General features: G+C 53.4%; 47 protein-coding genes and 1 tRNA gene. 4 read left to right on the forward strand and 44 right to left on the reverse strand.

The features are described from left to right. Positions 1–627: 627 nt before the first annotated feature. The 39 genes from DW089_RS02055 to DW089_RS02245 all read right to left on the reverse strand — a co-directional run bounded on the left by DW089_RS02055 (position 628) and on the right by DW089_RS02245 (position 37013). Positions 628–1437, reverse strand: coding sequence for a hypothetical protein (locus DW089_RS02055; protein WP_105325698.1), 810 nt, complete (start codon positions 1435–1437; stop codon positions 628–630). Positions 1438–1680: 243 nt separating this feature from the next. Continuing rightward, on the reverse strand, positions 1681–1947 hold the full coding sequence (gene rpsO, locus DW089_RS02060) for a 30S ribosomal protein S15 (protein ID WP_105325699.1): 267 nt from the start codon (positions 1945–1947) through the stop codon (positions 1681–1683). Positions 1948–2136: 189 nt separating this feature from the next. Beyond that, entirely contained in the window at positions 2137–3057 is a 921-nt protein-coding gene (locus tag DW089_RS02065; protein WP_105325700.1) for a bifunctional riboflavin kinase/FAD synthetase, read from the reverse strand. A 2-nt stretch (positions 3058–3059) separates the two neighbouring features. Further along, positions 3060–3947 carry a tRNA pseudouridine(55) synthase TruB gene (gene truB / locus DW089_RS02070; RefSeq protein WP_105325701.1) on the reverse strand — a complete coding sequence of 296 codons (888 nt, stop codon included), beginning with the start codon at positions 3945–3947 and terminating at the stop codon, positions 3060–3062. Continuing rightward, complete coding sequence (locus DW089_RS02075) at positions 3947–4903, reverse strand: bifunctional oligoribonuclease/PAP phosphatase NrnA (protein WP_105325702.1); 957 nt, start codon at positions 4901–4903, stop codon at positions 3947–3949. The genes truB and DW089_RS02075 overlap by 1 nt, the downstream gene beginning before the upstream one ends. Continuing rightward, positions 4896–5255: a 30S ribosome-binding factor RbfA gene (rbfA, locus tag DW089_RS02080; protein ID WP_105325703.1), complete on the reverse strand. Its 360-nt coding sequence runs from the start codon at positions 5253–5255 to the stop codon at positions 4896–4898. The genes DW089_RS02075 and rbfA overlap by 8 nt, the downstream gene beginning before the upstream one ends. Positions 5256–5264: 9 nt before the next feature. Continuing rightward, positions 5265–7874: a translation initiation factor IF-2 gene (gene infB, locus DW089_RS02085; RefSeq protein ID WP_105325704.1), complete on the reverse strand. Its 2610-nt coding sequence runs from the start codon at positions 7872–7874 to the stop codon at positions 5265–5267. An 18-nt stretch (positions 7875–7892) separates the two neighbouring features. Further along, positions 7893–8186: a ribosomal L7Ae/L30e/S12e/Gadd45 family protein gene (locus DW089_RS02090; RefSeq protein ID WP_105325705.1), complete on the reverse strand. Its 294-nt coding sequence runs from the start codon at positions 8184–8186 to the stop codon at positions 7893–7895. Further along, positions 8173–8445 (reverse strand): RNase P modulator RnpM, encoded by a 273-nt coding sequence (gene rnpM, locus DW089_RS02095; protein WP_105325706.1) that lies wholly within the window; start codon positions 8443–8445, stop codon positions 8173–8175. The genes DW089_RS02090 and rnpM overlap by 14 nt, the downstream gene beginning before the upstream one ends. 2 nt (positions 8446–8447) lie before the next feature. After that, a complete protein-coding gene (gene nusA / locus DW089_RS02100) occupies positions 8448–9524 on the reverse strand; it encodes a transcription termination factor NusA (protein WP_105325707.1) in 1077 nt (358 codons plus the stop codon). Between the two features lie 23 nt (positions 9525–9547). After that, positions 9548–10009, reverse strand: coding sequence for a ribosome maturation factor RimP (rimP, locus tag DW089_RS02105; RefSeq protein ID WP_105325708.1), 462 nt, complete (start codon positions 10007–10009; stop codon positions 9548–9550). A gap of 174 nt (positions 10010–10183) precedes the next feature. After that, complete coding sequence (locus DW089_RS02110) at positions 10184–13804, reverse strand: PolC-type DNA polymerase III (protein ID WP_105325709.1); 3621 nt, start codon at positions 13802–13804, stop codon at positions 10184–10186. A gap of 9 nt (positions 13805–13813) precedes the next feature. Then, the gene (locus tag DW089_RS02115) at positions 13814–14494 is read right to left on the reverse strand and encodes an MgtC/SapB family protein (protein WP_231086261.1); all 681 of its coding nucleotides are present in this window, start codon (positions 14492–14494) and stop codon (positions 13814–13816) included. Positions 14495–14534: 40 nt separating this feature from the next. After that, positions 14535–16250 (reverse strand): proline--tRNA ligase, encoded by a 1716-nt coding sequence (locus DW089_RS02120; RefSeq protein ID WP_105325710.1) that lies wholly within the window; start codon positions 16248–16250, stop codon positions 14535–14537. 5 nt (positions 16251–16255) lie between these two features. Beyond that, on the reverse strand, positions 16256–17323 hold the full coding sequence (ispG, locus tag DW089_RS02125) for a flavodoxin-dependent (E)-4-hydroxy-3-methylbut-2-enyl-diphosphate synthase (RefSeq protein ID WP_105325711.1): 1068 nt from the start codon (positions 17321–17323) through the stop codon (positions 16256–16258). 13 nt (positions 17324–17336) lie between these two features. Then, the gene (gene rseP, locus DW089_RS02130; protein WP_105325712.1) at positions 17337–18353 is read right to left on the reverse strand and encodes an RIP metalloprotease RseP; all 1017 of its coding nucleotides are present in this window, start codon (positions 18351–18353) and stop codon (positions 17337–17339) included. Then, positions 18347–19519 (reverse strand): 1-deoxy-D-xylulose-5-phosphate reductoisomerase, encoded by a 1173-nt coding sequence (locus DW089_RS02135; protein ID WP_105325713.1) that lies wholly within the window; start codon positions 19517–19519, stop codon positions 18347–18349. Before DW089_RS02135 ends, rseP begins: the two co-directional genes overlap by 7 nt. 12 nt (positions 19520–19531) lie before the next feature. Next, positions 19532–20362: a phosphatidate cytidylyltransferase gene (locus tag DW089_RS02140; protein WP_105325714.1), complete on the reverse strand. Its 831-nt coding sequence runs from the start codon at positions 20360–20362 to the stop codon at positions 19532–19534. Between the two features lie 9 nt (positions 20363–20371). Then, positions 20372–21163 (reverse strand): isoprenyl transferase, encoded by a 792-nt coding sequence (locus DW089_RS02145; RefSeq protein WP_105325715.1) that lies wholly within the window; start codon positions 21161–21163, stop codon positions 20372–20374. Between the two features lie 66 nt (positions 21164–21229). Continuing rightward, entirely contained in the window at positions 21230–21403 is a 174-nt protein-coding gene (locus tag DW089_RS02150; RefSeq protein WP_105325716.1) for a 4Fe-4S binding protein, read from the reverse strand. Next, positions 21387–21635 (reverse strand): hypothetical protein, encoded by a 249-nt coding sequence (locus tag DW089_RS11565; RefSeq protein ID WP_105325717.1) that lies wholly within the window; start codon positions 21633–21635, stop codon positions 21387–21389. Before DW089_RS11565 ends, DW089_RS02150 begins: the two co-directional genes overlap by 17 nt. After that, positions 21635–22198: a ribosome recycling factor gene (gene frr, locus DW089_RS02160; protein WP_105325718.1), complete on the reverse strand. Its 564-nt coding sequence runs from the start codon at positions 22196–22198 to the stop codon at positions 21635–21637. The genes DW089_RS11565 and frr overlap by 1 nt, the downstream gene beginning before the upstream one ends. Further along, positions 22198–22923, reverse strand: coding sequence for a UMP kinase (gene pyrH, locus DW089_RS02165; RefSeq protein ID WP_105325719.1), 726 nt, complete (start codon positions 22921–22923; stop codon positions 22198–22200). Before pyrH ends, frr begins: the two co-directional genes overlap by 1 nt. 113 nt (positions 22924–23036) lie before the next feature. Further along, positions 23037–23918, reverse strand: coding sequence for a translation elongation factor Ts (tsf, locus tag DW089_RS02170; protein ID WP_105325720.1), 882 nt, complete (start codon positions 23916–23918; stop codon positions 23037–23039). Between the two features lie 33 nt (positions 23919–23951). Next, the gene (gene rpsB / locus DW089_RS02175; RefSeq protein ID WP_105325721.1) at positions 23952–24701 is read right to left on the reverse strand and encodes a 30S ribosomal protein S2; all 750 of its coding nucleotides are present in this window, start codon (positions 24699–24701) and stop codon (positions 23952–23954) included. 166 nt (positions 24702–24867) lie between these two features. Continuing rightward, on the reverse strand, positions 24868–26073 hold the full coding sequence (locus DW089_RS02180) for an alanyl-tRNA editing protein (protein ID WP_105325722.1): 1206 nt from the start codon (positions 26071–26073) through the stop codon (positions 24868–24870). Further along, positions 26054–27052, reverse strand: a complete 999-nt coding sequence (locus tag DW089_RS02185; RefSeq protein WP_105325723.1) for an elongator complex protein 3 — start codon at positions 27050–27052, stop codon at positions 26054–26056. The genes DW089_RS02180 and DW089_RS02185 overlap by 20 nt, the downstream gene beginning before the upstream one ends. Before the next feature lie 58 nt (positions 27053–27110). Beyond that, positions 27111–27809: a ribonuclease III gene (gene rnc / locus DW089_RS02190; RefSeq protein ID WP_105325724.1), complete on the reverse strand. Its 699-nt coding sequence runs from the start codon at positions 27807–27809 to the stop codon at positions 27111–27113. Between the two features lie 11 nt (positions 27810–27820). Next, positions 27821–29068, reverse strand: a complete 1248-nt coding sequence (fabF, locus tag DW089_RS02195) for a beta-ketoacyl-ACP synthase II (RefSeq protein ID WP_105325725.1) — start codon at positions 29066–29068, stop codon at positions 27821–27823. A 12-nt stretch (positions 29069–29080) separates the two neighbouring features. Continuing rightward, complete coding sequence (locus DW089_RS02200; protein WP_105325726.1) at positions 29081–30034, reverse strand: nitronate monooxygenase family protein; 954 nt, start codon at positions 30032–30034, stop codon at positions 29081–29083. 83 nt (positions 30035–30117) lie between these two features. Continuing rightward, a complete protein-coding gene (acpP, locus tag DW089_RS02205) occupies positions 30118–30363 on the reverse strand; it encodes an acyl carrier protein (RefSeq protein ID WP_105325727.1) in 246 nt (81 codons plus the stop codon). A gap of 40 nt (positions 30364–30403) precedes the next feature. Beyond that, complete coding sequence (fabG, locus tag DW089_RS02210; protein ID WP_105325728.1) at positions 30404–31147, reverse strand: 3-oxoacyl-[acyl-carrier-protein] reductase; 744 nt, start codon at positions 31145–31147, stop codon at positions 30404–30406. Between the two features lies 1 nt (position 31148). Then, a complete protein-coding gene (gene fabD / locus DW089_RS02215) occupies positions 31149–32096 on the reverse strand; it encodes an ACP S-malonyltransferase (RefSeq protein ID WP_105325729.1) in 948 nt (315 codons plus the stop codon). Next, positions 32093–33106 carry a beta-ketoacyl-ACP synthase III gene (locus tag DW089_RS02220; RefSeq protein ID WP_105325730.1) on the reverse strand — a complete coding sequence of 338 codons (1014 nt, stop codon included), beginning with the start codon at positions 33104–33106 and terminating at the stop codon, positions 32093–32095. Before DW089_RS02220 ends, fabD begins: the two co-directional genes overlap by 4 nt. 2 nt (positions 33107–33108) lie before the next feature. Beyond that, a complete protein-coding gene (plsX, locus tag DW089_RS02225; protein ID WP_105325731.1) occupies positions 33109–34125 on the reverse strand; it encodes a phosphate acyltransferase PlsX in 1017 nt (338 codons plus the stop codon). Next, positions 34109–34699: a transcription factor FapR gene (gene fapR, locus DW089_RS02230; RefSeq protein WP_105325732.1), complete on the reverse strand. Its 591-nt coding sequence runs from the start codon at positions 34697–34699 to the stop codon at positions 34109–34111. The genes plsX and fapR overlap by 17 nt, the downstream gene beginning before the upstream one ends. A 346-nt stretch (positions 34700–35045) precedes the next feature. After that, positions 35046–35225, reverse strand: coding sequence for a 50S ribosomal protein L32 (gene rpmF, locus DW089_RS02235; RefSeq protein ID WP_105325733.1), 180 nt, complete (start codon positions 35223–35225; stop codon positions 35046–35048). Positions 35226–35249: 24 nt separating this feature from the next. Beyond that, positions 35250–35753 carry a DUF177 domain-containing protein gene (locus tag DW089_RS02240; RefSeq protein ID WP_105325734.1) on the reverse strand — a complete coding sequence of 168 codons (504 nt, stop codon included), beginning with the start codon at positions 35751–35753 and terminating at the stop codon, positions 35250–35252. Between the two features lie 66 nt (positions 35754–35819). Further along, a complete protein-coding gene (locus tag DW089_RS02245) occupies positions 35820–37013 on the reverse strand; it encodes an acetate/propionate family kinase (RefSeq protein WP_105325735.1) in 1194 nt (397 codons plus the stop codon). Between the two features lie 248 nt (positions 37014–37261). Here DW089_RS02245 and DW089_RS02250 point away from each other — a divergent pair, with 248 nt between their 5' ends. Then, on the forward strand, positions 37262–38476 hold the full coding sequence (locus DW089_RS02250; protein ID WP_105325736.1) for a nucleotidyltransferase family protein: 1215 nt from the start codon (positions 37262–37264) through the stop codon (positions 38474–38476). A 61-nt stretch (positions 38477–38537) separates the two neighbouring features. Here DW089_RS02250 and DW089_RS02255 read toward each other — a convergent pair whose 3' ends face one another. The 3 genes from DW089_RS02255 to rsmD all read right to left on the reverse strand — a co-directional run bounded on the left by DW089_RS02255 (position 38538) and on the right by rsmD (position 40232). Continuing rightward, positions 38538–39062, reverse strand: coding sequence for a hypothetical protein (locus DW089_RS02255; RefSeq protein ID WP_233547533.1), 525 nt, complete (start codon positions 39060–39062; stop codon positions 38538–38540). Positions 39063–39128: 66 nt separating this feature from the next. Beyond that, positions 39129–39614 carry a pantetheine-phosphate adenylyltransferase gene (coaD, locus tag DW089_RS02260; protein WP_105325737.1) on the reverse strand — a complete coding sequence of 162 codons (486 nt, stop codon included), beginning with the start codon at positions 39612–39614 and terminating at the stop codon, positions 39129–39131. Positions 39615–39668: 54 nt separating this feature from the next. Beyond that, complete coding sequence (gene rsmD / locus DW089_RS02265; protein ID WP_255419929.1) at positions 39669–40232, reverse strand: 16S rRNA (guanine(966)-N(2))-methyltransferase RsmD; 564 nt, start codon at positions 40230–40232, stop codon at positions 39669–39671. Between the two features lie 184 nt (positions 40233–40416). Here rsmD and DW089_RS02270 point away from each other — a divergent pair, with 184 nt between their 5' ends. Further along, positions 40417–42066, forward strand: coding sequence for a DUF4127 family protein (locus tag DW089_RS02270; protein ID WP_118286706.1), 1650 nt, complete (start codon positions 40417–40419; stop codon positions 42064–42066). 32 nt (positions 42067–42098) lie between these two features. Then, a tRNA-Pro gene (locus DW089_RS02275) sits at positions 42099–42175 on the forward strand. Between the two features lie 120 nt (positions 42176–42295). On the opposite strand, the gene DW089_RS02280 is transcribed toward DW089_RS02275, so the two are convergent. Together DW089_RS02280 and DW089_RS02285 are read right to left on the reverse strand one after the other, a co-directional pair. Next, complete coding sequence (locus DW089_RS02280; protein WP_105325740.1) at positions 42296–43282, reverse strand: diaminopimelate dehydrogenase; 987 nt, start codon at positions 43280–43282, stop codon at positions 42296–42298. Positions 43283–43518: 236 nt separating this feature from the next. After that, positions 43519–44064, reverse strand: a complete 546-nt coding sequence (locus tag DW089_RS02285; protein ID WP_105325741.1) for a glutathione peroxidase — start codon at positions 44062–44064, stop codon at positions 43519–43521. Between the two features lie 202 nt (positions 44065–44266). On the opposite strand from DW089_RS02285, the gene DW089_RS02290 reads away from it, so the two are divergent. Next, positions 44267–44725 (forward strand): MarR family winged helix-turn-helix transcriptional regulator, encoded by a 459-nt coding sequence (locus DW089_RS02290; protein WP_105325764.1) that lies wholly within the window; start codon positions 44267–44269, stop codon positions 44723–44725. Positions 44726–44770 lie beyond the last annotated feature (45 nt).

Genomic DNA, 44770 nt, shown 5'->3' on the forward strand with positions numbered 1-44770 from the left:
ACGGATTGCGAACTCAAAAAAGTTCGCAAGCCGTTTTCTGTTTTTTATAACAGTATCTAATAAACTTCCTCAGTCAGTCCTACGGACTGCCAGCCCCTACAACGCTTTGCGGCCGCATCCAAACATCCACAAGTTTTCCTATGGATGTTTGGTCAATAAGGCCCATGCGATAGCTGCCTGCAAAGCAAGTCCGGAGGACGCAGCTGCGCAGCTAGCAGCGAACCGCTCAGGGGCTGGTCTTAGGCCTATGCGAGTCATGTGCAAAACGGGTATAGGAAAGGAATCTATGGCATGTAGATAAATTTCTACTTCTATTACCCTCTAGAACTTGACCAGTATCGGCATAGAATGCTTCCTGAGTGGTTCGCCGTGTTCCGTTCCCCTTCACCCTGCGGGTTCGGCTCACGGACGGCTATCACATAGGTCGCATAATACCAAATGTCCTCGGGCAACTGCATTGACATTTGGATGCGACCGTAAAGCGTGTAGGAAGTGTCGCCGAAGGCGACGATAGAAGTTTCATTATTTCACACCCCCTTTTTGCTGCGCCAATATTCCTCCAAAATACATTGAACAGCAGCGCCCAGTGCAAGACGCTGTGCAGCCACTTCAGGTCTGTTTCCCTGCCTATTTCGTCAGTTCTTCCAAACGCTGAAAAAGCAGGAGAAAACACTGTTGACTGTTTTCTGACCAAGAAACGCTGCCATCAAAGGACTCCCAATGGGTTTTATACCGCCACAGGGAATAGATGGCGGACCCCAGGAGTTCGATATCAATGACCGTGGGAAGCACTTTCGCAAAAGCCTCACTTCTCATGGCTGCACATTCTGGATAGCGTTTGACAAATCCAGTCCCCGAGTCCATACGGAAGCCAAGCTTCGAGCAGGCATCGCCCAGTTTGTCAAACTGAAGCCAAAATTTTTCCGGGTCCTTTTCCCTCTGAAGGAGCAACTTGACCCACTTTGCCGCAAATTGGTGCATCCGTTTCTTCCCGTTCCGCTTAGGAAGCTGTTGGCACCTGCCAAAAGCCCAGATATCGTCAAAGGGAAGAACCCGCTGGTACATTTCCGTCAAATCCACTTTCCCAGTGCCGGGGAAATCCACATAAACGCCCGTCTGCTGCCCAACAACAACCGCAGCTCCCGCGGCCTCCTCATACCGTATCAGCCTATAGGAACCAGTTCCCGCAATCCTTTCTTTTTTCTGTTTTACCCGGTCTGTGAGAGAAAGAAGCAGCTCTGCCTTCTCTTCCCCAATGTTCGCCAGCTTTGCTTCATGATAACTTCTTCCTGTTTTTCTCTGCCGGGCCGTGCGGGTGACAAGACTGGCAAGGCCGCTAGCCGCCAGCTTTAAGGTCTGTTCCACAATAGCTCCGGGTTTCCCGTGCACGGAAGGCTTCTCCGAAACCAGGACGAAATACGCTTTCTCTTTATCCATTCTCCTACCTCCGCTGGAAATTCAGACTTGTTCATATCTGAATTCTAATAAAAAATAAAGCAAAGGACAATTAAAGCATGGGAAAACAGAAAAGTCCTGCAAGCCGCTGAAGCTGAAGAAACTCTTGCGGTCTTGCGGGCCCGGCAGCCCCCAAACGCATTCTTGCCCATAATCGAAAAAGGGATTTCCCGCCAAAAGCGGAAAATCCCTTTGCCTAAGCGTATTGCCAGTCCAGAGCTGCGATTATTTACGCAGGCCCAGTCTTTCAACGATGCTTCTGTATCTTTCGATGTTTTTCTTCATCAGGTAGTTCAGCAGGCCACGACGTTGACCAACCATTTTCAGCAGACCACGGCGAGAATGATGGTCCTTCTTGTTGGCCTTCAGATGTTCAGTCAAATAGGTGATCCGTTCAGTCAGGATGGCAATCTGAACTTCCGGAGATCCGGTATCAGCTTCGTTGATGCGGTAGGTTTCGATCAGTTCTTTCTTTCTTGCAGGTGTTAACATAGTTTTTTCCTCCTTAGTCATGGAAAAGCCATAGCTGTAGCCGGCGTCGGAGTGTCGCACAGCAACGCTAAGGTTTAGTTTCTTGGCCCTTTAGGCACTGAGAAAGTATATCATAGATTGGTCCAAATGACCAGGCAAATCCGGTCATTTGCCAAGATTTTTCTTGTAAAAACAAAACAGCCCGGTTCCTTAGAGGAAGTTCCGGACTGTTTTTTCATCTTCCTGGATTTGCTTGAGCAGCGCTTCCAGGGAGTCAAATTTAAGTTCTTCCCGAATCCGATGCAGCAGCCGTACCCGGATTTCCTGCCCATACAAATCGCCGGAAAAGGCAAACAGGTAGGCTTCCAGCCGGAAATCTGCATCGGTAAAGGTGGGATTATCCCCCACATTGATCATGGAGCCGTAGAGGTTCTTTTCCACCACTACCTGCCCGGCGTACACGCCGCTCTTAGGCATGGCGATGTTCCGGCCCAGGAGCTGGACGTTGGCCGTAGGATAGCCCAGCAGCCGCCCCCTGCCCTCACCGTGGATAACCTTGCCCCGGATTTCGTAGGGCCGTCCCAGCATCTTATTGGCCAGGTCCAGGTCGCCCCGGTTAATGGCCCGGCGGATATTGGTGCTGCTGACAATCTGCCCGTCCAGGGTCAGGAGCGGCCGGGCAAGCACGGTAAGCCCATACTTTTCGTGCTGAGCCCGCAGGTATTGGGCATTACCCTTGCCGCCGGCCCCAAAGCTGAAATTGTCCCCAATGCCCACGGCCTTGACCCCGGCGGCCGTCAGCAGCTGCAAAAAGTCTTCTGCGCTGATTTGGGCCAGCTCAGGGGTAAAAGGCAGGTTTACCAGGATATCCACACCCAGGCTCTGCATAATCTGGATTTTCGAACGGTTGTCCAAAAGCCGCTGGGGTTCCAATTCCGGCATCAGGCTGGCCATGGGATGGGTACTGAAGGTAAAAACCATCAGCTTTAGCCCATAGGCCTTGGCATAACGGCCGGTGGCCGCTATGACTTCCTGGTGGCCCAAATGGACCCCGTCAAAGGTGCCCAGGGCCGCTGCCGAAGGAACCGGCGTCATTTTTTTCAGTTCGCTAAGATTCTCAATCAGCTTCATAACTATTCCCTGTCCTGTACTTCCGGAATGCGGATAATTTTATGGGCGTACAGCCTTTGGTCCTTGACCTTGGCCAGGCCCACCAAAAGGCCCTCCCCGGTAAACACCTGTACCAGCTGCCCTTCGTAGGGTTTTGCATGGGGCACCGTAGTAGCCACTCCCTGGGCAATCCGCCGCCCTTGCAGGGCGTTGACCTCTACCCGGGGAAACTGAGCCAGCACGCAGTCCACATCCAGGCAGTACCGAGCCGGAGCTTCTGCAATTTCTTCCAGGGTATGGGCGTCTTCCAGGGTAAATACCCCGGCCTGCCGGCGGAGGAGGAAACTCATGGTTCCCTTCATCCCCAGCTTATCCGCCAGGTCTTCCGTCAAGGTCCGGATAAAGGTTCCCTTGGAGCAAGTCACGTCAAACACCAGGGTCCGGCCGGTGTAGGCCACCCGACGCAGCTGCCGGATGGTAATGGGCCGGGGCTCCCGTTTGATTTCGATGCCCTGCCGGGCCAGCTTGTACAGCTTGGTCCCTTTTACACTAATGGCCGAATACATGGGCGGAATCTGAAAGCCGTCCCCCAAAAAGGATTCCAGGGCCCGGTCGATTTCTTCTTCCGTTAGGCGCAGTACAGGACTTTCGGCAATGATTTTGCCTTCCGTATCCCCCGTATCCGTCTGAAACCCGAAGGTCATTTCGGCCCGATAGGTCTTTTCCTCATGGCTGGCGTATTCCAAAAACCGGGTAGCCTGGCCAGTAAATACCGGCAGCACCCCAGCCGCCGAGGGATCCAGGGTTCCCCCATGGCCAATTTTCTTCATGTTGAGGATTTTCCGCATCGCGCCCACCACATCGTGGCTGGTCATCCCCGGGGGTTTGAGTACGTTGAAAATCCCATCCATTACAATTCCTCCAGCGCCTTTTCCAGCGCTTCCACCACCTGCTTTTTGGCGTCTTCCAGGCTGGCACCCACGGTGCAGCCTGCGGCTTTAGCATGGCCGCCGCCGTTAAACAGCAGGGCTACCTTGCTGACGTCCACATGCTTGGAGCGCATGCTGACCCGTACCTGATTCTTTTCCACAGCCTTAAACATCACGGCCACCTCTACCCCATCAATGTAACGGGGATAGTAGATGAAGCTTTCCGTGGAAACGTTCTTGTTGTACAGCTCGTGGGGCACTTCCAGGGTGGCAATCCGGTTATCGGCGTAGAAGGTCATGCCGGGCAGTACCTTGCCCAACAGTTCCACGGACTCCCGGGATTTCATTTCCAAAAGGTCAGAAATCTCGTTGGGGTCCACGCCGATTTCCACCAGGTCCGCTGCTGCACGCATACAGCTGGGAGTGGTATTGGCATATTTGAAATACCCGCAGTCGGTAACAATGGCCGTATACAGGCACACTGCCGTCTTTTCCGAAATGGGTACCTGATTGGCCTGGAGCATCCGGTACATGATTTCCCCGGTGGCTGCGGCCTGGGTATCCAGGAGCAGGGTATCTGCATAATGGGTATTGGAAATATGATGGTCAATATTCAAGATAGGTGCGGAAAGGCACTGCTCTGCAGCACCCATTCTGTCCTTGGAGCTGGCATCCACCACTACCGTCAGGTCACAGGCAAGCTTTTCCTCCGCCTTCGGGTGCTGATAGTCCGTTAGGCCCGGCAGGAAATGGTACAGCCGGGGCAGCTGGTCGTCCACCAGAAGAATCACCTTTTTGCCGGCTTCCCGGAGAGCGTGACAGAGCCCCAGTGCCGACCCCAGCGTATCACCGTCAGGGCCCACATGACTGACCAATGCCAGGGTATTCGCCCCCATCATCAGCTGCCAGGCACCGCGATAATCCACTTCTTTACTCATGCTTGCCTTCTTCCTTTTTCAGGTCCCGAATCAGGGATTCAATATGGGCACTGTATTCCATGGACGTGTCCTTATGGAAGCTGATCTGGGGTGCCACCCTAAGGTCAATGCGTTTGGCAATTTCACTGCGGAAAAAGCCCACAGCACGCTGCAGGCCCGTCCAGGCCTGCTCCTGCTGTTCCTGGCTGCCGTACAGGCTCACATACACCTTGGCATAGCTTAAATCGTTGCTTACTTCCACCCCGGTGATGGTCACAAACTTCACTCGGGGATCTTTTACATCATGAATCAGCATATTGCTTAGTTCATGCTGAATCAAAGCCTGCAATTTTTCTGCACGCAGTTTGGTCATAGTTTCTCCTTATTCAGGGGCAACTTCTTCCATTACGTAAACTTCCAGCTGATCGCCTACTTTGATATCCCGGTAGTCGGCCAGAGTCAGCCCGCATTCGAAGTTGGCTGCCACTTCTTTCACATCATCTTTGAACCGGCGCAGGGAGTCCAGTTCCCCTTCGTGGATGACAATGCCATCCCGAACCAGGCGAACCTTGGAACTGCGGGTAATCTTGCCGTCCTTTACATAGGCACCGGCAATCAGAACCTTGTTGATGGGGATTACCTGACGGATTTCCACATGGCCGATAATCTTTTCTTTGAATTTCGGTGCCAGCATACCCTTGATGGCAGCTTCCACATCGTTGACGGCATCGTAGATGACGCGGTAGGTGCGGATATCCACCTTTTCGGTATCGGCGGCCTTCCGGGCGTTGGCATCCGGACGGACGTTGAAGCCGATAATCAGGGCGTTGGCAGCAGAAGCCAGCATAACGTCGGATTCGTTGATGGCACCCACGCCGGAGTGCACCACAACCACCTTCACTTCGCTGTTCTTGATGTTGCCCAGGGCGTGTTCCAAAGCCTGGATGGTGCCCTGTACGTCTGCCTTGACTACAATGTTCAGTTCCTTCAGTTCCCCTTCCTGAATCCGGTTGAAGATATCGTCCAGGGATACTTTGGCCTGCTTTTGTTCTTCCATCTTCATTTTGGCCAGACGTTTTTCTGCAACGCTTCTGGCAGTATGCTCATCAGTGGCATCCATGATATCACCGGCGGCAGGCACATCATTAAGGCCCAGTACTTCTACAGGGGTGGAAGGCAGTGCTTTCTTTACCTTTTCGCCCCGGTCGTTGACCATGGCCCGGACCTTGCCGTAGGTAGTGCCGGCCAGGATGCAGTCCCCAATATGCAGGGTGCCCCGGTCAATCAGCACAGTGGCTACAGGGCCTCTGCCCTTATCCAGTTTGGCTTCGATCACAGTACCGTGAGCCGGCAGTTTGGGGTTGGCCTTCAGTTCCAGCATATCAGCTACCAGCAGAATCATTTCCAGAATATCGGAAATACCGGTCTTCTGACGGGCAGAAACGGGAACCATAATGGTGTCGCCGCCCCAGGCTTCAGGAATCAGCCCGTGCTCGGACAGCTGCTGCATAACGAATTCCGGGTTAGCCCCTTCTTTATCGATTTTGTTGATGGCCACAATAATGGGCACCTTGGCAGCTTTGGCGTGGTTGATGGCTTCCAGGGTCTGGGGCATCACACCATCGTCGGCAGCCACTACCAGAACGGCAATATCCGTTACCTGGGCGCCTCTGGCACGCATAGCTGTAAAGGCTTCGTGGCCCGGCGTATCCAGGAAGACAATAGGACGGCCCTGGCAGATTACCCGGTAAGCACCGATGTGCTGGGTAATACCGCCGGCTTCCCGTGCCGTTACGTTGGTTTTCCGGATGGCATCCAAAAGGGAAGTCTTGCCGTGGTCAACGTGGCCCATAACCGTTACAACAGGCGGTCTGGGTACCCGCAGAGCCGGATCGTCCTCCACTTCGGGCACTTCCGTAGGATCGGCCTCAGGCGGCGGTTCCTTTACTTCGCAATTGTAGTCCAGGGCAACCAGTTCAGCCGTTTCATGGTCGATTTCCTGGTTGATGGTTACCATCTTGCCCAGCATAAACAGCTTCTTGATAATTTCGCTGGCTTCGCGGCCCAATTGGGCGGCAAATTCTTTCACGCTGATGCTTTCCCCTACTTCAATACTGGTAGGTCTTACCACTTCAGCGGCTTTCTTCGGCGCATTATTATTGTTGTTGTTTTTATGTTTATGGTTATGCATCATATGATCGGCGCTGCGCGTAGGCCGGTTTTCCCGGGTCGCGTACGAACCCTTAATCTTATCCTTTTTCTCGTGTTGATGGAAGTTGGAATTCCGTTTGCCCATTTCCTTGCCGGCATGGGCACTGTTCATTCCCACCGGAGCTGCCGGTTTAGCTGCATGATCCTTGGGACCATTGCCCGGTTTCCGGTGCTGGTTATTGCCGTTCTTGTTGTAACCGCCCTCCCGGTCGTTCTTTTGGAAGCCCCGGTTATTGCCGCCAGTATGGCCATTGCTGCCCTGACGGTCGTTAAAACGGGAACCATTGCTGGGACGGGAGCCATTATTTTGGCCCGGACGGTTATCCCGATTGCCCCCAGCCGTATGCTGGCGGGGTGCACCCGTACGATCGCTGTGGGAGCGGTCGTTATTCCGGTCATTGTTGCGGAAACCGCCCCGGTTTCCGTCACTGCGGTTTTGGGAGCCGGCAGGACGGTTGTTGTTATGGTGGTCCTGACGGTTTCCCCGGTCCACGGTGGACGCATCCCGCTTGACTTCAGCGGCGGGAGCGGCCGGTCTCGGGTTCTGGGCGGGTCTTACAGCAGCCGGTTTTACCGGAGCTGCACTCTTTTCTGCGGGTTTCGGGGCTGCCGTTTTGGCAGCGTGGTCTTTCAAATTATTAATGATCAATGAATGTACATCCTCTTCTACGGAGCTCAATTGACTTTTCACGGTAATCTTATGCTCCGATAAGAAGTTCATGACTTTTTTACTATCCGTGTTCAGTTCTTTAGCAATCTCGTATATTCTATATTTTGCCATCCGCACACCTCCATGCTGCTATAACATCAGTTTCAAAAAGTGGCTGTCCAGAATGGCCACAGCGGCCCGGGGAGACTTACCAATTGCAGCCCCCAAGGTGGCCATATCCGGCCCATTTCCATAGGGGACGTGGCTGCTTTGGCATCCAAATTCCAGTTTTTCCCTGGAACGGGGGGAGGTATCAGCGGCAATCAGCACATAACGGACCTTCCCCTTTTTCAGGCCGTCCGAGATGCCCTGATCGCCGGATACCAGTTTCCCAGCCTTCTGTGCCAATCCCAAGGCGAAGCAAATCTGCTCAGTGCTTTTCATGTGACAGCTCCACCAACAAGGTATCTTTCATTTCCGGGCTGATTTTCACCTGCAAAGCCTTTTCCAGACTTTTGCTCTGGATGGCCTTGGTAATGCAGGCAGCCTCAGGGCACACATAGGCGCCCCTGCCCGGCTTTTTCCCAGAACGGTCCAGGCTCACCGCTCCCTCCGGGGAGCGGACGATCCGGATCAGTTCTTTTTTATCTTTCACCTGTCCGCAGCCGATACAGGTCCGCTGCGGAATCTTCTTCATTTTCATGCTCATTCTCCTGCTTCTTCAGCAGCTTTCTTTTCTGCCCGCAGTTGGGCAGCTTGGGTTTCACTCTTGATATCGATTTTCCAGCCGGTCAGCTTGGCAGCCAGACGGGCGTTCTGTCCTTCCTTGCCAATGGCCAGGCTCAGCTTGTCATCCGGTACGATAACCCGGCAGATTTTTTCTGCGGGATCGGCAATGGCTTCCACCACCTTGGAAGGAGACAGGGCATTGGCCACGTATTCTTCCGGATTTTCGCTGTATTTTACAATATCAATCTTTTCGCCCCGGAGCTCGTCCACAATATTGCGTACCCGCAGGCCCTTGGGACCTACGCAGGCACCCACCGGATCCACGCTGGGATTGGTGCTGTGCACGGCAATTTTGGAACGCATCCCCGGTTCCCGGGCAACACTGTCGATGATGACAGTACCATCCTGGATTTCAGAAACCTCCAGTTCGAACAGTCTCTTCAACAGGCCGGGATGGGTCCGGGACAGAATAATCTGAGGGCCTTTGGTGGTTTTCTTGACTTCCACCACATAGCATTTCAGACGATCATGATAATCATAGGTTTCCCCAGGAATCTGTTCGTTGGGCAGCAGCAGACCTTCTGCCGTTCCCAGGTTTACGAACACGTTGTGGCCTTCAATCCGCTGGATGGTACCGGTTACAATGTCGTTTTCCCGGTCGGAATACCGTTCATAGACCATGCCCCGTTCTGCTTCCCGAATCCGCTGCACAATCACCTGCTTGGCATTTTGGGCAGCAATCCGGCCAAAATTCTTGGGAGTCACTTCTTCTTCCATAATATCGCCGGCCTGGTACTTGTGGTCAATTTTCTGAGCCGTTTCCAGGTCCAGCTCCGTTGCCGGATCCGTAACCTCATCTACGATATTTTTCCGGGCATACACATGAATCTCACCCGTTTCCTTGTTCAGGGAAACCCGTACATTTTGCGCAGAACCAAAATTTTTCTTATAGGCGCTGATCATGGCTTCCTCCACTGCACTGTAAAGGATATCGGGAGCAATCCCCTTCTCCTTTGCCAGTTCTGCAATGGCTTTTACGAAATCCGCATTCACTTCTTGACTCCTCCTTAAACTCGTTAAAAATCAATATGGGGCCGAACCGAAGCCACAAGCTTCCGTTCGATGGTCATAGGTTTGTTTTTGGCATCCGTCACCTGCAAATTGTCTGCATCGTGACCCGTCAGGACAACGGTCAGCTGCTTGGACCCGTTAAAGGGTACGTAGAAGGCCAGGTCCACCTTGGTGCCATAGTGGGCTTCCAGTTCCTTATCCTTTTTCAGGGGCCGGTCAATGCCGGGGGAAGAAACCTCCAGATAGTACTGATCCTTGATGAAGTCCTTTTCATCAAGAAGTTTGGCCAGGGCATTGCTGACCGCCGAGCAGTCATCAATGTCGATGCCGCCCTCCTTGTCGATGAAGACCCGCAGGAACCAATCCCGTTCCCGCACGTATTCTACATCCACCAGTTCCAGACCGGCTGCTTCCACAATGGGCAGCACCAGTTCGGTAACCTGCTCTGTGATCTTTTTCTTGTCCATTCGTAAGACACCTGCTTCTTTCCTAGTAAACGAAAGAGCGGGTATAAATACCCACTCTCTAAAGTCTGCCTCAGTTTTCTTAAACCATTATAACACTGGAACACGGTTTTATCAACACAAGGCGATAAGTATTTTACACTTTGGCCTAAATCGGATGGAAACTTCCGGCCCGGATCAGAACAGTTCAATCTGGTCCGTAGCCGGCATTCCTTCCAAAATCCCCAGGTCCGCCAGCACTTCCACATTGGATTTGCTGATTTTGGCCCGGTTCTTCAGGTCTTCCTGGGAGATGAACTCGCCCTTCTTGCGGGCCTCCACAATGTCTTCGGCCGCTACCCCGCCGATGCCCCCAATGGAGCCCAGGGGCGGCAAAAGGCCCTTTTCCGTAACAATAAATTTATGGGCGTCGGACCGGTACAGGTCCACATCCTCAAACACAAAGCCCCGTTCCAGCATCTCTACGCACATTTCCATATACGTGGCCGTATCCTTGTCGTTGACCTTGGCCTTGTTGCCCTGGGCGTACACGTCCTTGATGAATTTCTTCATGTATTCTTCGCCTTTATGGACCTGGGCATAGTCAAACTTGGGCGCCCGGATGGAAAAATAAGCGGCGTAGAATTCCTTGGGATGGTGCACCTTGCAGTAGGCAATCCGGTAGGCCGACAATACGTAGGCCACGGCATGGGCCTTAGGGAACAGGTACTGCACCGTCCGGCAGGACCGGATGTAGAAGTCCGGAATATTGGCCTTCTGCAAAGCTTCCGCCTGCTTGTCGGAAAAGCCGTTCTTGTGGGCCTTCCCTTTCCGGCAGGTTTCCATAATGCTGAAGGCAATGCTGGGCTCCACCCCTTTGTTGATCAGGTAGGTCATGATATCGTCACGGGTGGAAATGGTTTCGTCCGTGGGGTGACCTTCCTTAATCAGGTCCTGGGCATTTTCCAGCCACACGCCGGTACCATGGGAATACCCGGAAATACGCAATAGGTCGGAGAAGTTCTTGGGCTTTACGTCCGCAATCATCTGCCGCACAAAATGGGTGCCGCATTCCGGAACCCCCAGGGTCCCTACTTCACTGCCAATGGCCTCCGGAGTTACCCCCAGGGACTTGGTGCTCAGGTACAGTTCCATGGTCTCCGGATCGCCAATGGGAATGGACTTGCAGTAGCCGTCCTGCCCCATCAGGGTATCCAGCATCTTGATCATGGTGGGATCATCGTGACCCAGAATATCCAGCTTCACCAACCGGTCGTTGATGGAGTGGTAATCGTAGTGGGTGGTAATGGTGCCGCAGTTTTCGTCATCTGCCGGGTACTGGACGGGCGTAATATAGTGCACATCCAGGTCCCGGGGGATAACCATGATGCCGCCCGGATGCTGGCCGGTGGTCCGCTTGACCCCAGCCAGTTTGGGAATCAGCCCTTCCACAAAGGCGTTCCGTTTGGGCTCTCCCCGGCTTTCGTAATACTTTTTGATGTAGCCGTAGGCCGTCTTGTCCGCAATGGTACCCAAGGTACCAGCCCGGAATACGTTATCCCGGCCAAACAGTTCTTCCGTATATTTATGGGCCCGGGGCTGGTATTCCCCGGAGAAGTTCAGATCGATATCGGGCACCTTGTCCCCGTGGAAACCCAAGAATACGGCAAAAGGAATATTGTGTCCGTCCCGGATCATCATGGTGCCGCATTCCGGGCAGGCCTTTTCCGGCAGGTCAAAGCCGGAACCCACGGAACCGTCCTCAAAGAACTCCGTATGGAAGCAGTGGGGACAGCGGTAATGGGGCACCAGGGGATTTACTTCCGTAATGTCCAGCATGGTGGCCACAAAGGAGGAACCAACACTGCCCCGGGAGCCTACCATGTACCCATCGTCGTTGGATTTCTTTACCAGCAGATGGGCAATGTAGTACAGCACGGAGAAGCCGTTGCCGATAATGGAAGACAATTCCAGATTCAGCCGGTCCTCTACAATCTTGGGCAGGTTGGGGCCGTACAGCTCGTGGGCCTTGGCGTAGGACATGGATTCCACTTTTTCCTTGGCCCCAGGAATGGTGGGAGAATACAGTTGGTCCCGGTCGGGAACCGGCTTAAAGGTTTCCACCTGTTCACTGATCTTGTTGGAGTTGGTCACCACCACCTCGTAGGCCCGTTCCTTGCCCAGGTAGGAGAATTCTTCCAGCATTTCATCGGTGGTCCGCAGGTATAGCGGCGGCTGCTCCTCATCGGGATACCCTATGCCGGCCTGGAGGATTCTCCGGGCCAGGGCATCTTCCGGATTCAGGAAGTGGACGTCGCAGGTAGCCACCGTCAGTTTCCCCAGTTCGTCAGCCAGGGCCAGAATCTTCTTGTTGATGGCCTGCAAATCTTCCACCGTGGTAATTTCCGGGAACCGTTCGTCCCGGATCAGGTAATTATTGTTGCCCGTGGGCTGAATTTCCAGGTAATCATAGTAGGACGCAATGTCTAACAGTTCCTGATGGTCCGCCCCGGCCAGCACCGCCCGGTACACTTCCCCGGCAGCGCAGGCGGAGCCAATAATCAGCCCTTCCCGGTATTGGTCCAAAAGGCCCTTGGTCATCCGGGGCCGTTTGGGCCGGCCGCCAAAGTACTGCAAATGGGACAGGGAAACCAGCCGGTACAGGTTCCGCAGCCCCTCTGCATTTTTGGCCAGCAGGATAATATGGTAATTCTTCTTATCTTTCAGGTGATGGCACAGATAGCCTTCCAGCCCGAAAATCAGCTTCAGGTCCGACCCTGCGGCCGCATCGTAGGCAAAGGGAAAGGCCTGGACCACCCCGTGGTCCGTAATGGCCAGGGCCTTGTGCCCCCAGCGGATGGCAGTCTTTACCAGTTCTTCAATGGGGGTCAGGCCGTCCATCTTGCTCATTTTCGTATGGCAGTGGAGTTCCACCCGCTTGACTTCCGCCTTGTCTTCCCGCTTTTGCGCAGGCTCCATCATGATGTTCTTGACCCGGAGCATAACGATTTCGAAGTTCTCGTATTTGTCCGGTGCCACATCTCCCTGGATTTTCACCCGGCAGCCCACCGGCAGTTTGGCCTTCAGGTCTGCACATTCCTTCTGGTTCTTTTTCAGGTCATTTTTGCCGCCAGGATCCGCAAAGCGCATTTTGCAGGTCAGACCATCGGTCTCATCGGCCACCAAAATGCTCAGTATGATGGCATCGGTTTTCAGCTCCCGTTCATTAAAGCCCATGAGCTGGCCTTCCACCACCACGTTGTTTTCTTCCTCCAGCACCTCCGCCATGGGGCGGGCCGCCTTTTTGATTTTGCGGCCCAGCACCACCCCATCTTCCCGGCTGGAAGAGCCGCCCCCCTGGATTGCCCGGAGAGCGGCTTGGTAATCTTCACTAGCAAAAATTTCCTGGTTGGGGTCAAAAGCATTTACCTCAGGTTCAGGTTCGCAGGGAGCCTCTTCCGGCCAGCCTGCGTCCGGTTCTTCCGGCCACCAGGTGGGCGGTTCCTGGTCCTGGGCCAGATCCCGGTCCTCCTGACAGGGAGGCAGCACCGGGTTCTGGTCGCATTTCACAAAGACCACCTGGCCCACGGAACAGGCGTCCGCCACCTTATGGCCAACTTCCGCCAGTTCCTGTTCTTCCAGAGGGGTGCATTTTCCTTCGTAAGCAATCTCCCACAGGTTCCGCTGCTCGTATACTTCCACCGTGGCAGCGGAAATTCGCTGGACACAGGCCAGCTGTTCCGGAGATAGCTCCAGGGAAGAAAGGAAGCTCAAAAAAACCTTTGGATCAGGTATGATTTTATAACATTCAGATTGCATGCCAACCTCTTACTTTTCTACCATCGTGACACTCTCCACTTCAGGACGCTTTTTCAGTCCTTCCAGGAGGGCTCCGGCGTCCAGATGCTTGCCGATTTTCACCGACAGGTTCACCTGAATCACGCTTTTGGCCGGATCGTTTTTGATGCCCAAAATCCGGGTCTTCACATTCCGCTGCTGCAGGTAGTCCATGACCTCCATCATGCTTTCCGGATGCTTGTCCAGGGTTACCTGGAGTCGGCATTTCAGGGACTTCCCGGCAGGAATTACCTTTTTCTCCAGGCCCCGGATCATAATCAGGGTGACCAGGGTCAAAAGGGTCACCAGAATGCTGAGATACAGCATCCCGCAGCCCACCGCCAGACCAATGGCTGAAACAATCCACAGGCTGGCTGCCGTGGTGAGCCCCTTCACCGTCAGGCCCTCATGGAGAATAGTGCCGGCACCCAGAAACCCGATGCCGCTGACCACCTGGGAGGCAATCCGGGAAGGATCCCGGTACTGGGTATAGCCATCGGCGCCGTAAATGGAGACAATCATCAGAAGGGCCGAACCGGTAGCCACCAGAATGTGGGTACGCAGCCCTGCCGGCCGGTCCCCTGCACTCCGCTCCAGACCGATGAGCCCGCCCAAAATGGCGGCCACCAGAATCCGCAGCATCAGTCTCAGCACTTGTTCATCCCACAACATGACAATCCCTCCTAACGCCGTTTTACTGCCTAACTGCTTCTTATAAAGCCTTTGCCAAGAGAGCCTTGATGGCCTCTACGTAATTTCCTTCCAGGGAGATATCCGTCATTTCGCCCGTAGCACGCAGCTTGGCTTCCAGTGCATTTCTCTTTAAGGTCTTGGGACCTACTACAATACGCAGGGGAATCCCAATCAGGTCGGCATCCTTGAATTTTACCCCAGCCCGTTCGTCCCGGTCATCAATCAGGGTTTCAATGCCGGCAGCATTCAGGGCAGCATACACTTCTTCGGCCTTGCCGTTGGATTCCGCATCTTGGGTATTCACCGGCAGCACAATTACCTGATAAGGAGCAATGGCTTTGGGCATAATGATGCCGTCCTTGTCGTGGTGCTGTTCGATAACAGCAGCCAGGGTCCGGCCTACGCCGATACCGTAGCAACCCATGTACATGGGTTGTTCCTTGCCGTCCGCATCCAGATAGGTGGCGTGCAGGGCGGCGCTGTATTTGGTGTTCAGCTTGAAGACCTGGCCCACTTCAATGCCCCGGGCTTCCAGCAAGTGGCCGCCGCAGTGGGGGCATTTATCCCCTGCTACCGCGGTGCTGATATCCGTTACCAGGGTATACACAAAATCCCGGCTGGGTTCTGCGTTTACATAGTGGAGGTCCTTCTGGTTGGCGCCGCAGCAGATGTTGTGCATATTCATCACCGTTTGGTCGATGATGATGGTGCATTTATTGGTATCCAGGCCAATGGGGCCCATATAGCCAGGCACAGTGCCGGCTGCCCGAATCATATCATCGGGAGCCATTTCCACTTCCGGTACGCCGACCGCATTGGCCACCTTGGTTTCGTTGACAGTTTTGTCACCCCGGACAAAGCACAGGATCAGCTTGCCCTGTTCAGAGGTAAAGGCCACTGCCTTGACGCTTTTAAGAATGGGCGCCTTTAAGAATTCGCACACAGCTTCAATGGTGTTGCAGCCAGGGGTTTCCCGGGTTTCCAGGGGCAGCGCTTCTTCTGCAGGAGCTTCCAGGGCAGCACATTCTGCCTTTTCCACGTCCGCAGCATAATCGCAGGTATCGCAGTACACAATGCCGGCTTCACCACTTTCTGCCAGGCCCATAAATTCGTGGGTGGCATTGCCGCCGATGGCACCGCTGTCTGCTTCCACCGGCCGGTATTCCAGCCCGCAGCGGGTAAAGATGGCGCTGTAGGCATCGTACATTTTCTGATAAGCCACATCCAGCCCAGCCGGATCGGCATCAAAGGAATAGGCATCTTTCATGATAAATTCCCGGCTGCGCATCAGGCCAAAACGGGGTCTCTTTTCATCCCGGAATTTGCTTTGGATCTGGTACAGGTTCACCGGCAGCTGGCGGTAGGAACGCAGGTCGTCCCGCACCAGCGTAGTAATCAGTTCTTCGTGGGTAGGTCCCAGGCAGAATTGACGGCCATGACGGTCTTTGATCCGGAACATTTCTTCGCCGTAGACGGACCAGCGGCCGCTTTCTTCCCAGATTTCAGCAGGCTGCAGAATGGGCATCATAATTTCCTGGGCACCCTTTCCGTCCATTTCCTCCCGGATAATGGTTTCAATCTTTTTGATGCTTCTCCAGGCCAGGGGCAGGTAGGTATACAAACCGCCGGCAGCCTTGCGCAGATAACCGGCCCGGAGCATCAATTTGTGGCTCTCGATAACCGCCTCCGCAGGAACCTCTCTTAAAGTGGGTGCATACAATTGGGAAACGCGCATTCTATTTACTTCCTTTCTGCCAATATTTTTTGGATTTCCAGCATTAATTGGTCGACCAGTTGGTCTTCCGGAACTTTACGAATAATTTCTCCCTTGCGGAAGATCAGTCCCTCATTCTTGCCTCCGGCAATGCCCACGTCAGCTTCCCGGGCTTCTCCCGGGCCGTTGACCACGCAGCCCATAACGGCTACGGAAATGGGTTCCTTGATGTCCCGGAGTTTTGCTTCCACCTGGGAGGCCATGTTGTCCAGGCACACACTGGTCCGCCCGCAGGTGGGACAGGAAATCAGGGTGGGACCGTACTCCCGAAGGCCCAGGGACTTTAGGATTTCAAAACCGGCGTCAATTTCCGGCAGCGGGTCCCCGGTAAGGGATACCCTGATGGTATCCCCAATGCCTTCGGCCAAGAGGGTGCCAATCCCCACTGCGGACTTGATGAGCCCGGTGTGGAGGGTGCCTGCCTCAGTAATTCCCACATGCAGGGGATAATCGCACTCCTGCGCCATCAGCCGATAGGCTTCCAGGGTCAGGGGCACATCGTGGGCTTTCAGGGAAATCACAATATCCCGGAAGTCCATTTCCTCCAAAATCCGGATATGCCGCCAGGCCGCTTCCACCAACCCTTGGGCAGTAGGATGACCGTATTTGGCCAGCAGGTCCTTGGGCAGGGAGCCTGCATTCACCCCAATCCGAATGGGTACCCGGTGCTCCTTGGCGGCCTTCACCACCGCTTCTACCCGGTCCCGGCCCCCAATATTTCCCGGGTTGAGCCGCAGGGCGTCCACCCCGGAATTGATGGCCTCCAGGGCCAGTCTGTAATCAAAATGGATATCTGCCACCAGGGGAATATGGATTTTTGCCTTGATGGTCTTTAATGCCTTGGCCGCTTCCAGAGTGGGAACGGCACAGCGGATAATTTCACAGCCTGCCGCCGTCAGCTGGTAAATCTGCTTTACAGTGGCTTCTATATCTTCGGTTTTCGTGTTGGTCATGGACTGGACAGCCACCGGGTAACTGCCGCCGATAGAAACGCTGCCAATCTGCACCACACGGGCATTTCTGCGTTTTAGCACAGTACGACCTCCTTTAGTGAATCAAATCGTGGAGCGTTGCGTAAATGGTCAAAAACAGGATGCAGCCTACACCAATCATCTGAATAATACCCTTGGCCCGGGGTGCCAGCGGCTTGCCCCGCAGGCCTTCCACCACAAGGACCAGGAATTGTCCTCCGTCCAGGGCAGGAATGGGCAGCAGGTTTAAAACCGCCAGATTGATGCTGAGAAACGCCATAAAGCCCAAATAAGGAATGGCGCCCTGGGCAGCTACGTCCCCAGCCATTTGGGCTACCCCAATAGGTCCGGAAAGCTCTGCCGATACCTTGCGGGTGACCATCAGCTTGATGCCCTGCAGCATTCCCACGGTAATCCGGCTCACTGCCTTCACCGCCGTAGAAGCACTTTGTACAAGGCCCAGGTCCTTATGGTTCAGTTTGGGGGTAATACCAATCAGATACCGGTTGGTTTCGCTTTCGTATTGGGGCTTCAGGGTCAGGTTCTGTACCTTGCCGCCCCGTTCCACCACCAGCTTGCTGGGCACCGGCCCGCTGGCCTGCACCTGCTCACTGATTTCCTTCCACTGGGTAAGCTTGACGCCATTAATGGACACAATGCGGTCCCCAGGCACGACGCCGGCCTGCTCAGCAGGATACCCGGCCATGGTGGAGCCCACAATGGGCTGGTCCACGGGAATATCAATGCCGGAGAGGGCATACATGCCAAAGAAAATCACCACTGGCAGCAGAAAATTCATAAAGGGTCCTGCCAAGATGGTAATCATCCGGGCCCACAGGGGACGGCTGCCAAAGCCCCGGGGCAAGTCTTCCTCCCCAGGCTCCATACCGGCAATCCGGTTATAGCCCCCGAAAGGAATGATCCGCAGAGAATACAGGGTCTCCCCCACCTGACGCTGGTAAAGCAGCGGGCCAAAGCCCACGGAAAACTCCGTCACCAGCATGCCCGTGGCCTTGGCTGCCAAAAAGTGGCCCAGTTCATGCACGGTAATTAGTACACCAAACAGCACAATGGCTGCCAAAACTGTCAGCAAGGGATTCCCTCCCGGCCTTTCCGGGCCACCCAGGCTTCGGCGGTTTCCCGGGCTTTCCGGTCCGCTTCCACAATGGTTTCATAGGACTGAACCGACTGCTGGGGAGTCTTTTCCAGCACCTGTTCAATCAGGTCGGCGATTTCCAGGAAGGAAATCTGCCCCTTCAGGAAAGCAGCTACTGCCACCTCGTTGGCAGCGTTAAAGGCGCAGGGCAGGATGCCCCCGGCCTTCCCTGCCGAAATGGCAAGGGGCAGAGCCCGAAACACCGTCGTATCCGGCGCTTCAAAGGTCAGGTTCCCGGCCTTCACCAGGTCAAGCTGGTCAAAGGCCACGGGCCACCGGTCCGGATAACTCAGAGCATATTGGATGGGCAGCTTCATGTCCGCTGCTCCCAGTTGGGCAATCACAGCCCCGTCGCAGTATTCCACCAGAGAATGGACAATGCTTTGGGGATGGATGACCGGCACAATTTTGTCGTAAGCCGTATCAAACAGCCAATGGGCTTCAATCACTTCCAGGCCCTTGTTGGCCAGGGTGGAGGAATCAATGGTCACCTTGGTGCCCATACTCCAGGTAGGATGGTTCAGACACTGGCTGACCGTGACCTGTTCCAGTTCTTTCCGGCTTTTCCCCCGGAAGGGTCCGCCGGAAGCCGTCAGGAGAATCCGTTTGATATCCTTATGCTGGTTCCCCTGAAGGGATTGGAAAATGGCGCTGTGCTCACTGTCCACCGGGGTAAGCCCTACCCCCTGCTGCTTTACCGCAGCCATTACCAGGCTGCCAGCCGCCACCAGGGTTTCCTTGTTGGCCAGGGCAATGTTCTTGCCGGCAGCGATGGCGGCAAGGGTCGGTTTCAGCCCTGCGTAGCCCACCATGGCCCCCAGCACCGTATCGGCACCGCTGTAGGTAGCCACGGCCATGAGCCCCTCCTGACCTGAGAGGATTTCCGTTTTGCCCACGTCCAGCTTGGCCAGCTGAGCCGCCGCTTCCGGATCCGTCAGGCAGGCCAGGGCCGGCTGGAACAGGCGAATCTGTTCGGCCGTTAAAATCACGTTACTATGGGCAGCCAGAGCCACTACTTTCAGGCGCTCAGGATTGGCTGCCACTACCTCCAGGGTCTGGGTTCCAATAGAACCCGTGGACCCTAAAATTGCAATATTCTTCATAGGCGACTCCTTTTACCCTAGCAGCAGCTGGGTAATAAAATAGTAGGCCAAGGGAACGGAGAAAATCAGGCTGTCGCACCGGTCCAGCACGCCCCCGTGTCCGGGAAAGAAGTTCCCAGAATCCTTGATGCCGCAGGAGCGTTTCAAGATGGATTCCACCAGGTCTCCCAAAGGAGCGAAAATCCCGATGCCGACGCCCAGTACCAGCATGGGCAGCAGCCCATACCCCAGCCACAGGCAGCCCATGAGCAGCACCGTAGCCACGCAGCCGATAAAGCCGCACAGGGCCCCTTCCCGGGTCTTCTTGGGACTGATTTTGGGAGCCAATTTTGTCTTGCCCCAAAGCCGTCCTCCAAAATAGGCAAAGGTATCGCTGGCCCAGGTGGCAAACATCACCACCCACAAAAGGGCTTCTCCCAGGCTCATGGCGCCCCACACAGGAATGGTATGCACCGGTCCTGTAATTTCCCTCAGCAGGATAAAATGGGCAAAAGGAAGGCCCAAATAGACCAGGGACATGCAGGTAAGTCCTACCTTCTCCGGCCAATGGCCTTCCTCATAGAAATAAAGACCTTCCAGCATTACCAAAAGGGAAAACAGGGTCACCAGGGGCAGCAGCAATGCTTTAATTCCCAGGCCGGCCGCCAGTATCAGGAGAGCCGTACCCAGGCAGCCCGTCAGGGCATAGACCTTAAAGCCAGCCGCCTGGAGCATCCGGGCAAATTCCCGCCAGCCCACCAGGCCCAGCAGCAGCACCCCGGCCGCAAAAAACAAACCACCCATTTTAATCAAAAACAAAGCAATGGGAATGGCCACAATCGCAGTTCGTATTCTTTGTCCCATGTTCGCCTCTTATGCCTTGGTTAAGCCGCCAAATCGGCGGTCCCTTTTTTGAAAGCTGCCCACTGCCTCTACCAGCATCTCCTCGGAAAAATCCGGCCAATAGGCAGGAGTCGTCCAAAGTTCAGCATAGGCAATCTGCCACAGCATAAAATTGCTGACCCGCAGATCTCCCCCCGTCCGGATTAAAAGGTCCGGAGCAGGCAGGCCATGGGTGTTCAAATAGTCTTCAACCGTTTTTTCATTTATATCATCCGGCTGGAGGGTACCGTCTTTTACCAGTGCGGCAATTTCCCGCACAGCGCTGACGATTTCCCGCTGCCCGCCGTAATTGATTGCAATATTCAAGATGATGCCCGTATTGTTCTTGGTCACTTCCAGGGCATGATCCATTTTTTCCAGCACCACCGGCGGCAAGCCTTCACGGCTTCCCATAAAACGAATCCGCACGTTGTAGCGATGGAACTCCTCCAGTTCAATGGTCAGATACCGGCTGAGCAGCTCCATAATGAAGCGAACCTCCGTAACCGGCCGTTTCCAATTTTCCGTGGAAAAGGCATACACACTTAAAATCTCAATGCCCAGCTTATCGGCAAATTTTACAATTTTGCGCAGGGTCTTGGCCCCTGCCGCATGGCCGAAGGTACGGGGCTGGCCTTGGGCTTTGGCCCATCTGCCATTGCCATCCATGATGATGGCTACATGCCGGGGGATTCTTTTTCCGTCCAGCTTGGACAGGTCTACAGACCCGTAGTCGGGCAGTTCCGGCAGAGTATTCGTTTTTCCGAAGAATTTTTTCAGCATACCGTTTCCCCCTATAAAAAAATTTGCGCAGCCTGCATAACGCGGGCTGCGCAATCCGCTATCAGCTTATTCAGCAGAAATAGCGCCTACCGGGCAAGCGCCGGTGCAAGCATCGCAGTCGATGCAGCTAGCTTCATCAACTTTATACTTGCCGTTGTCTTCAGAAATTGCACCAACGGGGCAAGTTCCTGCGCAGGAACCGCAACCGATGCAATCGTCTTGGTTAATCTTGTGTGCCATCTTGAGTACACCTCCCTTCAAATTTGCAACCAACAATTAATTGTAATGTATGGTCAGACAGTATGCACTGCTTCAACACATAAGCGTGATCATCCTGCCAGACTTGCGAAGCACGGTGAAAATAGGGCTCTGCCCGCACCACCTGTACCTGCCAGCCCTGCTGCTCCAAAACCTCCAGAGCATACGGGAGAGGACGGGCCAGAAGATCCGGGACTTCCTTGGAGAGTTCCATCACACCGACATAACTTCTTTCTCTTTTTTGGCCAAAATATCATCAATTTTCTTGATGTACTTGTCCGTAAGTTTTTGGGAAGTTTCCGTTGCGTCCTTGGCGTCATCTTCGGTAATGGTTTTGGCCTTTACCTGTTTCTTGATGGCGTCATTGAAGTCGCGGCGGATGTTGCGGATTTCAACCCGGCTGGCTTCCCCTTTTTTATTGACTACCTTCACCAGATCCTTCCGGCGTTCTTCCGTCAGAATGGGCAGGTTCAGGCGAATTACAGTACCATCGTTGCTGGGGTTCAGACCCAAATCAGAGGTCATAATGGCCTTTTCAATATCTTTCAGCAGGCCTCTGTCCCAGGGTTTGATTTCAATCATTCTGGGTTCGGGCACGGAAACGTTGGCTACCTGGTTCACAGGGGTTGCCGTTCCATAATAATCCACCCTTACCTGATCCAGCAAAGAAGGAGTAGCACGGCCAGTACGAATAGCGGCCAGCTCAGTCAGCAGAGCTTGAATGGCTCTGTCCATTTTTCCTTCGGTCTCTTTTTGCAGTTCCTCAATCGTTGCCATCAAAATCCTCCTACCAGGGTTCCGATTTCTTCGCCGGCAGCTGCTTTCAGGATATTGCCTTCCTTGTCGATGTTGAACACAACGATGGGAATGTGGTTATCCATGCACAGGCTGATAGCGGTAGAATCCATGACACCCAAATTTTTCTGAATCACTTCAATGTATTCCAGATGGTCAAATTTTTTGGCATTGGGATTTTTGGCAGGATCGCTGTCATAGACACCATCCACACCCTTCTTGGCCATCAAAATGGCGTCTGCTTCGATTTCAGCAGCCCGCAGGGCAGCTGTAGTATCGGTGGAGAAATAAGGGTTCCCGGTGCCTGCCGCAAAAATGACGACCCGGTTCTTTTCCAAATGACGAACGGCTTTGCGCCGGATGTACGGTTCTGCAATGGCTCTCATTTCAATGGCCGTCTGCACCCGGGTAGCAACCCCGCGGTTTTCCAGAGCATCCTGGAGTGCCAGGGAATTGATGACCGTAGCCAGCATGCCCATATAGTCGGCCGTTGCCCGATCCATGCCTTCAGAAGCGCCGGAGAGACCTCTCCAGATGTTGCCGCCGCCGTTAACGACTGCCACATCCAATCCGCTTTCCCGTACAGCCTGAATCTGTGCTGCAATGTTGTCAACCGTAACAGGATCAATCCCGTAGCCTTTAGGGCCTGCCAGGGCTTCACCACTGAGTTTCAAAATTACGCGCTTGAACTTTCTATTTGCCGACACTGAACGTTACCTCCTACAGAACTCCGTTGTCTATTTGCTATTATATTTGAATTTGCCGCTTCATGCAAGCTTAATAAATAAGAGAACACCATTAAGTGTTCTCTTATAGGTCGTTATTTTACGAAGCTCATTACTTCAGAAGCGAAATCTTCCTGTTTCTTTTCAATGCCTTCGCCCAATTGATAACGAACGAATCTCTTGGCTTTGGCATTGTGTTCCTTCAGCAGGCCGGCAATGGATTTATCCGGATCCTTGATGAATTCCTGGTCAACCAGGCAAACTTCCTTGTAGTACTTCTGAATGCGGCCCAGAACCATTTTTTCAATGATTTTTTCAGGCTTGCCTTCGTTTTTAGCTTGTTCGGACAGAACTTCCTTTTCGTGATCCAGTTCAGCTTCAGGAACTTGGGTACGATCCAGGTAAGCAGGGTTGGCTGCAGCAATGTGCATAGCCACGTCCTTGGCAACTTCAGCGTCGCCGCCTTCCAGTTCAACCAGAACGCCGATTTTGCCGCCGCCATGGATGTAATGGCCAACGGTGTCATTGCCATATTCGTAAACGGTGAAACGACGGATGTCGATTTTTTCGCCGATTTTGGCAATGGCTTCGGTGATTACGTCGCTGACTTTCTTGTCAGTGCCCAGGAAGGTTTGGTTTGCCAGTTCAGCCACATCAGCCGGTTTGTTGGCAGCGATGTGTTTGGCCACGGACAGAACCAGGTTTTTATAGTCATCGGTGTTGGCCACGAAGTCAGTTTCGCAGTTGACTTCCAGCAGGACAGCGATTTTGTTAGCTTCGTCAACGTAAGCGTCAACAATGCCTTCAGCAGCTACGCGGCTGGCTTTCTTGGCAGCCTTGGACAGACCTTTTTCTCTCAGGTAGTCGATTGCCTTGTCCATATCACCATCGGTAGCGGTCAGGGCTTTTTTGCAGTCCATCATGCCGGCACCGGTACGTTCACGCAGTTCTTTTACTAAGCTTGCGGTAATTGCCATCAGTATTCCTCCTGTATAATGGATGTATTTATCTTAGTTTTCTTGAGCAGCTTCTTCAGCAGCGTTTTCTTCTTCAGCAGCAACGGCTTCTTCATCCACAGCGCTGGCTTTGCCTTCCAGAACGGCATCAGCCATTTTGCTGGTCAGCAGGCGTACGGCACGGATAGCGTCGTCGTTGGCAGGCATCAGGTAGTCAACTTCATCCGGATCGCAGTTGGTGTCAACGGTAGCTACGATAGGAATGTGCAGTTTACGGGCTTCCAGAATAGCGTTATGTTCTTTGCGGGGATCGATAACGAACAGAGCGCTGGGGAGCTTCTTCATGTTCTTGATACCGCCCAGGTATTTTTCCAATTTTTCCATTTCATGGCGCAGAACGATAACTTCTTTCTTCGGCAGAACGTCGAAGGTGCCTTCTTCTTCCATTTTTTCCAGATCATGCAGCCGTTTGATACGGGTTTGGATGGTCTTGAAGTTGGTCAGCATGCCGCCCAGCCATCTTTCGTTTACATAGAATTGGCCAGCACGTTCAGCTTCTTCTTTGATAGCGCCTTGGGCTTGTTTCTTGGTACCTACGAACAGAACGGTACCGCCATTGGCAGCCAGTTCACGCAGGAAGTTGTAGCATTCTTCTACCTTCTTAACGGTCTTTTGCAGGTCGATGATGTAGATGCCGTTTCTTTCGGTGAAGATGTAGGGAGCCATCTTAGGGTTCCAACGTCTGGTCTGATGACCAAAATGCACACCTGCTTCTAAAAGTTGTTTCATGGATACAATTGCCATTTTTCTTTCCTCCTGTTTTTCCTCCGCAGCTCATTTTTCGCTTAACCCCTTCCGAGGACAGCCGCGTTCTGACGCTGCGTGTGTGTTTAATGGGGCTGTGAATTCACAACCGCTCTAGATTATACCATAAGTGTTCCAAAAGTTGCAAGAGTGTTTTCGGCCTTCATTAGGCCTGCACTGCCTGCAAAATTTCCTGCTTCAGGGTTTCCGCCTTGTCCAGCCAGTCCTCGCCGGCTTCGCCCCCGCCCTGGGCAGATTGGGCCTTGCCCCCGCCCCGGCCTCCAAACAGCTGGTTGGCCATTTGGCAATAAGCCTTGCAGTCCCCGGAGCCACCCGGGCTCACGGCAAACTGGTACATCACCCGGGCGCCGTCCTTTACCAAAATGCAGCACAGGACATTTTCCAGGGAGGACAACTTCTTCAGGGCATTCTTCCCGTCGGCACTGGAGCCTTCCAGGGTCATAAACAGCAGCCTGGTGCCAGCCCCAAATACCGGTGCCTTTGCAAGCAGGGCCGGCAGCTGCAGCTCCAGCAGCTCCTGGTTTTTGCTGCGCAGGGCCCCCTTCAGGTCAACAATTTCCTGATGCAGCTTTTGCACCGCCGGCAGCACTTCCTCCGTCTTCACCGACAGAAAATTGCTGGTTTCTTCCAGAATGCAATTTCTCTGGTGCATAGCCGCAAGTGCCCGCTTGCCGCAGAGGAATTCGATCCGGGAGCCCCCCTTATGCTTGGCAAAGCGGATAATCTTGATAACGCCTACCATTCCCGTATAGGGCGGATGGGTGCCGCAGCAGGTGCAGATATCCCCGTTTTTGATGTCCACCAGCCGGATGGTGCCCCGGAGCTTTTCGTTCTTTTTCCGCAGGGGGTATTGATCCAGTTCCGTATGCTGCAAATAATGGACCGTTATAGGATCATTTTCCCAAATGCCCTGGTTGGCAAAAAGTTCCGCCTTGGCGGCCTTTTCCTCGTCAATTTCCTGGTCCAGGTCGATGAAAACACTTTCTTCGTTCATATGGAAGCCCACATTGTTGGCCCCGCAGGTTTTCCAAAAAGCATAGGACAGCATATGCTCGCCGCAATGCTGCTGCATCCGGTCAAGCCGCAGGTCCCAGTTGAGAACCACATGGACCTTCTGTCCAGCTTCCAGCGGGCTGTGGGTATAATGCCGCACTTCCCCAGCTGCATCAGAGGCGTAGTAAACCGGAACACCCTTAATCGTGCCCTGATCGGACAGCTGACCGCCGCCTTCGGGGAAAATCACCGTTTTGTCCAGGACCACTTCGTAATGGTCGTCCTTGGGTTCACAGGAGATGACCACCGCATCACATGCTTTTAACAGGGAATCCGTTTCATACAGTTTCTCGGTCATAGAACCTCACCTCTAATTTTTCTCCTGTCTCCAGAGTTACTGGCAGGCCCAGCTCCTCCTGAAAATACCGGAGATTGGACCGGTGCTGGCCCCTGACCATGGATTCCAGCCCTTTGGGACAGGTAATAACCATATTATAGTTTCCTGGGGGCAGAGATGCAATCTGCCGGAGAATTTTCAGACGAATGGAGTAGGACTTCACCAGTTCCCCAAAGGCCGGGTGGAAGGGCCCTGCCAGAATATGCCCGGGAGCGCACAGTTCCCTGTCCGGCTGAAGGCCCAAGCGGATTACCTGAATGCCGGCCCCAGTAAAGGCGTCGTAAAGCAGGGTGCTCTCCTCCACTGCGTCCTCCAGACTCTGGGGCTGATAGCTGCCCTGCCGGTACGCCGCAGCCAGAGGCGTGCCCTGGATTACCAGCACCGGATAAATCCGTACCAGTTCCGGGTGAATCGCCAGCACCTGGTCCCGGGTCTGGAGCAGACTTTCCCGGTCCTGCCCCGGCAGCCCCGTCATCAGCTGAAGCCCCAGGGTAAAGCCCGCTGCCTGGATAAGCCGGGAGGCTTCCCATACGTCCCTGGCGCTGTGCCCCCGTTCCGTTAGGGCCAGCACCCGGTCGTCCAGGGACTGGGCCCCCAATTCCACCACTGTGACCCCATGGGTTTTTAGCAAAGCCAGTTCCTGGTTATCAATAGCGTCCGGCCGGGTGGAAAGCCTGAGGCTGCCAAAAAGACCCTGGGCCCGATATGTTTCGGCCAGCTCCAAAAGGGCCTGCTGCAGCTTCAGGTCAAGGGCCGTAAAGGAACCCCCGTAAAAGGCCAGCTGGTTTTCCAGGCTGGGCCGCACCCAGGTACTGAGCTCCGCCAGCTGCCGTTGGGCCCCCCCCAGGCCGCTTTCCGTTTCCCCGCTGATGGTCCTCTGGTTGCAAAACACACATTGGTGGGGACAGCCCAGGTGGGGAATGAATACGGGCAGTATCATGTTAACGCCTTCTTCCTAAAAGAAAAGGTGCTCCAACCGAAATTGGAACACCTTCAGCCTATTTTTTTAATGCTTCGTGGGCAGCCCGCTGCTCGGCTTCCTTTTTGGTCCGGCCGCGGCCCCGTCCCCGCTCTACCTGGTTCACCAGCACCCGCATGACAAACGTGCGGTTATGGCTGGGACCATCGGCGGAAACCTGTTCGTACACAATATCCACCGGTCCATGTTCCTGAACCACTTCCTGGAACCGGGTCTTGTAGTCCCGGTCAATTCCGTTGGCCGTCAGTTCGGGAATCCGCTGGATCAGCAGACGGTTTAACAGCTCTGTGGCCTGGGCAAAACCCTGGTCCAGATAATAGGCACCCAGTACTGATTCAAAGGCGTCTGCCAGAATGGAAGGATTTTCCTCCCCATCCAGGTTCAGTTCCCCTTTGCCCAGCAGCAGGTGCTTACCCAGCTGCATTTCCGTAGCCAGCTGTGCCAGAGTTTCCTCACAGACCAGAAAGGCCCGGAATTTGGAAAGCTCCCCTTCATCCAGCTGGGGATAGTGGCGGTACAGATGGGTGCTGACCACCAGACTGAGAACGGAATCCCCCAGGAATTCCAGACGCTGGTTATGCTCTGGCCGGGGTTTTACCTTGGCCTCATACGCATAGGAGGTATGGGTCAAAGCCGTATTGAGTAAGCCCAGGTCCTGCATGGTCATACCCAAACCCTGACAGAACTCCTCAAGCTCCTTACGCCGTTTTTCTTCCATCACAGGAACCCTTAGTCCTGGTATTTGCGGAAGCAGATGCAGGCATTGTGACCGCCAAAACCAAAGTTGTTGGACAGTACCACATTGACTTCTGCTTTACGGGCCGTATTGGGCACGTAGTCCAGATCCAGGCCTTCTTCCGTATCCACATCTTCATAGTTGATGGTGGGAGGAAGAATGCCGTTTTCAATGGTCAGTACAGAAGCCACAGCTTCCACACCGCCGGCAGCACCCAGCAGGTGACCGGTCATGGATTTGTTGGAGCTCATGGGAACGTCTTTGGCCCGGTCGCCGAAGATTTTCTTGCAGCACAGGGTTTCGTTCAGGTCGTTCCGATGGGTGGAAGTACCGTGGGCGTTGACGTAGTCCACATCATCCGGAGTGAGGCCCGCATCTTTGATGGCAGCCAGCATGCATTCAGCAGGCATTTCGCCGCTGGGATCCGGAGCGGTAATATGGTAAGCATCGCAGTTGTAGCCATAGCCCACCAGTTCGGCGTAGATATGGGCACCGCGCTTCTTGGCATGTTCCAGTTCTTCCAGAACAATAATGCCGGCGCCTTCACCCATAACGAAACCGTCTCTCTTCTTGTCGAAGGGGCAGGAGGCTTTTTCCGGATGTTCATTGTTCCGGGACAGCGCTTTCATATTGTCGAAACCAGCCACGGCAATGGGAGAAATAGCAGCTTCCGTACCGCCGGCCAGCATAATGTCGGCATCGCCGTATTGGATAATGCGCAGGGCATCACCAATGCAGTTGGAACCCGTAGCACAGGCCGTTACAATGGCCGTGTTGGGGCCCTTGACACCCAGGTCAATGGCAATCTGGGCAGCCGGCATATTGGGGATTTCCATAGGAATAAAGAACGGGCTGATCTTGCTGGGGCCCTTGGTTACATATTTGTTGGCTGCATCCAGGAAAGTATGGATACCGCCAATACCCGTGCCAACGCAGACACCTACCCGGACAGCGTCTTCCTTGCTCAGGTCCAGGTCAGCATCCTTTACAGCCATTTTGCCGCAGGCAACAGCGAACTGGGTAACCCGGTCCATTCTCTTGCCTTCCTTGCGGTCGCCGTATTCGGAGAAATCAAAGCCCTTAACTTCCCCGGCAATTTTGCAGGAAAAGTCAGTGGTATCAAATTGCGTGATCAGGCCGATCCCGGATTTGCCTGCAATCAGGTTATTCCAGAATTCATCCTTACCAATACCAATGGGAGTAATGGCGCTAACACCGGTCACAACCACTCTACGTTTCAAAAGGATCACCTCTTATTTAGAATTGTTCAGTTCTTCCCGTAATCTTCTGAAGATCTCGTGGACGGGAAGAATTTCCTTAATTTTCCACATATTTGCACCGGTAAACACCAGGCCTGTTTCCAGATCTCCCTGCTGCGCCCGGGTCAGAGCCTTAATAATGCAGAAACTCCGGGAGCAATGTTTCAGACAGCTGTCACAGCTAAATGGCTTGGTTGGATGACCTTCCAATACCGCCTTGGAGAACGGATTCAATAAGGCTCTGCCTTTAAATCCCACCGGGCTATCTATCTGAACCACATCATCTTTGGTCATTTTCAAATAAAATTGTTTCAGCATGGGCGCACTATTGGATTCTTCACTGGCAGCAAACCGGCTGCCCATCTGAACCCCGCTGGCTCCCATTTGCAGCAATTCTGCCACATCATAGCCATCCACAGCACCACCGGCTGCAATGACGGGAATCTTCACTACCGAAAGGATTTCCGGCAAAATATCTTTAATCGAACGCTGAGTTCCCAGATGGCCACCGGCCTCCGTTCCTTCCACCACTACAGCGGAAGCGCCCAGACGCTCTGCTATTTTCGCTAATTTGGCATAAGAAACTATCGGCACAATAGGAACATCATATTCCTTGCCGACAGAAAACATATCTCTGGAAAAACCAGCCCCAGCCACAATCAAGTCGACTTTTTCCTGGGCTGCAGTCGTTATCAGCCCTTTAAATTCACGGGCGGCAACCATTGCATTGATACCAATCATTCCCTTGCCATTGGATAACTTTCTGGCAAGACGGATTTCTTTACGCAGCTCATCAAAGGGCAGACCAGAAGCAGCGATCAGTCCCACACCGCCCTCATTGGCCACCGAAGCCGCCAACCGCGCCGTGGACAAGCGGATAGCCATACCGCCTTGAACGATAGGCATAGTTGCTACTTTTTCACCAATCTTCAGCACTGGCACTTTCAACAACAATCCCCCATTTCAGATCAAAAAGATCATGGATAAAGCTCGGAAAGTCCCGTAAGGGACCTTCCGAAAATAATGGGATATTATTTTTTGTCTTCTTTATCCAACAGTTCTACTGCGTCTCTTACAGTGCGGATTTTTTCAGCAACTTCATCAGGGATTTCAGTGTTGAATTCTTCCTCAAAAGCCATGATCAATTCCACAATGTCCAGAGAATCAGCTCCCAAGTCATCAATAAAAGTAGAATCCATCTTTACGTCTTCAGGAGCTACGCTCAGCTGATCAACCGTAATAGCCTTTACTTTTTCAAAAGTACTTTGTTCGCTCATTCCTATTCACCTCCTTCCAGCTCTCTAACACATAATCATACTACATTACCATGCCACCGTCCACGTTTAAAACCTGGCCGGTTATATAAGCAGCTTCATCAGATACTAGAAATAAAACTGCGTTGGCAACATCTTGAGGCTCTCCTGCCCGTCCCAGAGGGATGGTGCAAGCCATTTCAGCTTTTTGCTCATCAGTGAGCACGCTGGTCATATCGGTTGCGATAAAGCCGGGAGCCACCGCATTCACGGTGATATTCCGGGAGGCCACTTCCTTGGCCAGGGACTTGGTAAAACCGATAACACCGGCTTTGGCAGAAGCATAGTTTGCCTGCCCTGCATTGCCCATTTCCCCAACTACAGAAGCCATATTTACAATACGGCCGCCTTTTTGCTTCATCATGGTTCTCAGTACTGCTTTGGAACAGTTGAACACACCCTTCAGGTTGGTGTTCATCACATCGTCCCAGTCGGCTTCCTTCATTCTCATGAGAAGGCCGTCCCGGGTAATCCCTGCGTTGTTCACCAGGATGTCCAGTCTGCCCAGTTCCTTTACCACACGGCCAACGATATCCGCAACCCCGTTGGTATCGGCAACACTGCCTTGTACCAGCAGCGCCTTGCGGCCCAGCTTTTCAATGGCAGCGGCTACTTCTTCAGCAGCAGCGGTGTTCCCAGCATAGTTGATGGCCACATCTGCGCCATGTTCTGCCAGGGTCAGGGCGATGGCACGGCCAATGCCCCGGGAGCCGCCTGTTACCAAAGCTACTTTGCCAGCTAAATTCATTTTATCTGACCTCCTTTAAATAAGCAAGAGTTTTTTCCAAACTAGCCAGGTCTTCTACGTTCTGGCCGCTAAAGGAGCGATCAATTTTCTTCACAAAGCCCGTCAGGACTTTGCCCGGGCCCACTTCGATAAAGGTGGTAACCCCAGCCTGGATCATGTAGCGTACGCTGTCTTCCCACAGTACCGGGCTGGCAGCCTGCTTAACCAGGATTTTGCGGATTTCGTCGCCTTTTTGTTCCGGCTGGGCCGTTACGTTGGCAATCACCGGAATCTTGGCGTCGGCAATTTTCACCTGGTCCAGCACTTCTGCCAAACGGTCGGCAGCAGGCTGCATCAGGGTGCTGTGGAAAGGTGCGCTGACCGGCAGGACAATGGCGCGCTTGGCACCAGCTGCCTTCAGGGCTTCCGAGGCTTCCCGCACTGCATCCGTGGCACCGGCGATAACTACCTGGCCCGGGCAGTTGAAGTTTACAGGCTGTACAGCAAGACCCGTACGGTCCTGTACTTCCTTGCAGATTTCCTTAATCTTTTCCGTATCCAGGGCAATAATGGCAGCCATGGCGCCTTGGCCCACAGGAACAGCTTCCTGCATGAATTGGCCTCTCTTGCGTACAACCCGTACGGCATCGGCAAATTTCAGGGAACCAGCAGCCACCAGAGCGGAATATTCACCCAAGCTGTGGCCGGCAGCCACGTCCGGGAATACTTCGTGTTCTTCCAGCACCTTCAGGGCAGCCACACTGCAAGTCAGAATGGCCGGCTGGGTGTTGTAGGTCAGCCGCAGCTGTTCTTCCGGGCCCTTAAAGCACAGGTCCGTCATGGAAAAGCCCAGGGCTTCGTCCGCTTCCTTGAAAACGTCCTTGACGCAGGCGTAATTGTCGTACAGTTCCTTCATCATGCCCACGGTCTGGGAACCCTGACCCGGGAATACAAAAGCAATCTTACTCATCCTTTAGCCTCCTCGTCCTTTTGCCATTTTACCACCAGCGAACCGTAGGTCAAGCCGGCCCCAAAGCCCACCATCACTACATTGTCGCCCTTATGGATGCGTCCCTGATCCCGTGCTTCACACAGTGCAATGGGAATGGAGGCACCGGAGGTGTTGGCGTATTTATCCAAATCAACCATAATTTTTTCTTCAGGCAGGTGCAGCCGTTTGGCAGCGGAAGCAATGATCCGCACATTGGCCTGATGGGGTACCAGCAAATCGATATCCCCCTTGGTCATGCCGGCCTTTTCCAGGGCCTTCAGGGTACTGTGCCCCATGACCTTTACGGCAAACTTAAAGACCTCGGACCCCACCATATGGATGGAGTGTTCCTTGTTGGCCACCGTTTCGTAGCTGGCAGGTTTCCGGGAACCGCCAGCAGGCATGTTCAGAAAATCTCCCCCAGCCCCGTTGGCGCCCAGGTCCACGGACAAAATCCCGTAGCCGTCTTCCACCTGGCCCAGTACTGCCGCACCGGCCCCATCACCAAAGATGATGCAGGTGTTGCGGTCTTCCCAGTTGAGAATCCGAGACAGGGTTTCTGCCCCTACCACCAGGACCTTCTTGTACAGCCCGGAGGCGATGGTCTGGCTGGCGATGCCGCAGGCATACACAAAACCGGAGCAGCCGGCCGCCAGGTCAAAGGCAGCCGCATGGGTGGCGTGAAGCTTGTCCTGCAAAATGCAGGCCACTGAAGGGAATTTCATATCCGGAGATTCGGTGCCTACCACAATCAGGTCCAGCTCCTCTGCCGCAACGCCGGCATCTTCCAGCGCCCGCTGGGCAGCAATCAGGGCCAAATCAGAGGTCGCCTGTTCCGGTGCTGCAATATGCCGCTCCCGGATACCCGTTCTCTCCACAATCCAGTCGTTGCTGGTGTCCACCATTTTTTCCAAATCAAAGTTGGTCAGTACTTTTTCAGGCACATAATAGCCCATGCCTAAAAAGCCAACACTGGGTTTATTGCTCATATTTACAGTTCACCACTTTCTTCGTCCTGCATAATGGTCTGACGAATATGCCCTACCACATCTTTCTCCGTCAGTTCCATGGCCACCCGCACTGCATTTTTGATGGCCTTGGCCTTGGAGCTGCCGTGGCAGATGATAAAGGGGGCACGGACACCCAGGAGCAGAGCACCGCCGTATTCCGAAGCATCCATCTGCTTCATCATGCTGTAAAGCGCCGGTTTCATCATCAGGGCTCCCAGCTTGGCCAGCACGCTGCTGCGCTTCAGGGTATTCTTGAAAATATCCACAATGGCAGAGCCCAGGCCTTCCATGGTCTTTAATACCACGTTGCCCACAAACCCGTCACAAACCACTACGTCTACGGAACCCTTGTTGATGTCCCGTCCTTCTACATTGCCAATAAAATTGATATGCGGGTCCGCTTTCATCAAAGGGTAGGTGGCCAGGCACTGCTCGTTGCCCTTGGTCTCCTCTTCCCCAATGTTTAGCAGCCCTACCCGGGGATTGGGAAGGCCCAGCTGCAGTTCTGCGTACACAGAACCCATTACAGCACTTTTCACCAGGTTTTCCGGCTTGGCGTCCACCATGGCGCCGGAGTCAACCAGAACCGTAGCCCCGGTAATGCTGGGAATCACCGTAGCAATGGCCGGACGGTCAATGCCTTTGATCCGGCCCAGGCCAAACAGGGCAGAAGCCACTGCAGCCCCGGTACTGCCGGAGGAAACCAGTGCGTCACATTCCCCTTCCTTCAGGAGGCGGGTTGCCACCACAATGGAAGCGTCCTTCTTTTTCTTCACGCTGATGCCGGGATGATCTTTCATCTCGATAACTTGGCTGGCGTGATGAATGGTAATCTTAGGATTCTTTTCCTGATGCTCCTGCATCAGTGCCTGGCGGATGGTTTCTTCATCTCCTACCAGTACTACCTCGCAGCCATATTCGTTGACAGCCTGAAGTACACCCTTGATAATTTCCTGAGGGCCATAGTCAGTACCCATTACATCAACTGCGATTTTCATCTTCTTGGTTCCTCTTTTCCGGAATGGCAACAATCAGAAATTTAGCCCGGAACACTTCCTTATGGTTGTTTCTGATTTTCACCCAAATCGTATATTTATCTTCCTGCTTCCGAACCACTTCGGCCCGGGCCACCAGAATGGCACCCGTATACACAGGAATCTTGTATTTCACATTTGCCACACCGGTCAACGCTGCCGGTGCGTCAATTACTGCCAAGGCCAGGGAATTGGCCTGGGCAAACATGTATTGCCCTCTTGCTACGCCTGTTTTCTCCAGAACCATCTCTTTGTCCACGGTCATCATGGAAATACCGCTGTGACCGATGTCCAGGTCAATCAGTTCGCCTACAATATCGGCACTGGTGATGGCCTGCAATTTTTCCTGGGCGTTTTCCGCCATGTGACGGGTCCGTTCCCGAAGTTCGGGAATCCCCAGGGCCAACCGATCCAGTCGGATGGTTTGGATACTGACTTGAAAGGTTTCGGCCAGATGCTCGTCGGTCAAGAAAGGATTCTTGTCCAAAAGCTGCTGAAGCCTCTGTTGGCGTGCCTTCTTCTGTGCTGCAGAACCCATTCTATCACCTACTTTTAGTACCTAGTCATAACACTAGAGCCTATTATACCAAAGAACGGGCAAAATACAATAGCTCGCACAAAAAACCTACAATAATTTACAGCTTCTTCATAGATTTTGCAGCATCCCTCCCCACTTGTCAGAAAGGTTAGGCCCGCCAGAAGAAATTCCGGCAGACAGCCAGGGATATTTTGCCTAAGCCAAATATCTCCAGCATCTATTATAATGCAAAACTTCGAAAGAAGAAACCTTATCCCTTTAGAAAGCACGCAGCGGCATTCACTGCAAAAAAAGAACGCCGCCCCATAGAGCGACGTTCATTTTTTCAGGTCTCCCGCAGGATTCCTTATTCAGCTTCTTTCACTACTTCCTTACCATCGTAATAGCCACATTCAGGGCAAACATGGTGAGGGCGCTTCAGCTCATGGCATTGAGGGCATTCAACCAAGCCAGGAGCAGCCAGTTTCCAATTAGCGCGACGGGAATCGCGGCGAGCTTTCGACATTTTTCTCTTTGGTACTGCCATTATCGTACACCTCCTAAACTCAACCTATTTCTCTAACAATGCCTCAAGAGCCTGCAGCCTGGGATCGATGGACCGAGTATCACAATGACATTCCGTCACGTTGCGATCCGCTCCACAGACAGGGCAAATCCCTTTGCAGTCCGGTTTGCACAGCATTCTGGCAGGTATGGCCAGCAGCAGGGACTCCCTTAAAGCATCTGTAACATCAACCACATCAAACTTATAGGTAAAGGCATCCTCTTCCAGCCCCGGGGTTCCTTCCGGATAGTACCGTTCGTCCACCTTGGCGGTGAGGTCCAGTACCACATCCTTCAGGCAGCGGGCACAGGTTCCCCGCACCGTGAAGTTCTCCGTGGCCGTCAGCAGCAGCACATCGCCGCCGTTGGCTAGGGTACCTTCTATGGTAATGGGACCTTGCAGTTCCGCATCTTCCGGCAGGATATTTAACTCTTTGCCGGTCAGGGTATACTGAAAAGATTCAGACCCTACGAGTTTCTTTTTGATTTCTGCTACATTGATTTTGATCATATTATCAACCGTTACATTATATCTAGGCTTTCACCCTTTGTCAAGCAAAAGCCCGAAAACATTTTCTTATTTGCAGAGTCTATTGGTATCCCGAGCGATAACCAATTCTTCGTTGGTGGGGATCAGAAATACCTTTACCTTGGAATCAGCAGCGCTGATTTCGGTGTCTTTGCCGCGTACATTGTTGCGGTCAGCATCAATCTTCACGCCCAGGAATTCCAGGCCAGCGCATACTTTGGCACGGGTGGTGATGTCGTTTTCGCCTACACCAGCAGTGAAGACGATGGCATCAACGCCGCCCATAGCAGCAGCATAAGCGCCGATGTAGCGTTTTACCTGATAGCAGAACATATCCAGGGCCAGTTGGGCCTTATCGTTGCCTTTGGCAGCAGCATCTTCAAGGTCACGGAAGTCGCTGGAAACGCCGGATACACCCAAAACGCCGCATTCCTTGTTCATGTATTTGTCCATGGCAGCAGCATCCAGGCCTTTTTTGCTCATCAGAATGGGCACTACAGCAGGATCGATGGAACCAGTACGGGTACCCATCAGAACGCCGTCCAGCGGAGTGAAGCCCATGGAAGTATCCACGGATTTGCCGCCGTCTACAGCGGTGATGCTGGAGCCGTTGCCCAGATGGCAGGTGATGATTTTGGTATCGGCAATGTCCTTGCCCAGCATTTCAGCAGCCCGAGCAGCTACGAATCTGTGGGAAGTACCATGGAAACCGTATTTACGGATGCCGTACTTTTCGTATTCTTCGTATTTAACGCCGAACATATAAGCCACAGGAGGCATGGTTTGATGGAAAGCCGTATCAAATACAGCCACTTGCGGGGTGTTGGGCATCAGTTTTTGGCAGGCACGGATACCAGCTACGTTAGGCGGCTGATGCAGAGGTGCCATATCGCTCAGGCCTTCAATCTTGGCCAGTACTTCGTCGTTAATGACAACGGATTCGCTGAAGATTTCGCCGCCATGTACCACTCTGTGGCCCACAGCATCGATTTCGTCCATGGATTTGATAACGCCATGGTTGGGATCAACCAGAGCAGCCAGTACTTTTTTGATACCGTCTACATGATCGGGGATCTCGCTTTCCAGTCTTACTTTGTCCTTACCGGCAGGCGTATGCGTCAAAACAGAGCCTTCAATACCGATACGTTCAACCAAACCTTTAGCAATGACAGATTCATCATTCATATCAATCAGCTGATATTTGATGGAAGAGCTGCCGCAGTTAACAACAAAAATCTTCATTCCCTTGCCTCCTGATCAACTACTGAGTTTTCAAGCAGTATTACGCATTTTCTATAATACCTAACTATTTTAGCAAAGTTAGCCCAGAATGTCTAGAAAAGAATTGTTTCCGGGCTGAATTCAGTCTCTTTTCCCCGGCCTCCGCCCTTGCGTGCCGCCCCTCCTGCCGCTACAATAGAAAGGAATACAAGGCAGGGGCAAAAAGTGATTTTCGCCCCGGGCCCAAACTTTTCTTTAAGGAGGCCCCTATGAACCCAGCTGCCGTCATCGGCATTATCGCAGAATATAACCCCTTCCACAAGGGGCATCAATACCAGCTTTCCCAGGTCCGGCAAAAATTTCCTGACGCACCTGTCATCGCCGTTAGCAGCGGCAGCCTGACCCAGCGGGGTGAGGCTCCTATTTGGGACAAATGGAAACGGACCCGGCTGGCCCTTTTGGGCGGCGTGGACCTGGTGCTGGAGCTGCCAGTGGTCTACAGCCTCCAAAGCGCCCGGGAATTTGCCCGGGGTGCCGTTGCCTGCCTTCAGGCTACAGGCGTAGTCACCCACCTGTCCTTTGGCTGTGAGACTCCGAATTTGGCCCTCTTGGAGCGCCTGGCCAAGGAACAGCCGGCCAAGGTACAGTGGGAAGCTGCCCTTTCCCAGGGACTATCCTATGCCAAGGCGGCGGAGCAGGTCTACGGTAGGCTGAATCCCCGCTACCCCGCCCTGCTCCAGGGCTCCAACAACCTTTTGGCCCTGGAATACCTGCGGGCAATTGGCAGCCTGGCACCCCAGCTTCAGCCCCTGCCCGTCCTGCGCCAGGGCAGCGCCTACGGCAGCACCACCCTGGAGGATACCCTGGCCAGCGCCTCCGCCCTGCGCAAAGCGCTGAAACGTGACGGGTTAACCCCAAGGGCCGCCCAGCAATTTCCCGAGGCCGAACTGCCCTGGATCAGGACCTGGTTAGCCCAGGGGCTTTGCGGTCTGCCGGAAGACCGCCTGTCCCTGCTGCTCTCCTACACCCTGGAATGCTCCTCCCCAGCGGCCATCCGCACGGCCTGCCTTACCAGCGAGGGCCTGGAAGACCTGGTGTACAAGCACCGCCGGGCCGGCTCCTTTACTGCCCTGGTAGAAGCGTGCGCCACCCGGCGCTACTCCCCTTCCCGGATTCGCCGGCTGCTGTGGCAGCTGCTGCTCTCCCAGCCAGACTGTACTTTTAGCCAGGGCGCCAACGCTGCTCCCACCTACCTGCGGGTATTGGGCTTTAGCCCCAGGGGCCAGGAGCTGCTTCGCCAGCTCAAGCAGAAGGCCCAGCTGCCCCTGGTGCTCCAGGTAAACAAAAACACCCTGGCAAAGGCCCCTTCCGCCGCCTTTGCCGCCCAGCTTGCCCTGGACCTTAGGGCCGCCAACCTGTACCAGCTGCTGCAAACAGGCACGATCACGGACCTGGACTACCGCCTGCCGCCAGTGCGCCTGTAGCTGCCAATTTTACCCATAAAAATAAGGACTGGGGATTTTCCTCAGTCCTTTGTTTTACCTATTATTTTCTGTCAGTACCGGATTCAATCCGATGATCTTCCGGATAGGAGGCCTTCAGGGCATCTCCATTTTCCTGAACAGCTTTCAGGGTCTTGTTCAGGTTTTCTTCCAGGTAGCTGAAGACATCTACCGCATACTGCATGGATTCACTATGCAGCTTATTGGCATAAGCTTCCGCAGCAGCCCGCATATCGTGGTCATACTGCTGGCCTTCAGCCAGAATCTGGTTGGCCTTGTTTTCCGCAGCTTTTACCACTTCTTCCTGGCGTACCAGGCGGTCAGCTTCAGCCTTGGCCAAATCCACAATCCGGTTGCCTTCGGCATGAGCCTGTTCCACAATGTGGTCCGCTTCCGTACGGGATTTTTCGATAATGCTCTTTTGTTCTTCCAGCAGGTCGTGGGCTCTCTTGATTTCCTGAGGTACAGCAGCCCGCAGCTTATCCATTACCATGGTAAGTTCATTTTCGTTGACAATCAATCTGCTGGTTAAGGGAATCCGAAATCCCTCTTGCAGAATACTTTCCATTTCGTCCAAGATTTTGTCTAATTCCATGACCATCTATCCCTTCCCTTAATGTAATAGAGAAAATCATTAGCGAGCTTTTCCGCGCTGCATGACTTCATTTTGAATACATTCCGGTACAAAACCGGTGATGTTGCCGCCGAAATACACCATTTCCCGCACCCCTGAAGAACTGAGATACGAATATTTCGCGTTGGTCATAATAAAGACCGTTTCCAAATTCTTATCGATTTCCTTCATCAGCAGGGCGCGCTGGAATTCGTACTCAAAATCAGTGAATGCCCGCAAGCCACGTACAATAAACTTGGCCCCTTCCTGTTCGCAGAACTCGTTCAAAAGCCCTGAAAAACTGGTAACCCGGATATTCGGGATGTGGGCGGTCGCTTTCTCGATCATGGCTACCCGCTCTTCCATGGAAAACATGGCTTTGTCCTTGGCGGGGTTGACGAATACGCTGACAATCAGCTCGTCAAACATTTTGCTGGCTCGTTCAAAAATATCCAAATGGCCCATGGTAACCGGGTCAAAACTACCCGGACAAACGGCTTTCCGCACGTTAAACCTCCAATAGCAGCAAGATTTGCTAAATCTCATTATAACAAAAACAGCTTACGATTTCCACCTAATTAAAGATATTTTCGTGTCTCCGTACTTTTCTGTTCGGATTTCTGTCCCTTCCTCCACATATTGGGCTGGATCCTCTTCCAGGGAATGTTCCAACACCAAAAGGCCGCCGGGTTTCAGCACCGGACGCTTTAGCAGTGCCTTGTACACCAGCTCGTTAAGGCCCTTGTTGTAGGGCGGGTCCGAAAAAATCAGGTCAAACTGCTGGTGTTCCTGCTCCAATATAGCCAGGCCATTGACGGCGTCCGTATGAATCAGCCGCACCGCCTCCTGGGCCCGGGCCTTTTCCACATTGGCCTTCACCAGTTTCAGGCTCTCCCGGCTCTTGTCAAAATACACCACACTGGCTGCACCCCGGCTCCAGGCTTCCAGGCCCAGATTGCCGGTTCCCGCAAAGGCATCCAGCACCACTGCTCCAGGAAGCCGGGACTGGATAATGCTAAACAGGGCTTCCTTTACCCTATCGGAAGTGGGGCGTACCAGATAATTTTTGGGAGTAACCAGTTTCAGGCCCCTGGCCTTGCCGGTAATAATGCGCATCTGCGCCACTTCCTTTCGTGAGATATCAAATCAATTATAAACTGTACCCGTTCCTGGTGCAAGAAAAAACCTGGGTGTACACAAATTGTGCGGAATTTTTTGCACCCCTCCCCCCGTTTTCCCGGGGAAGTGTAGTCATTTTCTGGCACTTACGATATAATGATACCATTCTATAAGAAAAGGAGCCTTCCCCGTGAAACGAAAACCCCTGCTTGCCCTGGCAGTGCTTTGCACCGCAGCCGGCCTTCTGCTCCACGGCCGCCTTGCGCCCCGGGGGGAGAACTATACACCGCCGCCCATACCAGCTACAGCCCATTGGGCCCTGCTGCCCATTGACAACCGGCCGCCCTGCCGGGACTTTACCGTGGAACTGGGTGCCCTGGCAGGGATTTCCGTTACCGCACCTCCGGACAATATCATGGACTGGTACGAAAATCCGGCCAATATTCCTGCCCTGAAAACCTGGCTGGAAGCCCAGCTGCCCCAGCAGCAGGGAGCTATCATTTCCACGGACCTGCTCCTGTTCGGCGGTCTTCTCCACTCCCGGATTCACCAGGTAGATGAAGAAAAGGCCGGGGAACTGTTCACCTACCTGTCCGATTTAAAAGAAACCTATCCGGACAAGCAGTACTACCTGTACAGCATCATCCCCCGGCTGCTGATCAGCGACCATGTGCTCCCTGACCGGTGGTACCAGTGGCATCTCATGACCTGGACCATCAACATGGACAAAAAGCTCCAGGGCCTGCCCTATGACCATGCCCTGTACGAAGAAGTCAAGGCCCTGATTCCCATGGATTTGAAGTGGAAATACATTACCCTGTACCAGAACAACGACCGGCTGAACCAGGAACTGATCCAGTTCGTTACAGAAGAAAACCTCACGGACCTGGTCATCGGTCAGGACGACGCCCAGCCCTACGGCCTGCCCAACCATAACCGGCACAACGCTACAGCCTACCTCAAGGAATACGACGAACATCCCCCCATCTATACCTCCCAGGGAGCCGATGAGCTGGGGGCCCTGGCCATTTCTCGGATCTACACCCGCAGCAATCACTGGCAGCCCAAAATCAAGGTAATGTACGGCACCCCCGAAATGCGGGACTACACCCTCCACTTTGTGCCCCAGACCCTGGGCCAGATTGCTTCGGACAAGATTCAGCTGGCAGGCGGCGTGGAAACGGATTCCCTGGACCAGGCGGATTTTGTGCTGTTCATCCACTGCGGCAGCGAAAAGAAGGAAAACTACACCCAAATTGCTGAGAATATCAAACTGCTCATGACCCAAAAACCCGTAGCCCTGGTGGACCTGTCCACCCGCTTTGCAGCCGGGGACTGCATCCTGCCCCACCTGGCGGCCAATGGCACGCCCCTGCCCCAGCTGCTGTCCTATTCCGGCTGGAATACGGCTTCCAATTCCATTGGCACCGCCGCAGCCCAGGGCACCATTGTCACCGGCCAGGCAAAGCGCCTGCCCAAGGACCAGCTGCCCGGCCTGTACAGCGCCAACTTCCGCTTCAACTACGCCCGGTTCCTGGACGACTGGGCCTACCAGAAGCTGATTCGCCCCCACATGGCCGAGCTCCAGGACCTTAACGGAGTAAATCCCCAGGACGCCGACCCCTACGCCCGGCAGACCCTGTTCTACATTGCCCGGGAACTGGGCATCTACAACAAGCTGCTGCTGTGGTACTGCCGGAAATATCCCTACTACCAGGACGGAACCGACGCCTACTACCTGCAAAACGCGGACTTTACCGTAGGCCTCCCCTGGGAGAGGCCCTTTGAAATCCGCTTAAAAATTTATCAAGATTTTGGCAAATACCAATTGACAAATTAAGGAATAGCCTTTATAATCTATTAATGTGTTGTCGGGGCGTAGCGCAGTTTGGTAGCGCGCCTGGTTCGGGACTAGGAGGCCGCAGGTTCGAATCCTGTCGCCCCGACCATCTTAAAAAATAAGACAGTAACTTCGGTTGCTGTCTTTTTTGTTTGCCCTGAATCTCCTATAAAGCAACGAAAAAAATCCGGCTCTCCCAAAGGAAAGCCGGATTTTCTTTTTCGTTGCTTTACAGCATCTTGGCCCGCAGTTCTTCGCCGCTGAGAGGGCTCAAATAAGCAGGAGCAATATCGAATACAGTCTTGCAGCCCGTTGCCCCTTCCTTGGCCAGCCGTGCCAGGGCTCTTACATAGGCAATCACTGCATGAGCGGTGAATTCCGGGTTGGAATCCAAGGTCAGCCGGTATTCGATCACGTGGTTGTTTTCCTTGTTCACGCCAGTTTTGCCGGAACGGAATACGAAACCGCCATGGGCAAAGCCCTGGTGATTTTTGTTGAATTCTTCTTCCGAGATGAAGTGTACCGTAGTATCGTAATCGGAGAAGTAGTTGGGCATGGTTTTGATTTCCTCTTCCACCTTGGCAGCATCAGCGCCTTCTTCCAGCACCACGAAGCATTCCCGGGTATGTTTCTGCCGGGTGGTCAGTTCCGGATTCTTGCCGGCTCTTACCGCTTCCAGGGCTGCCTCCACAGGAATGGTGTATTGTTTGCCGTTCTTTACCCCTTTAATCCGGCGAATGGCATCAGAGTGGCCTTGGGATACGCCCTTGCCCCAGAAGGTATAATCCTTGCCGTCCGGCAGCAGTACGTTGCCATACAACCGTGCCAGGGAAAACAGGCCCGGATCCCAGCCTACAGAAATCATAGCCACCTTGCCGGCAGCCTTGGCAGCTGCATCTACTGCAGCAAAATGCTGAGGAATATGGGCATGGGTGTCAAAGGTATCGATGACATTAAACAAGGAAGCGTATTTAGGAGTTTGTACAGGCAGATCGGTAGCAGAACCACCGGCCAGGACCAGCACGTCGATTTTGTCCGTCCATTGGGCAATGTCGTTAACAGAAACTACAGGCACCCCTGCCGTAGCAATTTTCACCTGAGCCGGGTCACGCCGGGTAAATACCGCAGCCAGCTTTACATCCGGGTTATCCAAGAGAGCTGTTTCCACCCCTCTGCCAATATTACCATAACCTAAAATACCGATTTGCACTGTCATATGATCAACCTTCCTTTTGTATAATCTAGTGAACACGTTTTGCATTATACACGTATTGCGTTTATTTGTAAATATTTTAAACCGATTGTAACGCAAATAATACTGTATACTTTTTAAAAGATACGAAGTACTTAAAATACTGTATACAGTGTACGCTCAGGGTATCCTACCCTGCTCCCTTCCAGACAAAAAAGACTGCATCCCAGGCGTACCCCAGAATGCAGTCTTCGCAACGTTTACAGCAATTTTTCGATATCGGCAGCGATGGCAGAAGGAACCGTGGTGGGTTCATACCGTTCCACCACATTGCCGCTGCGGTCAATCAGGAACTTGGTGAAGTTCCATTTGATGCCGTCCCCTTCCAGGTAGGACGGGAAGTGGTTCTTCAGGGCATCCACCAGGCCGGCAGCCACAGGATGGCTCATATCAAAGCCCTTGAAGCCCTTTTGCTGGGTCAGGTACTTGAACAGCGGCTGGGCATTTTCGCCCCGCACATCGCCTTTGGCAAAAATCTTGAAGGTAACCCCGTAGTTTACCCGGCAGAAATGTTCAATTTCATCATTGGTGCCAGGATCCTGTTCGGCAAACTGGTTGCAGGGAAAGCCCAGGATTTCCAAGCCCTTGTCCTGATACTTCTTGTACAGTTCTTCCAGTTCCTTAAATTGGGGCGTAAAACCGCATTTGCTGGCAGTGTTCACAATCAGCAGCACCTTGCCCTGGTAATCCTTCAAAGAAACGTCTTCACCTTTTTTATTTTTAACAACAAAATCATATACGTTCATTACAAATCCTCCTTACAGGTTCCGGCAGCTGCGCACCGCAGCTCCGCTTTTTGTTTGGCTGACTTTCTGCTAATCACTTTCTGTCTTTATTATAACGTGTTATTTAATTTTGTCAAATACTATTTTTTAAAATTTAATTTGACGTGATAAATTTTATCCGTTACAATAATTCTAAACAACGAAAGGATGCAAGGTGATTGCCATGACCTCAGAAAACGAATACGCCGGCCTGCTGCTGCAAAACCAGCTGTGCTTCCCCCTCTACGCCGCAGCCCGAAAAATTGTGGCGGCCTACCATCCCCTGCTCAAAGCCCTGGACCTGACCTACGCCCAGTACGTGACGCTGATGGTCCTGTGGGAAGAAAAGGAGATTTCCATGCACCAGCTGGGAAAACGCCTGTACCTGGATTCCGGTACTCTGACCCCAGTGTTAAAAAAGCTGGAGGCCGCCGGTTATATCCGCCGCTATCGGGACCCCCAGGACGAACGGAACCTTATTGCCGCCCTTACGGACCAGGGCCTGGCGCTCCGGGACAAGGCCAAAACCATTCCCCACGCCATGACCTGCAAATTGAACCAAAAGGGAACCCTCTTTTCCCCGGAGGAAATGGCCCAACTGAAAAAAGAACTCTATGCCCTGATTGCTGCCCTGGATTCCTAAGTTGACCGGCAGCAAAAAAGGGGCTGTGAAAAAATGGCTTTTTTA

Origin of the sequence: Acidaminococcus sp. AM05-11 (assembly GCF_003472805.1) — a bacterium.
Lineage (GTDB): Bacteria > Bacillota > Negativicutes > Acidaminococcales > Acidaminococcaceae > Acidaminococcus > Acidaminococcus hominis.

What these genes read in the sequence shown, in the direction of transcription:
- DW089_RS02120 (WP_105325710.1), bottom strand. Translation starts at nt 16,250, where the DNA reads ATGCGCGTTTCCCAATTGTATGCACCCACTTTAAGAGAGGTTCCTGCG.
- DW089_RS02255 (WP_233547533.1), bottom strand. Translation starts at nt 39,062, where the DNA reads ATGGAAAGTATTCTGCAAGAGGGATTTCGGATTCCCTTAACCAGCAGA.
- DW089_RS02285 (WP_105325741.1), bottom strand. Translation starts at nt 44,064, where the DNA reads ATGAACGTATATGATTTTGTTGTTAAAAATAAAAAAGGTGAAGACGTT.
- DW089_RS02290 (WP_105325764.1), top strand. Translation starts at nt 44,267, where the DNA reads ATGACCTCAGAAAACGAATACGCCGGCCTGCTGCTGCAAAACCAGCTG.
- DW089_RS02090 (WP_105325705.1), bottom strand. Translation starts at nt 8,186, where the DNA reads ATGAAAAGCACTGAGCAGATTTGCTTCGCCTTGGGATTGGCACAGAAG.
- frr (WP_105325718.1), bottom strand. Translation starts at nt 22,198, where the DNA reads ATGGCAACGATTGAGGAACTGCAAAAAGAGACCGAAGGAAAAATGGAC.
- DW089_RS02180 (WP_105325722.1), bottom strand. Translation starts at nt 26,073, where the DNA reads ATGACCGAGAAACTGTATGAAACGGATTCCCTGTTAAAAGCATGTGAT.
- fabD (WP_105325729.1), bottom strand. Translation starts at nt 32,096, where the DNA reads ATGAGTAAGATTGCTTTTGTATTCCCGGGTCAGGGTTCCCAGACCGTG.
- acpP (WP_105325727.1), bottom strand. Translation starts at nt 30,363, where the DNA reads ATGAGCGAACAAAGTACTTTTGAAAAAGTAAAGGCTATTACGGTTGAT.
- rpsB (WP_105325721.1), bottom strand. Translation starts at nt 24,701, where the DNA reads ATGGCAATTGTATCCATGAAACAACTTTTAGAAGCAGGTGTGCATTTT.
- rpsO (WP_105325699.1), bottom strand. Translation starts at nt 1,947, where the DNA reads ATGTTAACACCTGCAAGAAAGAAAGAACTGATCGAAACCTACCGCATC.
- fabG (WP_105325728.1), bottom strand. Translation starts at nt 31,147, where the DNA reads ATGAATTTAGCTGGCAAAGTAGCTTTGGTAACAGGCGGCTCCCGGGGC.
- DW089_RS02145 (WP_105325715.1), bottom strand. Translation starts at nt 21,163, where the DNA reads ATGCTGAAAAAATTCTTCGGAAAAACGAATACTCTGCCGGAACTGCCC.
- plsX (WP_105325731.1), bottom strand. Translation starts at nt 34,125, where the DNA reads ATGAAAATCGCAGTTGATGTAATGGGTACTGACTATGGCCCTCAGGAA.
- DW089_RS02150 (WP_105325716.1), bottom strand. Translation starts at nt 21,403, where the DNA reads ATGGCACACAAGATTAACCAAGACGATTGCATCGGTTGCGGTTCCTGC.
- infB (WP_105325704.1), bottom strand. Translation starts at nt 7,874, where the DNA reads ATGGCAAAATATAGAATATACGAGATTGCTAAAGAACTGAACACGGAT.
- DW089_RS02250 (WP_105325736.1), top strand. Translation starts at nt 37,262, where the DNA reads ATGAACCCAGCTGCCGTCATCGGCATTATCGCAGAATATAACCCCTTC.
- DW089_RS02140 (WP_105325714.1), bottom strand. Translation starts at nt 20,362, where the DNA reads ATGGGACAAAGAATACGAACTGCGATTGTGGCCATTCCCATTGCTTTG.
- rimP (WP_105325708.1), bottom strand. Translation starts at nt 10,009, where the DNA reads ATGGACAAGAAAAAGATCACAGAGCAGGTTACCGAACTGGTGCTGCCC.
- DW089_RS02075 (WP_105325702.1), bottom strand. Translation starts at nt 4,903, where the DNA reads ATGAGTAAAGAAGTGGATTATCGCGGTGCCTGGCAGCTGATGATGGGG.
- DW089_RS02280 (WP_105325740.1), bottom strand. Translation starts at nt 43,282, where the DNA reads ATGACAGTGCAAATCGGTATTTTAGGTTATGGTAATATTGGCAGAGGG.
- truB (WP_105325701.1), bottom strand. Translation starts at nt 3,947, where the DNA reads ATGGATGGGATTTTCAACGTACTCAAACCCCCGGGGATGACCAGCCAC.
- DW089_RS02115 (WP_231086261.1), bottom strand. Translation starts at nt 14,494, where the DNA reads ATGTTGTGGGATGAACAAGTGCTGAGACTGATGCTGCGGATTCTGGTG.
- DW089_RS02240 (WP_105325734.1), bottom strand. Translation starts at nt 35,753, where the DNA reads ATGATCAAAATCAATGTAGCAGAAATCAAAAAGAAACTCGTAGGGTCT.
- DW089_RS02135 (WP_105325713.1), bottom strand. Translation starts at nt 19,519, where the DNA reads ATGAAGAATATTGCAATTTTAGGGTCCACGGGTTCTATTGGAACCCAG.
- DW089_RS02185 (WP_105325723.1), bottom strand. Translation starts at nt 27,052, where the DNA reads ATGATACTGCCCGTATTCATTCCCCACCTGGGCTGTCCCCACCAATGT.
- DW089_RS02065 (WP_105325700.1), bottom strand. Translation starts at nt 3,057, where the DNA reads ATGAAGCTGATTGAGAATCTTAGCGAACTGAAAAAAATGACGCCGGTT.
- rpmF (WP_105325733.1), bottom strand. Translation starts at nt 35,225, where the DNA reads ATGGCAGTACCAAAGAGAAAAATGTCGAAAGCTCGCCGCGATTCCCGT.
- rnpM (WP_105325706.1), bottom strand. Translation starts at nt 8,445, where the DNA reads ATGAAAATGAAGAAGATTCCGCAGCGGACCTGTATCGGCTGCGGACAG.
- rbfA (WP_105325703.1), bottom strand. Translation starts at nt 5,255, where the DNA reads ATGACCAAACTGCGTGCAGAAAAATTGCAGGCTTTGATTCAGCATGAA.
- DW089_RS02055 (WP_105325698.1), bottom strand. Translation starts at nt 1,437, where the DNA reads ATGGATAAAGAGAAAGCGTATTTCGTCCTGGTTTCGGAGAAGCCTTCC.
- DW089_RS02110 (WP_105325709.1), bottom strand. Translation starts at nt 13,804, where the DNA reads ATGCAATCTGAATGTTATAAAATCATACCTGATCCAAAGGTTTTTTTG.
- DW089_RS11565 (WP_105325717.1), bottom strand. Translation starts at nt 21,635, where the DNA reads ATGGAACTCTCCAAGGAAGTCCCGGATCTTCTGGCCCGTCCTCTCCCG.
- tsf (WP_105325720.1), bottom strand. Translation starts at nt 23,918, where the DNA reads ATGGCAATTACCGCAAGCTTAGTAAAAGAACTGCGTGAACGTACCGGT.
- fapR (WP_105325732.1), bottom strand. Translation starts at nt 34,699, where the DNA reads ATGGGTTCTGCAGCACAGAAGAAGGCACGCCAACAGAGGCTTCAGCAG.
- rnc (WP_105325724.1), bottom strand. Translation starts at nt 27,809, where the DNA reads ATGGAAGAAAAACGGCGTAAGGAGCTTGAGGAGTTCTGTCAGGGTTTG.
- DW089_RS02220 (WP_105325730.1), bottom strand. Translation starts at nt 33,106, where the DNA reads ATGAGCAATAAACCCAGTGTTGGCTTTTTAGGCATGGGCTATTATGTG.
- DW089_RS02245 (WP_105325735.1), bottom strand. Translation starts at nt 37,013, where the DNA reads ATGAAGATTTTTGTTGTTAACTGCGGCAGCTCTTCCATCAAATATCAG.